Origin of the sequence: Halomonas sp. ML-15, assembly GCF_014779595.1 — a bacterium.
Lineage (GTDB): Bacteria > Pseudomonadota > Gammaproteobacteria > Pseudomonadales > Halomonadaceae > Franzmannia.
On sequence record NZ_JACXZT010000001.1, the window covers coordinates 110365 to 166745 of the forward strand.

The following is a 56381-nucleotide window of genomic DNA, read 5'->3' on the forward strand; positions in this document are numbered from 1 at the left end:
GCAGGAAGCCGAAGCGCAGCGCCAGCGCCAGGAAGAAGAGGCGCGCCGCCAGGCTGAACAGGAAGCCGAAGCGGAGCGCCAGCGCCAGGAGGCGGCTCGCGCTGCGGCCGAGGCGGCCAGCGATATCGACAGCCTGATCGCCGGCGAACAGGAGTCCATCGCTAACGCGCGGCAGGCCGAACAGGCGGCTAATAGCTTCCAGAATCTGGTGCGCAATGCGGTTGAGCAAGCCTGGATCATTCCGTCTGGCGCGGCGTCGGGCCTCGAGGCGACGCTACGGCTCGATCTGTTGCCCACCGGCGAACTGATTGGGGCTACCATTGTAAGTAGTAGTGGGGATGGGGCCTTCGATCGTTCGGTGATCCAGGCCGTCGAGCGCGCCGCTCCCTTCCGTGAAATGCGCCAGCTGCCACCGGCTGCGCAGAGTCAATTCCGGCAGTTCAATCTGAGATTTCGACCCGGGGATGTACGCTGATGAAACCCTTGCTGAACCTCTGGCTTATCGCCCTGTTGGCGCTGTTTGCCACCCAGGCCCACGCCAATCTGACTATCGAAATCACGCGCGGTAGCGACCGCGCCATTCCGATTGCCATCGTGCCGTTCGCCGTGGAGGGTGGCGGCTCGCTGCCCGACGACGTTGCACAGGTGATCAGCGATAATCTCGAGCGCAGTGGCCAGTTCGATCCGCTGTCGCGCAATTCGCTGATCGCACGGCCGAGTAGCAGCAGCGACGTCAACTATCGCGATTGGCGTGCCGTCGACGCCGACTACCTGGTGGTTGGGCAAGCCCAGGAAGAGGGCAGCCAGTATCGGATGCAGTTCGAGCTGATGGATATCTACGGTCAGCGGCGCATGATCGGCGAGGTGGTCACCAGTGATCGCAACGAACTGCGCAGCGCCGCCCACTACATGAGTGACCAGATCTTCGAGGCCATCACCGGTCTGCGCGGCGCCTTCTCGACGCGTATCGCCTACGTCACCTCGGAAGGCGCCGGTGATGATATGCGCTTTGCCCTGTATATCGCCGATGCCGACGGCCGTAACAGCCAGGAAATTCTCACCTCCAGTGAGCCGATCCTGTCGCCGGCCTGGTCACCGGATGGCACCAAGCTGGCCTATGTCTCTTTCGAGACCGAGCGCCCGGCCATCTATATCCAGGATCTCAACACCAGCCAGCGCGTCCGCGCCACCTCGTTCCCGGGGATCAATGGGGCGCCGGCCTGGTCACCCGACGGCCGCCGGCTGGCCATGTCGCTGTCCAAGGACGGTCAGCCGGAGATCTACATCATGGACATCGCCGGCCGCAGCTTCGAGCGCATGACCGACAGCAGTTCCATCGATACCGAGCCAAGCTGGTCGCCGGACGGTCGCAGTATCGTGTTCACCTCGGACCGCAGCGGTGGCCCGCAGCTCTATGAGATGGACGTCGCCAGCAAGCAGGTGGAACGCTTGACCTTTACCGGCAACTACAACGCCCGCGGTCGCTATTCACCCGACGGGGAGTCGCTATTTTTGATTCATCGTGGCAACGGCGGTTTTCAAGTGGCGCGCCAGGATCTCGGGTCCAATCGCCTCACTACGTTGACCGATAGCAGCGCGGATGAATCTCCTAGTGTTGCGCCGAATGGGAGCATGGTAATCTTCGCTACCCAACAGGGTAACAACGGTGTGCTGGGAGCAGTGTCGGCCGACGGACGAGCCGCGTTCCGCCTGCCCTCGGCACGAGGTGACGTTCGCGAACCCGCGTGGTCACCATTTCTGAACTGATCGACCATTAGTGTCATTCAATTCTTGCAAGGAGTTGAGCATGCAATTTTCATCTTACGCCAAAGGTCTGGCGTTGGCCGCTTCACTCGCTCTTGTGGCCGGCTGTTCCAGTAGCGGCGGCACCCAGGACGGGTCCATGGATGGCACCAGCGGCAGCGGTGCTGCCGGACAGGGCGCGGGTAGCGGCCAGGTTAGCGGTACCGGCATGAACGGTGGCAACGGCAGCCGCCAGGCCAGCGACGACCAGGGCATTCCCAGCGTTCGTACCATCTACTTCGACTTCGACCGCGATAGCATTCGCAGCGAGTTCGAATCGGTGCTCAACGCCCATGCCCAGTACCTGCGCTCCAATCCCAACGCCCGCGTGGTGCTCGAAGGCCACACCGACGAGCGCGGTACCCGCGAGTACAACATGGGCCTCGGCGAGCGGCGTGCCAACTCCGTTCAGCGCTTCATGAGCGTGCAGGGCGTCTCGCCGTCACAGCTCGAAGTGGTCAGCTACGGTGAAGAGCGCCCCGCGGTGCGCGGTAATAACGAAGACTCCTACGCCCAGAATCGTCGCGTGGTGTTCTCTTACTGAGCCACACCCGCCAGTGGAGTAAAGCATGAAACACAGCCTGAAAAGGCTGTGCGGCGCGGGAGCCCTGGTGCTCCCGCTGTCCGTTGGGGCCGCCCCGATCGTGGAGGACCTCTCGGCACAGCAGCAGCAGTCGCGCAGCTTTTATGAACAGACCGAAGTACGCGAGTCGGGGGGCGGCAGTCTGCTGCTGCTCAACCAGCTGGAAGAGAATCAGCGCCAGATACAGCAGCTGCGCGGCCAGATGGAGGAGTTGCGCCATCAGCTCGAGCAGATGCGCCAGCTGAACCAGGAGCGCTACATCGACCTCGAAGAGCGCTTGGCCGCGGTCGGCACCGTGGGGGGAAGCCCCAACGTCGACCCTGGCGCCGCGCAGGAGGTGGCTGCTGCCAGTGGTGATGGCAGTGGTGCTCAGGCGGCCTACCAGCAAGCCTTTCAGCAGGTGCAGGCACGGGATTTTCCGGCTGCGATTGCCGCCTTCGAAACCTTCGTCGGCGACTATCCTGATCACGATTTGACGGCCAATGGCTACTACTGGCTGGGTGAGCTGCACTCCGCCGAGTCGGATCTCGACCAGGCCGCCTCGGCATTCCAGACAGTGATCGACGACTATAGCGGCAGCAACAAGGTGCCGGATGCGCTGTACAAATTGGCCCTGCTGCACGCCCGCCAGGGCCAGCCAGACGCCAGTCGCGAGCTGCTCGATGAGCTGATGGAAAGCTACCCGGACAGCAATGCCGCGACCTTGGCCAGCGAGTTTCTCAATCAGTCCGGCCTTTGACAGCCGTTGCCAGAGGAGTCCAGATGTCCTGCATGATCGACTATCACGCGCGCCCCGACCTGCTTGCCGGGCGCGTCATTCTCGTGACCGGTGCCGGCGACGGCATTGGTCGCGAAGCGGCCAAGGCCTACGCTGCTCACGGCGCCACGGTGATTCTGCTGGGTCGCACCGTGCCTAAACTGGAAGCGGTATACGACGAGATCGAGGCGGCCGGTGGACCACAACCGGCGATCTTTCCGCTCAACTTCGAAGGCGCGACCCTCAAGGATTTCCACGACATGGCCGAAACGCTCGACAAGGAGTTCGGTCGGCTGGATGGCGTTCTGCATAACGCCGGATTGCTGGGTCGTTTGACACCCTTCGAGCAGTACAACCCGGCGCTGTGGGAGCAGGTAATGCAGGTCAATGCCAACGGCCCGATCTGGATGACTCAGGCATTGATGCCCTTATTGCTCAGCAGTGACGATGCGTCACTGGTGTTCACCTCGTCGAGCGTGGGGCGCAAAGGGCGTGCCTACTGGGGCGCTTATGCCGTCTCCAAGTTCGCTACCGAAGGGTTTATGCAGGTGTTGGCCGATGAGTTCGTCAATAATCCCGGCATTCGCATCAACAGCCTCAATCCTGGCGCGACCCGCACCCAGATGCGCAAGACCGCCTATCCCGGTGAAAACCCCGATAGTTTGCGTCGTGCCAGCGAGATCATGCCCACCTATCTATGGCTGATGGGGCCCGACAGCCGCGGTGTTACCGGCCAGCAGATCGACGCGCAGCCGCCGCGTAGCTGAGCGATCATTCGGCAGCCGGCCCCAGCGCCGGTTGCGCGGATTGGTTTCATGGCTCTCCCATGTTTCTCAACAGCGCGCCGACCAGATCGGCCGGCGTCTCGAACCACAGGTCCGCCGGCCAGCTGCCGATGTCGTCTTCCTCCGCTATATAGCCATAGCCCACCGCCACAGCGATCATGCCGGCGCTGCGAGCGGCCTGCATATCGCGCAGGTGATCACCGATATACCAGCACTCGTCGGGTGTCACCGAGAGGCGACGCGCAGCTTCCCAGAGTGGCTCCGGCGCTGGCTTCTTGAGCGGCAAGTCGTCGGCACATAGCAGGGCGCCTGGCATCAGTTGCAAGGCATCGATAAGCGGCGCGGCGTAGGCACGTGGCTTGTTGGTGACGATCCCCCACGCCCGCGGTTGCTGCGTCCAGTGCTCGATCAGCCGGTCAAGCCCCTCGAAGAGGCGACTCTGACTGGCGACATCGCGTCCGTAGGCGTCAAGAAGAAAGCTGCGTGCGGCGCCGTGATCGGCATGCTCTCTATCCAGCCCCAGTGCCAGATTGACCAGCGCACTTCCGCCGTTTGAGACCTGGCTGCGAATCAGTGGGTAGGGCAGCGGGGCGAGGCCATGGTGGGCACGCAGTTCGTTGGTGGCACGCGCCAGGTCGGGGGCGGTATCCACCAGGGTGCCGTCGAGGTCGAAGAGTAGACCGCGCGGTATGGCATCGAGGTTGGCTGTCTTCATGGCAGGTCGCGGCTGGCGTGCAAGAGGTAATTGACCGAGACATCCCGTGGCGCCAACCGGTAGTGGCGAGTCAGGGGGTTGTAGACCAGACCACTCTGCTCACGCACCTTGAGCCCGGTGGCGCGGCACCAGCTGGATAGCTCGGCGGGACGAATCAGCTTGCGATAGTCGTGGGTGCCACGGGGCAGCAACCTGAGCAGGTACTCGGCGCCGAGAATGGCGAAGGCATAGGCCTTGGGATTGCGATTGATGGTCGAGAAAAACACCTGGCCCCCGGGCTTGACCAGCGTCGCGCAGGCGCGCACCACCGAGGCCGGATCGGGCACGTGTTCGAGCATCTCGAGGCATGTCACCACGTCGAATTCGCCGGGGTGATTGGCCGCCATCTGTTCGGCACTGGCCTGTCGATAGTCCACCGTCACACCGGACTCCTGCTGATGCAGGCGCGCCACGGCGAGCGGCGCCTCACCCATATCGATGCCGGTGACCCGGGCGCCACGATGGGCCATGGCCTCGGCAAGAATGCCGCCACCACAGCCGACATCGATGACCGTCTTGCCGGCCAGCCCTGCGCGGGCATCGATGAAATCGAGGCGCAGGGGGTTGATATCGTGGAGCGGCTTGAACTCGCTGTCTCGGTCCCACCAGCGGCTAGCCAACGCCTCGAACTTGGCGACCTCGGCGTGATCGACGTTGCCTTGGTGTTGGCTGTCGTCATGGTGCTGCGCCGAATCCTGTGTGGCTGTCATCTCGTGCCTCTTGCTGTGCATCGGGGTCGCCACATTCTACTCTGTCAAAGGCCGGGTTGTCCGTCTAGGCCGCAACGAAAGGGACGACTGTCGCCGACCCGCGTCATCCGCTGCGCGGATGGCTATGGCATAATCGACTGGCATTCACGATCAGGAGGGATCCCGATGATCCGCAAGGCCGTACTTCCGGTGGCTGGCCTCGGCACACGCTGCCTACCCGCCTCGAAAGCCATTCCCAAGGAGATGATCACCATCGTCGACAAGCCGGTCATCCAGTACGTGGTGGAAGAGGCCGTAGCCGCTGGCATCAAGGAGATCGTGCTGGTCACCCACTCCAGCAAGGCGGCGATCGAGAACCACTTCGACAAGCATTTCGAGCTCGAAGCCAGCCTCGAGGCCAAGGGCAAGACCGAGCTCCTCGAGGAGCTGCGCAACATTATTCCCGACGACGTCAAGATCATCAGCGTCCGCCAGCCCGAGCCGCTGGGCCTTGGTCATGCCGTGCTCTGCGCGCGCCCGGTGATCGGCGACGACGAGCCTTTCGCGGTGCTGCTACCCGATGTGCTGGTCGACGATTACGGTCTCGACGGCAACGACCTGGCGGGGATGATCGACGCCTTCGCCGCCAGTGGTCAGTCTCAGATCATGGTCGAGAACGTGCCCAGAGAGATGGTCTACAAGTACGGCATCGTGGCCATCGACGGCGAGTCGCCAGCGGCTGGCGAGTCTGCGCCGATGGCGCAGGTGGTCGAAAAGCCCAAGGTCGAGGAGGCGCCCTCGACCCTGGCGGTGATCGGCCGCTATCTGCTGCCCGGTGCGATCTTCCCCCTGCTCGCCGAGACACCACCCGGCGCCGGCAACGAGATCCAGCTCACCGACGCCATCGATACCCTGCGCGGGCGTGAGGGGGTGGCAGCCTATCGCATGCGAGGTGCCACCTATGACTGCGGTCACCAACTCGGCTATCTCGAGGCGATCCTGGCCTTTGCCAAGCGCCATCCCAAGTATGCCGAGGGGTTTTCCGAGCTGCTCGACAAGTACGCTGCCAAGGAGTGACCTACGATGCGTGTCTTTGTACAGGGAAGTGAGCTGGCGGCGGCCACCGCCGCCGCGGCCCTCGCCAGCGTCGGCCATCGGGTGGTATGGCTGACCCTGCCCCAGAACCCGTGGCGAGAGCTCGAGCAGGCCGACTGGCTTACCCGCGAACCAGAGCTGCTGCACCAGCTCAAGGAAGCCGAACGCGGCGGTGCACTGCAGATTTGTCAGGACGATATTGGCCTGGCCATGCAGGCCGGTGCCGAACCCGTCGATGTGCTGTGGTTGGCGCTCGCCCCCGACCAGCGCGAGCTGGCCACGCGCAGCGTCGATCAACTGGCCGGGGCGCAAACCACGCCGTTGGTGCTGGTCAACAATTCGACCTTTCCGGTGGGGGATACCGAACAGCTCGAGGCACTGCTCGGTCATGCCGGCCAGGTCGCCGTGGCGCTGCCTGACATGCTCGAGGAGGGGCGCGCCTGGCAGTCCTTCACGCGGCCCAGCCGCTGGCTGCTGGGTTGCGAGGACGATCACGCCGCCGCCCAGGTGCGCGAATTGCTGCGCGCCTTCAATCGTCGCAGCGATAGTTTCCAGCGCATGCCGCGGCGCGCTGCCGAACTCACCAAGCTGTCCATCAACGGCATGCTGGCGACGCGCATCAGTTACATGAACGAGGTGGCTGGGCTGGCCGACTCGCTGGGGGTCGATGTGGAGCATGTGCGTCAAGGCATGGGCGCCGATCCGCGTATCGGCTACCAGTATCTCTACCCGGGCTGCGGCTTCGGCGGCCCCAACTTCTCCCGTGACTTGATGCGTCTGGCCGACGTGCAGTCGGCCAGCGGTCGTGAGTCTGCTCTGCTCGAACAGGTACTGGATATCAATGAGCACAAGAAGGAGACGCTGTTCCGCAAACTATGGGGACACTTCCACGGCCAGCTGGAGGGGCTGACGGTCGCGATATGGGGGGCCGCCTTCAAGCCGGGAACGGCGCGCATCGACCACGCCCCGGTGTTGACCCTGCTGCGAGCGCTATGGGCCCAGGGCGTCCACGTGCGCCTTCACGATCCGGCGGCACTACCCGCGCTGCGCAAGGAGATCGGCGAGCATCCGCTGCTGACGCTGTGCCCGGCAGATCCCTACGAGGCGTGTGAGGGTGCCGATGCGCTGATGCTGGTCACCGAGTGGAAGTGCTATTGGAACCCGGACTGGCGGCGTCTCGGTGAGGCGTTGGGTAAGCGTCTGGTGCTCGACGGGCGCAATATCTATGATCCCGCCTACGTGGCCGCCCGCGGGCTGGTGTATCGCGGTATCGGTAGACGCGCAGACCCCTGAGTCAGGCAGTGCCTGCAGACACAAGCCGCCTGCCATGCAGGACGGCTTGTGCTTGCCGTGGAGGAGGGCTCAGCTGGCATTCTGGTTGACGAATTCCCAGTTGATCAACTGCCAGATGCCTTCCAGATACTTGTGGCATGCGTTGCGATAATCGATGTAGTAGGCGTGTTCCCACACATCGACGGCAAGTAACGGCGTCTGCCCGTGGGCAATCGGGGTGTCGGCATTGTCGGTGTTGAGGATCTGGAGGCCGCCATCGGTAGCCTTTATCAGCCAGGTCCAGCCAGCGCCGACGTGGCCGAGGGCATGGGCGTTGAAGCGTTTCTTGAAGCCGTCGAAGGAGCCGAACTCGGCGACGATGGCCTCAGCCAGCGGACCTTGCGGCTCACCGCCGCCGTTGGGCGACAGGCAGTGCCAGTAGAAGGTGTGATTCCATGCCTGGGCGGCTTGGTTGAATAGCCTCCCGGAGGTGGACTGGATGATCTCTTCGAGCGACTTGTGGTCGTGCTCGGTGTCTGCCACCAGTGCGTTCAGCTCGGTCACATAGGCGTGGTGATGCTTGCCATAGTGGTAGTCGAGGGTTTCAGCGGAAAGATACGGCTCGAGGGCATTCTTGTCGTACGGGAGTGCCGGTAATTCGAATGCCATCGCCTGTTACTCCTGAAAAAAGCCCTTACGATGCAACCATATATGCGTAAGCGGTGTCGCCAGATCATAGCAGCCTAGGGTATGCTCGCCAATGACGAGGGTATCTTGCGATGGGCTACTGCCAGCCATGACTGCTCCTCGTCACCTGACGCTCTCACGGCAAGGAGTTACCCAATGGCCGAGCGCCCGGAGGATCAGCGCCTTTCGTCGCCGATAGTCCCCGATGTCAATGCCAGTCTGACCGCCAACCACCTGCGCCAGCCTCGTAGCGCGCGGCTGTGGCCGTTGTGGCTGTCGGTGCTGATGCTGATCGTCGCCCTTGGCGGATTGGGCTTTGCCGCCTGGCAGGAACGGCAGCTGATGCAGCGTGAGCTGGATCGACTCGAAGGGCAGCTGTCCAACGTGCATGCCCGCTTCGACGGCTTCGATGAAGAGCAGGACAGTGAGCTCGAGCCGATCACTGAGCGCCTGGGGTCGTTGGGTGATGGCCAGCAGGCGCTGCGTGATCGCCTCGAGGAGCAGGAGCAGCTGATCGAATCGATCCGCGTGGCCAGCGCGGAAGACGAAGCCGTCGATCGGCTCGCCACACGCCTGGAGGCTCTTGGCGAAGACGTGGAGGCCCTCGACGCCCTGGTGGGCGTGGTGCGCCAGTCGCTGGATGCGCTGGAGGAGGGCGGTGAGCAAGCCAGAGCCACCCTTGCAGCGCGCCTTGACCGGCTCGAGTCGCGCACCGAGGAGCAGGCCCCCATCCTCGATACGCTGCGTGATGAATGGCGCGATCTCGAACCCCGGCTGGCGAGTCTCGAAGATCGGCAGCAGCAACTTGCCACGCGTCTCGAGGAGGTCCCCGATGTCGATCCTCAGCGCCTCGACGCCTTGGCCGCAGATCTCGAGGCGCTCGACGTGGCCCTCGAGCAGTTCGACGAGGCACGCGAGGACGACCGGCAGGAAGTGGCAGAATTGCGTGAGCGCCTGAGCTCGACCCGGTCAGAGCTCACCGAGATCCGGCAGTCGCAGCTCGCCACCAGCGCACAACTGGAAGCCCTGCAAAGCCAGCTGGGAAACTGATATGGAATGTCGCGCCTTGATGCGCTTGGCGGCGCTAGCCGTCTGCCTGACAAGCCTTACGCCAGCCTGGGCGCTAGAGGCAGAAGTGGTGGGCATCGACGGGCGTCCTGCCGACAATATCGTGCTGTATCTCGAGGGCCTGGATGCTGCCGAGTACAGTCAGTCGCGTCTCGAATCGGTGGTGCGCCGGCGCAGCATGGAGGCGCTGCGGGTCTATGGCTACTATGAGCCCCAGCTGCAGCTGGGGTTTTCCGGTGATCCGGTCGAACGCGCCACGATCATGGTCGAGCCAGGTCCTCAGGTGCTGATCCAGACGCTGAATTTTGAGGTGCACGGTGAAGCGCGGCGCGACCAGCCGTTTATCGACGCCCTCGAGGCCTTCCCTCTCAGCGAGGGCGACCCCCTTGAGCACGCCCCCTATGACCGACTGCGCAACCGCCTTTCGGCACTGTCGCTGGAGCGCGGCTACTTCGATTCGCGTTTTATCGACCGACGCATGGAAGTGCGCCCCTGGGAGCAGAGCGCACGTCTCTACCTGAACATGGAGAGTGGCCCCCGCTACCGCTTTGGCGAGCCTCGCTTCCATGGCAGTCATATTGATGAGGATCGTCTGCGCCGCATGCTGCCATTCGAGCCTGGTGACCCCTATTTGGCCGGCGACATCGCCCGTTACAACCAGCGCCTGGGTCAGAGCAACTGGTTCAGTTCGATCAGCGTGCGTCCCCGAATCGGCGGCGATGCCAGCCTGGCGCTGGACGCACCTGCCGGGCCTGGCTGGTGGCGGCAGGCCGAGCTGCAGGGCGATGGAGCCCCCGCAGCGCCTCCTGCGGAGACGCCCGTCGAGGGGCCGATCATCAGCGCCCAGGCACTCGCCGGGGTGAGAAGTGTGACGCCGCAGCCGCTGGATGTGCCTATCGATGTCAATCTGGTGCCCGCGGATCGCCACCAGTTCGAGGTCGGCGTAGGCTATGCCACCGATGTCGGGCCGCGACTGCGGTTTGGCTGGAACCAACCCTGGATCAACAGCCTCGGCCACAGCCTCAATCACGATCTGTTCCTATCTGGTCCGGATCAGCGCTTCACCGGCGAGTATGCAATTCCACTGGAGGATCCGCTGCGCGACAGCTACCGCCTGCAGTATGGCTTCCGTCATCGCGACAGCGACGACACCCGCAGCCTCGAGGCCTCGATAGAGCTGGCCAGGCGCTGGGAGTTCGATAACGGCTGGGTGCAGAGTGCCTACCTGCGTAGCACCTTCGAAGACTTTACCCAGGGCGTCGACGATGATCAGACCTTCCTGCTCTATCCGGGGATCAGCTGGTCGCGCACCCGTACCCGCAATCCGCGCTTCCCGAGCTGGGGCGACCGTCAGCGCGTCGCCTTCGAATACTCCAACACCGCCTGGGGTTCGGATATCGAGTTCTTCCGCACTACGCTTGATTCGCAGTGGATACGCATGCTCGGGCGCGACAATCGCTTTATCGGCCGCCTTGGGCTGGGCAGCATCGAGACGTCGGAGTTCGAGCGCATGCCACCGTCGCTGCGTTTCTTCACCGGTGGCGATCGCTCGGTGCGCGGCTACGCCTACGAGACACTCGCGCCGCGTGACGAGGACGACGCCCTGCTGGGGGGGCAGCAGCTATTCACCGCCAGCCTCGAGTACCAGCGCCGGGTCACCGGTGACTGGTGGGCGGCCACCTTCGTCGATACCGGCGACGCCTTCGATAACTGGGGGCCGAGTCAGCTCAATACCGGGGCAGGGCTCGGGGTGCGCTGGATATCCCCGGTGGGGCCGATCCGCTTCGATGTGGCTCACCCCTTCGATGATGACGATAACGACTGGCGAATCCATTTCGCGATAGGACCGGAGTTCTGACCATTACTCGATTGATCTGGGCGCTGATACGCGCCGCGCTGTGGCTGCCACTATGGCTAATGGGCCTGGTCATTTTCGCGCTTGGGCTTGCGCTGTCGCCCTGGGGCACCGGCGTGCTGCTGGAGCAGGGCCAGCAGCGCGGCTGGTACACCTATGATGCCGTTGAGGGGGCGCCGCTCGACCGCCTGCAACTGGAGGGTCTGCGTCTGGAAGCGGGACCTGCCAGCGTCAGTCTGGCGCAGTTGGAACTGGCCTGGGCCGACGACTGCCTGCTCAGTGGACGCCTGTGTATCGATCGCCTGGCGGTCAGCGGGCTCAGCGTCCGCTTGGCGGCGGGTGAGGCCGAGCCTGAGGCGGACGAGCCGGCCGCGACCGACACGCCCCGCGATCCCGCGCCGATTTCGCTGCCGTTTCCGATCGAGCTGCGGGCCCTGTCCCTCGACGATGTCGATATTCAGCTGGGTGACGGTACCCGCCTGCACTGGGACAGTTTCAGCAGCGGGGCAGGCGCCGAAGGCAGCGAACTCGAACTCTACGCCACTCAACTGGTGGGTCTGCGCGTCATGCTGCCGCTGTCCGCAGGTGCCAGGCTGGCGTTGCCCGCCGACGGCGCTTCACCACGTCTCAAGGCCGACGCCATCAATGCCGCGATTGCCGTGCAGTCGCCGCTGCCCGCCGTGGCGGCCGCAGAATTGGAGGGCGTGGCGAGCGTGCCGCTGGAGGAGCGTGAGCGCCTGACGCTGCCCGAGATCCATCTGCCGCTCAACGTCAGCGTGCCATCACTGGAGATTCTCGACAGCGAGCTGCACGGCCCCATGGAGTATCGCGTCGAGCGCGTGGCACTGGCGGTCAGCGCGGCGGGGCAGCAGATCGATCTGACCAGTCTCGACGTGGCCACCGCCGACGCTGAGCTGTCGCTGGCGGCAAGCATCATGCTGCGCGACGACTATCCGCTCGAGGCTCGGCTCGACGCTGAGCTGAGCCTGCCGGAGCTCATGCCGGAGCTTGCCGGTGAGAGGCTCAGTCTCACGCTGGCTGGCAGCCTGGCGGCACTCGATGCACAGCTGAGCATCGCCGGTCAGGCCAACAGCACGATCACCGCCCGTCTCGATGTGCTCGATCCGACGCTGCCGATGCGCGTCACCGCCCGCGCCGAGCGGCTCGAATGGCCACTCCCCGCCATGCAGGAGCAGCGCGGCGACGAAGCTCCCCCCCCCTATGTGCTCAACGACCTGGTGCTGCGGTTTGAGGGCAGCTTGCTCGACTATCAGGCGGCGCTGTCGGTGAACGCCGAAGGTCCCGAACTGCCGGCTACGCGGCTGGCCCTGGCCGGCGCCGGGGATCTCGAGCACTTCGCCTGGACGCCGCTGTCGGTCACCGTGGATCAGGCCGGCTCACTGATCAGTCACGGCGAAGTGCGCTGGTCAGAGGGGCTGGATGTCAGCACCCGGCTGCAGCTCAACAACCTCGACCCCGGCGCCTTCACCGATGCAGTGCAGGGCCGACTCAGCGGCAACGCTGCGCTGAGCTTTGCCCAGTCTTCTGAGGGTTGGGCACTGGACGTACCCACTCTAAGCATTCGCGGTGAACTGCAGGACCTGCCGCTGGCGTTGGATGCCGAACTCAGCGGCAACAGCGAGATGCAGTGGGATATCGCCGCTCTGGACCTGCGTCAGGGCGACAATCGCCTCACCGCCCAAGGCCGAGTCGCCGAGCGGCTCGACCTGCGCGGGACTCTCCGCGCGCCCGAGCTTGCCACTCTGTCGCCGGAGCTCGGCGGCAGCCTGCAGGGCGACTTCGACGTGGCCGGCACGCTGGAGTCACCGCAGATTCGCCTGGACCTGGTCGGCGATTCACTCTCTGCTGCCGACAATCGCCTGGAGCAGCTATCGCTAAGCGCCCGGGTCAGCGGCCTTGACGATCCAAGCCTGGAAGCGGCCCTCCAAATCGATAGCTTGAACGCCGGGGGACAGCGTTTCTCGAGTGTCACCCTGGATCTGGATGGCCGCCTCTCGGCGCATCGCCTGGAACTCGAGGCCATTGCCGGACGCGGCATGCCGCTGTCGCGAGCCGCCCTGGCACTCGACGGCAGCATGAATCAAGCTCGCGACCGCTATCAGGCGAGTCTCTCGCCGCTTGAGATCGACAGCGAGCATGGCGATATTCGCCTCGACCAGCCGATCGAACTGGTCGCCAATCTCACGGCGGGCAGCGTACAGGTGCAACCCTTCTGCCTGGTCTACGAGCGTGGTGGGCGCCTGTGCGTCACCGACACACTGCGCGCCAGCGGCGAGCAGGGCAGTGCGGCCCTGGCGATTCGCGAGCTGCCGATGTCGCTGCTCGAGGAGTTCATGCCCGAGGGCTGGTCGGTGGAGGGCGAGACCCAGGCCGATCTGCTCGCCGAGTGGGCGGGTGGCGGCGCGCGCTGGTCGCTGGATCTCGGGCTGGGGAGCGACGTGGCGATAAGCGGTCTGGATGCCTATGGCCAACCCTGGGACCTACCGGTATCGCGGCTACGGCTCGATGTCGACGCTACCCAGGCCCGCGCCGAGGCCGAGCTCAGCCTGTCGCTGGCCGATGCCGGCGACCTGCGACTGATCGTCGATATCGACGACCCGGTCAATCAGGGGCCCATGAGTGGTCGCCTGGTGCTCGACAATATTCGCCTCTCCCCTTATCAAGCGCTGGTTGCCGATATGCAGACCCTCGAGGGGGCGGTAAGCGGCGACGTTGCCATTGCCGGTAGTCTGGCTTCGCCAAGCCTCGAGGGCGATATCCGTCTGAGCGGTCTGGAAGCGCGCGGTGGCGATGTGCCAGTGGAGGTGCGCGACGGCAACCTGGAGATTCTGTTGGCCGGCGATCGCGCCGATATCCGCGGTTTGATCGAGGCCGAGCAGGGCCAGCTGGCCATCGACGGCAATGCCCGTTGGCCGAGTGCCGACGCCTGGCAGGCCTCGATCAGCCTCGACGGGCGCAGCGACCCGCTACTCGCCGAGTTGCCCGATATCGGCCGTCTGCGCCTTGCCCCCCATTTGACCATCAACGTCGACCCTGAGCGTCTCGAGGTGCGTGGCCTGGTCGAAGTGCCCTGGGCGCGCCTGGAAATCGGCCAGATGCCCGCCTCGGCGGTTACCCCTAGCAGCGACGAGATCATTATCAGTGAGCGTGATGAGCGACGCGCGGAGCGTGAAGCGGCGCGTGCCGCAGAGCGCGCCGAGGAGGGGGCTGATGAGGCCACCTCACAGGCGTTGGCGGATGCCGGTATTCAGCTCGATGTGCAGGTTGATCTCTCTCTGGGACCCGACATGCTACTCGAGGCTTACGGGCTGGAGAGCGGACTGCGCGGCAATCTACAGGTGCGTCAGCAGACCGGACCGGTGCAGCTGTTCGGTGAGGTCAATCTGGTCGACGGTCGTTTCCGTGCCTTTGGTCAGGACCTGCTGATTCGACGCGGCCAGCTGCTGTTCAGCGGCCCCGCAGACCAGCCGCTGCTCGACTTCGAGGCGATCCGCAACCCCAATGTCACCGAAGATGATGTGATTGCCGGGTTGCGCGTGACCGGCGCCGCTGAGGCCCCCGATCTGCAGGTGTTCTCGGAGCCGTCGATGGACGAGGGGCGAGCCCTGTCCTATCTGTTACGCGGTCGCGCACCGGGTGATGGCGATGCCGATGGCGCGCTCGCCTCGGCGCTGATTGGCCTCTCGCTATCCCAGACCGGCGGTGCGGTGGGGCAGATCGGCCAGGCGTTCGGTGTCGACGATCTGGCCCTCGAGACCGCCGGCACCGGTGACGAGAGCCAGGTGCTGGTCAGCGGGCAACTGACCGATGATCTGCGGATCAGCTACGGCGTCGGCATATTCTCGCCGATCGCCGAACTGACGCTGCGCTATACGCTGTGGCGTAATCTCTACCTGCAGGCTGTCTCAGGTACAGCACAGGCCGTTGATCTGGTCTATAGCTTCAGCCTGGGGCGGGCCGAGGAGGCCCGTTAAGGGGCACATTGACGAGCGAGGAGAAGCACATGCCGATGGCTGACAAGACATCCCTGGTCGAGCCCGAGCGCGCGCTGCCGGGTCGCGATACACCGCTGCGTGTGAGTGGCCGGCATCTGGTCAATGGTGCCAATATGCTGCCACCGTTTCCGGCAGGCCTCGAGGAGGTGGTGCTGGGGCTTGGCTGTTTCTGGGGTGCCGAGCGGTTGTTCTGGGAACTGCCCGGCGTCTACGTTACCGCGGTGGGCTACGCTGGCGGCTATACGCCCAATCCCACCTATGAGGAGACCTGCACTGGCCTGACCGGCCACACCGAGGTGGTGCGGGTGGTCTTCGATCCTGCACAGCTGCCGTTTGCCGCCCTGCTGCAGGTGTTCTGGGAAGCCCATGATCCGACCCAGGGCATGCGCCAGGGCAACGACCGTGGCAGCCAGTACCGTTCGGCGATCTACACCACCAACGACCCTCAGCTGACCACAGCCACCCACAGCCGTGAGGATTACCAGCGTGCCCTCGAAGCCGCCGGCCGCGGTCCGATCACCACCGAGATCGCGCCACTCGAAGTTTTCTATCTGGCCGAGGAGTACCATCAGCAGTACCTGGCCAAGAATCCCAACGGCTACTGTGGACTGAAGGGGACCGGCGTCAGCTGTCCGATCGGCTAGCTGAAGGGATCGATTGTCCGCTGGCGGCGCTGCCAAGCGCCGCCCAGTCATTGAGCTGTTCTCCGACGCGTCGTGCCAGCCACGAGCGTAGGCCGCCGCGGCGGTACTCGAGAAATCCGACATGGCCGCCGTGGCGAGCGATCTCGACGCGCACGGAATCCGACGGCGTCGGCAGACGATCGAACAGGTCGCCAGGCATGAATGGATCATCGGCGGCATGCAGGATCAACGTTGGCAGCTCGATATCGCCGAGCAGCCGGCCCGCGCCAGCGCGGCGGTAATAGTCGCTGGCAGAACTGAAGCCGTGCAGCGGGGCGGTGACTTCATTGTCGTAGGCCCAGAAACTGTCGAGCTCCTTGAGCTGGTGCGGTGACAGGGCTATTGGCATCGGCCCCTGAGCCATCTTGGCCATCACCTTGCGTTTCAGCGAGCGCAGCAGATGACGCTGGTAAACGCGGGCGAACCCGGTATTGAGCGCATCGGCGCTGGCGGCCAGGTCGAGGGGGGCGCAGATGGCGATGGCGCCGGCCAGATCGAGTCCGTCGCCGCCCTGTTCAGCGACCAGCTTGACCAGCATGTTAGCCCCCAGCGACACTCCAGCGGCGACCTTGATGGCGTGGGGGTAGCGCTGGGCCAGCTGACCAATCACCCAGTAGGCATCGGCAGTATCACCGCTGTGATAGGCGCGTGGCAGACGATTGGGCGCCTGACCGCAGCCGCGAAAGTGCATCATTACCGTCCGCCAACCGGCCTGCTGCGCAGCCCACAGCAGTTCCCGCGCGTAGGGCGAGTCGAATGATCCCTCCAGGCCATGGAAGAGAATGAACAGCGGTGCATCGTCGCGACTCGGCGCCTGACGCAGCCAGGTCAGTTCGACGAAATCACCGTCCGGCAGATTCAGAATCTCGGTGTCGCGCGCCAGCCGCCGCTTCGGCAGCAGCCGCGGCAGCAGGGTCTGGGCGTGACGATTGGTCAAGCCTCGCGGGGGACGAAACGCGGCGGGAACGATGGTGCGTGACATGCCAGACTCATTGGATGGACGTACTTCAAGCTTATCGTGCCTGGCGTACCGCGCAACCTGTATTAGACCTCGTGCTGTGCGATAGCGGTGAGGTCGCGTTGGCCTTGCTGGGTGATGACAATGTTGTCTTCGATGCGAATACCACCGCAAGGCGTGAGTTCCTCCACCAGTCGCCAGTCGATCTGTGCTGCCAGTGGCCCGTGACGCATCGGCTCGAGCAGCATCGGGATCATATAGCAGCCGGGCTCGATGGTGATGACCATATTCGGCACCAGCTTGCGTGTCAGGCGCAGTGCAGTGTCGGCCGCGGGAGGCGGCAGTGCTTGGCCGTCATCATCGAGCCGGCCACCCACGTCGTGAACCTGGATGCCCAGCGAGTGGCCAAGTCCATGCGGACAGAAGGCACGCGTGATGCCCTGAGCCACTGCCGTCTCGGCGGAGCAGCGTACCACGCCGTGCTCGACGAGCACCTCGGCAAGCTCGTGGTGCATGCGCTGATGCAACGCGACAAACTCGACGCCGGGCGCACAGGCGGCGACAAGGCGGCGCTGCAGCGACTGCATGGACGCAAGCAGTGAAGGGAAGATATCCGGGGCGTCACGCCCCGCCCAGGTGCGGGAGATATCGGCACAGTAACCTCCCTTGCGATGACCGGCGTCGACCAGCAGGCTGTGACGCTCATGGGGGGTATGCACGTCATAGTGCTGGTAGTGCAGCACCCCGGCGTGGCGGTTGATACCGACGATGCTGTCATAGGGCAGCGCCGATTCACGTTGACGGCTGGCGGCCAGGTAGGCGAGGTGAATATCCAGCTCCCCGCCACCGGCCTCGAAGACCTGATGCGCAGCGGAATGGCCGGCCAGCGCCTGGCGGTTGGCGTCGGTCAGGCAGGTCAGCTCGTGGGCAGACTTGCGCAGGCGGCCGAGATCCAGCGCCGTCAAAAGGGCGGGGGGGTTGAGGACGGCGCTCATGTCAGCGGCCTGTGCGGCGTCGAGATCACCGATCACCGCCCGTCGCGTTGCCGAACAGGCGGGAGGTGTCTGCTCATTGCTCAGCCGGATATCGAAGGCGTCGCACCAGGCGGCGTCCGGGCGCTGCGTGGGCAGGTGCCAGAAATCATCGGGAGCGTGGATCTGCAGCAGCGGTGGCTGGCCGGGGCGAATCAGCAGCCAGCTATGGCTTAGGGCGGGCATCGGCACCCAGTGCACGAAGTGGCCATAGGCGCGAAAGGCACCCATCTGATCATCGCCGTAGTGAGGCCTGGGGCTGCCGCTGTAGATCCATAGCGCATCGATGCCGGCCGCCTCGAGATGCCAGGCATAGGCCTGCTGCAGCGCCGCCAGGTGCGCCTGGTGCTGGTTAAGAGCGGAACGATTCACGTCGCTGCTCACGGGTCGATGGGATCGAGGCGATCCACCCGATACAGCTGCGGGACCTGATCGAGCCCCTCGACGGTGCAGTCGAGATCATTGACCCGGCCGTCGCCCAAGCCATAGACCCAGCCATGCACGGCGAGGGGTTGGCCGCGCTGCCAGGCGCGCTGGATGATCTTGTTGCGCGCCAGATTGTCGACCTGGGCCTTGACGTTGAGCTCGCACATGCGATCGACCTGCTCATCGAGGCTGAGATCCTCGAGGCTCTGACGGTGGCGGCTGTAGAGGTCACGCACCGAGTGCAGCCAGAAGTCGACGATACCGTTATCGCCGCCCTGGACAGCCGCCCGCACCCCGCCACAGCCGTAGTGGCCAACCACCATGATGTGCTTGACCTTGAGCACGTCGACCGCGTACTGCACCACAGAGAGTGCATTCATGTCATTGTTGTGCAGCAGGTTGGCGATATTGCGGTGGACGAAGACTTCACCGGGAGGCAGAGCGATGATCTGGTTGGCCGGCACGCGGCTATCCGAACAGCCGATCCACAGATAGTCGGGGTTTTGCTGCTGGGAGAGACGCGCGAAGAAGTCGGGATCCTGCTCACGCATTCGCTCGGCCCACTCGCGATTGCGCTCGAGCAGCGCTTGCATGCGTTCTTTCATGGCGGCAATACCTGTTGCGGTGGCATGGATGGCGCTTCTTTTACCCTGTGTCTAGCAGTCGGTCAACGTCGTGGCCACTCCCGAGGCCGCCCGATGACTGGTATCATCCACGCATCGTATCAATGCTTTAGCGTCTTTCAGGAGATATCAGTGTCCCAGTACGACTACGATCTTTTCGTCATCGGTGCCGGCTCCGGTGGCGTACGTGCCGCACGTACCGCGGCGGCCACGGGCGCCCGGGTAGCGGTAGCCGAAGACCGCTATCTTGGCGGCACCTGCGTCAACGTCGGCTGTGTGCCCAAGAAACTCTACTCTTATGCCGCACATTTTCATGATGCCTTCGACGACAGTGCGGGTTTCGGCTGGACGCTGCCTGAGGCACCGCGCTTCGACTGGGCCACCTTGCGGGATAACAAGATTACTGAAATCAAGCGCCTCAATGGCATCTACGGGCGACTGCTTGAAGGGGCCGATGTGACCCTGATCAACGCTCGTGCCAAGGTGCTGGATGGCCACCACGTCGACGTCGACGGCAAGACCGTCAGCGCCGAGAAGATTCTGGTCGCTGTGGGTGGCTGGCCCTGGGTGCCTGACTTCCCGGGCAACGAGCATGTCCTCGACTCCAATCGCGTCTTCGATCTCGACACCTTCCCCGAGCGTTTTCTGGTCCTCGGTGGCGGCTATATTGCGGTGGAGTTCGCCAGCATCTTCAATGGCCTGGGCAGCGAGGCCCACCTTATTTACCGTGGCGACTTGTTCCTGCGCGGCTTCGACCGCGAAGTGCGCGAATTCACTCGCGACGAAATGGCCAAGAAGGGCGTCAAGCTGCATTTCGAGACCAATATCCAACGCATCGACCCGGCCGGCGACGCCTATCGCGTCACCTTGACCAACGGAGAGGTCCTCGAGGTCGATGCGATACTCGCCGCCACCGGGCGCAAGCCGCACCTGCAAGGCCTCGGCCTCGACCAGTTGGACATCGCGCTCAATGACGATGGGACGCTCAAGGTCAACGAGCGTTACGAGACCTCGGTACCGTCGATCCTGGCACTCGGCGACGTCACCGGCGGACCCGAACTGACGCCGGTGGCACTGGCCGAAGCCATGCATATGGTTCAGCACCACTTCAGCGATGCACCGCCACGTCCACTGAACTATCAGAATATCGCCACCGCCGTGTTTTGCCATCCCAATATCGGCACCGTTGGGCTGTCGGAGGAGGACGCCCGCGAGCAGTACGGTGCGGTACGCGTCTACTGCGCTGATTTTCGGCCCATGAAGCACACCCTGTCGGGCAGCGATGAGCGATGCCTGATGAAGCTGATCGTCGATGACGAAAGCGACAAGGTCGTCGGCGCCCACATGGTGGGCGAGGAGGCCGGCGAGGTCATCCAGGGCATCGCCATCGCCGTGCGAGCCGGCCTCAGCAAACAGGATTTCGATGCCACGGTGGGCATTCACCCCACCGGCGCCGAGGAGTTCGTCACCATGCGCAGCGTAACCCGCCGCTAGCCATCGACCTGCCATCAAGAGGCCGCCTGCGGGCGGCCTCTTGCATTGAGTCGTGGCCATCCACTTGCGCAGATTTGCGCTAGACTGGATACGCAGCATCGTTACGTGGTCTCGCACTGCAACCGTCAACGCGCAGGGCGCTTGTCAGTGTGAATATAATTCAGGGTTATGGATTCTGCGCTGCACGATAAAGGCCTTTTTGATTTATCCATAAGCGCTTGTTATCATGCGGGGCAAATTCGCCAATTGCGAAGTATAACGATGAACGTATCCGCACAGCCGTTTACGACTTCCGCCGATCTGGCCCGTCCCAGCGTCGCCGACGCCGTGGTCGGTAAATCGGCCCCGTTGTTTATCCGTAAGCCCAATCCAGATGATGGATGGGGCATCTATGAACTGGTCAAGGCCTGTCCTCCGCTGGATGTCAACTCTGCCTATGCCTATTTGCTGCTCGCGACCCAGTTTCGCGACAGCTGCGCCGTGGCAACCAACGAAGAGGGCGAAATCGTCGGATTCGTCTCCGGCTATGTAAAGAGCAATGCCCCGGACACCTATTTCCTGTGGCAGGTCGCGGTGGGTGAAAAGGCCCGTGGGACCGGCCTGGCACGGCGCCTGGTCGAGGCCGTGATGACGCGCCCCGAGCTTGCTGAGGTTCACCACCTCGAGACCACTATCACGCCGGACAATGACGCCTCATGGGGGCTTTTCAAACGCCTCGCCGATCGTTGGCAGGCGCCGCTCAACAGTCGCGAGTATTTCTCGACTGACCAGCTCGGCGGCGAGCACGATCCGGAGAATCTGGTGCGTATCGGACCTTTCCAGCACGACCGCATCTAATCCCCAATGTGACCCGAGCGGCTGCCTGCGCGGTGGCCGTACGGTTTCCCTTTGCCTGCGTGACAACCTCACGCACACCCAATTCCTATCAGGAGGTCAATAATGCAGACCCAGATTCTCGAACGCATGGAATCGGACGTCCGTACCTACTCACGCTCTTTCCCGGTGGTTTTCACCGAAGCCAAGGGCGCACGCCTGACCACTGAAGAGGGGCGCCAGTACATCGACTTCCTGGCCGGTGCCGGCACGCTCAATTACGGCCACAACCATCCCAAGCTCAAGCAGGCGCTGCTCGACTATATGGCCGGTGATGGCATCATCCACGGCCTCGACATGTGGACTCGTGCCAAGCGCGAGTATCTCGAAGCCCTGGAAGAGCTGATCCTCAAGCCGCGCGGCCTGGAGTACAAGGTGCACTTCCCGGGGCCAACCGGCACCAACGCTGTCGAAGCCGCGATTCGCCTAGCGCGGGTTGCCACCGGCCGGCACAACATCGTCACCTTCACCAACGGTTTCCATGGCGTGACCATGGGTGCGCTGGCCACCACCGGTAACCGCAAGTTCCGTGAAGCCACCGGGGGCATCCCCACTCAGGGGGCCTCGTTCCTGCCTTTCGACGGCTACCTGGGCGAGCACGCCAATACGCTCGACTATCTCGAGAAGCTGCTGGGTGACAACTCCAGCGGCCTGGATATTCCGGCCGCGGTCATCGTTGAAACCGTGCAGGGGGAGGGCGGCATCAATCCGGCCGGCATCGAATGGCTACAGCGTCTCGAGAAGATCTGCCATGCCCACCACATCCTGCTGATCGTCGACGACATCCAGGCAGGCTGCGGGCGCACCGGCAAGTTCTTCAGCTTCGAGCACGCCGGCATCAAGCCGGACATCGTGACCAACTCCAAGTCGCTGTCGGGCCTGGGGCTGCCGTTCGCCCATGTGCTGATGCGCCCGGAACTCGACAAGTGGAAGCCTGGCCAGTACAACGGTACCTTCCGCGGTTTCAATCTGGCATTCACCACCGCCACCGCAGCGATGCGTCACTTCTGGAGCGACGACACCTTCGAGCGCGATGTGCAGCGCAAGGGGCGTATCGTCGAAGAGCGTTTCCAGCAGTTGGCCGAATGGCTCACAGCCAAGGGGATTCCGGCGTCCGAGCGCGGTCGCGGGTTGATGCGTGGCCTCGATGTCGGCAGCGGCGAGCACGCTGACAAGATTACCGCGGAAGCCTTCGAGCAGGGGCTGATCATCGAGACCAGCGGTCATGAAGGGCAGGTGGTCAAGTGCCTCTGTCCGTTGACCATCAGCGATGAAGATCTGCTCGAAGGATTGGATATTCTCGATGCCAGCACCAAGAAAGTCTTCGGCTGATACGGCATACTGACAAGGTAGATTTGGCAGTTCGGCCCGCCTCAGCGGGCCGATGTCACGTTACGCGCCTGCTGTTACGGCACCCGCGATTTTACAGGATCCAGGAGAACACGCTCATGATCGTTCGCAATCTCGAGGAAGCTCGCCAATCGGACCGCCTGGTCAAGTCCGAGAACGGTAACTGGGACAGCACACGCCTGCTGCTGGCCAATGACAATGGGGGGTTCTCGTTCCATATCACTCGTATCTACGAAGGCACCGAGACCCACATTCATTACAAGCACCACTATGAAGCGGTCTTCTGCATGGAAGGCGAAGGCGAAGTGGAAACATTGGCCGACGGCAAGATCTGGCCGATCAAGCCGGGCGATATCTATATCCTCGATCAGCACGATGAGCATCTGCTGCGTGCCAGCAAGACCATGCACCTGGCCTGTGTGTTCACGCCGCCGATCACCGGCACCGAAGTGCATCGCGAGGATGGCTCCTACGCGCCAGCCGACGACTGAACAGGTCGCTTTGCATATATCGAACGCCCCGACTAGCAGTCGCTTATCGGGGCGTTGGTGTTTGGTGGGATAGCGTGGGCCGGTCAGTCAGCGACGCGCTCGAAAACGATGGTGATTTCACCAAGCGTCATGCCGAACTTGCGCATCGCCGTGCGGTTGATCAAGCGCTCGTCGGGCTGCAGATACATCCAATCGTCCATCTGGAAGGTGATCTCACGACCGCCGACCTCGATGTCCAGTGGGTAGCGCATGTTAAAGGCATGGCCGCGCTGCTCGGCATCCACCGAGCCCTCGACGTCGTTGGCGCTGCCGCGCCAGCGGTTGTCGTCGACTCGCTCGAAGGTCCAGATGCGCCGATCGGTTTCGCCGTCATCGAACACGAAGTGCTCGTCGAGCACCAGCGTCTGGCCATCGTAGCTGCCGTCGATATCCACCGTGAAGCGCCGCTGCACCTCGCCGCGGAAGTCCTGGACCATGCCCCAGGCGCGGGTTTCACCGGCAAAGTAGTCGGCGATATCGAGTCGCGGCTGGCTATCGGCATAGTCTTCGATGTCGACACCGGCACAACCGACGAGCAGCAGTGTCAGCCACAGCAGGTACCCAGGGCGTTGCCAGGCCGCTATTTTTTTATACATTTCCTTATCCCTTGTATTAGGCTTGTGGCGATATGACCGATTCCGGGTCGCGGGGTTCGCCACAAAGGTCACATTCAGGGCTTCGCATAATATATATTATGTTAAATTGCGTGTGGGCATGTGAGAGCTATGGGCAAACTCATTGGACAGGCCTCCGCCGCACTCCTTATCATCGTCCGACCAGTTACAAGGATTCTCTCTAACCCATGTCGATTGTGATGCGGACTCGACGCACTCTTTCAGTCACCGCGCTAGTCATCCCGGTACTACTTGGCGGTTGCGCCCTCCTGCAGGGAGAGCCCGAGCCGCCGCCAGAGCCACCGCTTACCCATGCCCAGTTCGAATCCCGGGTCTCGCAGCTGGAGCAGCAGCTCGGCGCACGCTGCGATATCCAGCAGCAGCTACTGACTCAGCACGGCGATGATACCCGCCGCTTGACTGCCGATGTTCGAGAAGTGGGCAGCCTGATTCGTCATCTGCAGGGCGAGATCGAACTCCTGTCCGATGACCCGGTGGTGATTCCGGCGCAGTGTGACGAGGATGCCGACAGTCCGCTGCAGAACAAGGAGGTGTTAGGCCGCAGCGAGTGGATCGGCTTGCCGGACGTGGGCACCTACCTCAAGGCGCGGGTCGATTCAGGCGCCAATACCTCATCACTGTCAGCCACCGACATTACCCGCTTCGAGCGTGATGGCGACACCTGGGTGCGTTTCCGGCTGGCACTCGACGATGATGCCGTGGTCGTCGACCAGGTTCGCGACGAGTGGATCGAGGCCCCGGTAGTAAGACGTGTGCGCATTCTACAAGCGGCTGGTGAGGAGTCGCGGCCGGTGGTGAGCTTGCTGATGACGCTGGGGCCGATTCGCGAACAGGTCGAGTTCACGCTTAACGACCGTAGCCATCTTAACTACCCTGTACTGTTGGGGCGGCGCTTCATGATGGATATCGCCATGATCGATGTCGCCGAAACCTACCTTCATCCGCGGCCCGAGTTCCCGGGCGGCCGGCCGTCAGACGAGGCCAGCGAAGATGAAGCCACGGACGATGATGAAAACGAAGCCAACGGCAGTGAGTCCTGATCCGCTGTCGTCGCTGATTGGGCCCTGAGCCTCTTCGTTTTACAAGGAATTACCATGTCACGCCTGCCCTTCTATCTCATTGTCGGCGCTTTGATGATTGCCGGTATTGCCCTTAGTGTGCATCGCCACGTGCAGTTCGAGGTGCCGTGGACACCCGGTGAGCAGCGTCAGGTCTGGGAAATCGAGACCCAGGTCAACTTCACCGCCGAGGGTGGACCGGCAATGGTCGACATGGCCCTGCCCTCGCATCAACAGGGCTACCGGGTGTTGACCGAGAACACGGCCTCCCCGGGGTATGGCCTGTCGTTCCTCGAGGATGAGCGCGGCCGACGCGCTCAGTGGTCGGTCCGCGAGGCTGCCGGCAGTCAGCTGCTCTACTACTCCGTTCAGCTGCTGGTGGCTCCGGATGCCCGCCCTCCTCAGTCACAGCGCCCCGAGCTTCAGGAGGTCGTCTGGGAGCGTCCCTATGACACCGCCGCCAGTCAGGTCATCGAACGCGCCTGGCAGCGCTCCGCGACCCCCTTTACTTTCGCTCGCGAGTTGATCCGCGACTTCAACGACGACCGTCAGGGTGAGAACGCCCGCTTGCTGCTTAATCAGTTCGATCGCGCGCCCCTGTTGGTACGGTTGTTGAACGAGGCAGGCGTTCACGCTCGCGTGGTCAGCGGACTGATGCTCGAGGATGGACGACGGCGGCAGAGTCTTTCCAGTTGGGTGCAGGTGTTCGATGAGGATCGCTGGTCGCTGTTCAACCCCATGACCGGTGAGCAGGGCCGCCCGGACAACTTGCTGCTGTGGGAAGACAGCGATCAGGCGGTGCTCGAAGTCCAGGGTGGCAGCAACTCGCGGATCAGCTTCTCGATGATTCAGCACAATCAGCCTGCCGCCGCCGCGGTGCGCAACCAGCTGGCCAACGACACCCTGATCAACTTCTCGATCCACAGCCTGCCGCTCGAAGAGCAAGCCCTGTTTCAGACCATCCTGCTGATCCCCATCGGCGCGCTGGTGGTGGTACTGTTGCGAGTATTCATTGGCATCAAGACCTCAGGTACCTTCATGCCGGTACTGATCGCCCTGGCGTTCATACAGACCACGCTGATGACCGGCCTGATCGGCTTTCTGCTGATTGTGGCGGTGGGGCTAGTGATCCGCAGCTATTTATCGTATCTCAATCTACTGCTGGTGGCGCGAGTGTCGGCGGTGATCATCACGGTCATCGCCATCATCTCGATCTTCTCGGTACTCTCTTATCGCTTCGGCCTCAACGCCGGGCTGACGATCACCTTCTTCCCGATGATCATCCTGTCATGGACCATCGAGCGGATGTCGATCCTGTGGGAGGAGGAAGGCCCCAAGGAGGTGCTGATTCAGGGCGGCGGTAGCCTGTTGACTGCGGTGCTGGCCTACTTGGCCATGAACAATCCCTGGGTGCGCCATATCACCTTCAACTTCCTGGGCGTGCAGATGATCCTGATGTCGCTGATCCTGCTGCTGGGCAACTATACCGGCTATCGACTGCTGGAATTGCGGCGTTTCAAGCCGGTCACGGAGGATTGAGCGAATGTGGACCACCCCGGGACGACTCAAGGCCAAGGGCATCGTCGGTATGAATCGGCGCAATATTCGCTATATCGGGCGCTATAACGATCGTCGCCTCTATCCGCTGGTGGATGACAAGCTCAAGACCAAGCTGCTGGCCACGGAGTACGGTATCACCACGCCGGCGCTTATCGGCACCATCAAGAGCCAATTCGAGGTCAAGGGGGTGGCGACCATGGTCGCCCCCTACCCTGGCTTCGTGATCAAGCCGGCCAAGGGCAGCGGCGGCAAGGGCATTCTGGTCATCGAGCATGTCGAGGGCGACAGCTATATCAAGCCCAGCGGCGTGCGTCTGGGGCGTGAAGATCTTGAGCGGCATGTCTCCAACATTCTTTCAGGGCTCTACTCGCTGGGCGGTTCACCGGATGTGGCCGTCGTCGAGGCGCTGATCAACTTCGATGAATCGCTGTCGGCATACACCTACGAGGGCGTGCCGGATATTCGCGTCATCATCTTCCAGGGCTACCCGGTGATGGCCATGATGCGACTGTCCACGGCCGCCTCCGACGGCAAGGCCAACCTCCACCAGGGGGCCGTTGGTGTGGGGATCGATATTGCCACCGGCGGTGCGGTGCGCGGCGTGCAGTTCGATCGCACCCGCGCCGATCATCCAGACACCGGGCATGAACTCGCTAGCCTGAAGATCCCTGATTGGCAGACCCTGCTCACCCTCGCCGCCGGGTGCTACGAGATGACCCGGCTCGGTTACCTTGGCACCGATATGGTGCTCGACCGTGACCATGGCCCCATGCTGCTGGAGCTCAATGCCCGCCCTGGGCTAGCCATTCAGATGGCCAACGGTGAAGGACTTCGTCCGCGACTCGATCTCATCGAGCGTCAGCCGCCGGATGTGGGCGTCGAGGAGCGAGTGCTGTTTGCCCAGCGGCATTTTGCGCGTCAAAGCGAGCTGCAGGTAGCCGAGCAAATCCCCTGCCCTGCCTGAGTGGCTGCCGGCGGCCTTGCCGCGTAGAATAAAGCGTTCATTGAATAATCAGGCCTATCATGTCCGACGCCAGTTCACTGATTCTCCAGGCGGAACAGCAGTGCCAGCACCGCGGCGTGCGTTTTACGCCGATTCGACGTCGCGTGCTCGAAATGATCGCCAGTGCCGATGGCGGTCTGAAAGCCTACGACCTGCTCGACGAGTTAGCCGTTGAGCACGCCTCGGCGCGCCCGCCGACCATCTATCGGGCGCTCGATTTTCTTATCGAGCAGGGGTTGGTCCATCGCATCGAGTCGCTCAACTCCTATGTCGCCTGTCCTTGTCCGGAACACGCCCACGGCTTTCAGCTACTGATCTGCCGTGTCTGCGGACGCGTCGAGGAGCTGCATCTCGACGACGTCAATGCGCAGCTGGCCAGTCGCGCCAGGAGTCTGGGCTTTCGCGTCGAACGTCAGACCATCGAGTTACTGGGTACCTGTGAGGGGTGTGCCACATGAGCGAGCTATTCAAGCAACTCGAGCGCGCCGAGGTTGGCGATGATATCAACCTCGAGATGCTGCTCGCTGCGATCAAGTGGAACCACGACGGTCTGATACCCGCCATCGCTCAGCAGCATGACAGCGGTGACGTGCTGATGATGGCCTGGATGAACGAAACGGCGCTGCGTGAGTCACTCGCCACGCATCGGGTCTGCTACTGGTCGCGCTCGCGTGGCAAGCTGTGGCGCAAGGGCGAATCGTCCGGCCAGCAGCAGCAGCTGGTGAGTGCGGCACTGGATTGCGACGGCGATACCCTGCTGCTGCAGGTGGATCAGACCGGCCCGGCCTGTCATACCGGTCGACGCGGCTGTTTCTACGTTGCCGTCGATGCCGAGCGTGCGCGGATCACCAGTGCGCCTCTGATCGAACCTGACAGCCTCTACGCCCAGCGTTGACCATGGGCGGTTTGAGCCTGCCAAGACGTCTCATCAAAAGCCTCATGGCGGCTCTTGGCTGGGTACTCGGGGGCGTGCTGCTGGTCTTGATCAAGCTCTACCAGTGGCTGATCAGCCCCCTCCTCGGCCAGCGCTGCCGCTTCTGGCCGAGCTGTTCGCACTACACCCACGAAGCGGTCAAGGTACACGGCCCGGCCAAGGGCGGTTGGCTGGGGCTCAAGCGTATCGTCAAATGCCATCCGGGCCACCCTGGAGGGATCGACCCGGTTCCTGGTGGGCCCAGCGAGAGGCTCTGCCAGGACGACCCCGAGTGCCCTGAATTCGTTGCTCCCGAGCGAGAGACGCCAAGGCAACCGTAGTAGCGGACTACCACCTGCCTCGCGGGTGGGCGTGCCAGACTGGTGCTGCATCCATCATGACGAGGATCACGCCATGTCTGCCAAGACGATACTGATGCTATGCGGCGATTTCGCCGAAGATTACGAAACCATGGTGCCCTTCCAGGCCCTCAAGGCCGTAGGTCATCGCGTCGATGCGGTATGCCCGGACAAACAGGCTGGCGACAGCATCGCCACCGCGATTCATGACTTCGAGGGCGACCAGACCTATACCGAGAAGCCTGGCCACCGATTCTCACTCAACGCCAGTTTCGCCGAGATCGATCCGGCGCACTACGATGCGCTGGTGATTCCCGGGGGGCGAGCGCCGGAGTATCTGCGGCTCGATGACCGGGTGCTCGAGATCGTTCGCCACTTCTTCGCTACCAACAAGCCGGTCGCCGCCGTCTGTCATGGCGCGCAGCTACTGGCCGCGGCAAGGGTGCTCGAGGGACGTCGCTGCTCGGCGTACCCTGCCTGCCGACCGGAGGTAGAGCTCGCCGGTGGTCGCTATGCCGATATTGCCGTGGATGACGCCATTACCGAGGGCAACCTGGTCAGCGCCCCGGCCTGGCCGGCACACCCGGCCTGGATCGGCCAGTTTCTGACCCTGCTTGGGACTCGCATCACTCACGAATGAGCGCCGTTCGGCGCCGTCGACTCGTCGAGGCGACGGCGCCAAGCTATGCTACGAAGATGGATAGCATTCGTTCACACTGAGTGGCGAGGAGAACAACGATGTGCAGGCTCTTCGTGGGCGCCGATCCCGGCCTGTGGGAAGCACAAACCCGCTCCATGCGTCTTGATGGCATGTGTACCAGCGTACGCCTTGAAAGCTTCTTCTGGGGCGTGCTGGAAGAGATCGGCAGGCGCGATGGACTGACGCTCGGTCAACTGCTGACGCGCCTGGCGAGAGAGTCCAGCGAAGCGGGCCACGACCTCGATAATTTCGCCTCTTTCCTGCGTGTCTGCTGCGCCCGCTATCAGGCACTGCAGCTCAGCGGAGAGATCCCGGCGGACGCGGCAACACCTATTGCCGCGCTGGATGCCGCGGCGATTCTGGCCCGGGAGGGGCGCCGTCACGCGCACCCGCTGACAGCCTAGCCACAGCGCTATAGGTGATATGCGGTTATGCCGCCTCGCGCCGGGCGACCTCGTAGATTCGCGTCAGCATGGCGTGCAGCCCGTTGCTGCGGGTTGGCGACAAGTGCTTGTCGAGTCCCAGTGCCTCGAAAAAACTCGGCTCGGTAGCGACGATCTCCTGGGGCGAGCGATCGTTGTAGATCCGCATCAGCACTGCGATGAGTCCTGAGACGATGGCAGCGTCAGAGGTGGCGTTGAAGTGCAGGCGTTCGCTGTCTCGGGTGTGATGCATCCAGACATTGGACTGGCAGCCCTCGATCTTGTTGTCGGGGGTCTTCAGCTCATCAGGGAAGTCCGGCAGCTGCTTGCCCATATCGATGATGTACTGGTAGCGATCCATCCAGTTGTCGAACATCGCGAACTCATCGACGAGTTCCTGTTGCGCGGCCTGGGGCGTCGGTTCCTGCGCGGGCATGGTATCTCCTCAATCTCGGTTGTCACCATTATACCGATCCTCGACCGCTGCTGTCCGCCCCTGCGGCAACGCGTGGCGCGCCGCCTGGCGATGCCACTCCTCGGCCTCGGCGTGCAGGTAGCGCGCCGTGGTGTCCAGTCGAGCATGACGGGCGGTGAGTGCCAGGTAGCGCAGCTCGACACCCTGCTGGGCCTGGTGCGTCAGTGCCGTATGGCGCAGCCAGTGCGGCGACGCCTTGCGCAGTCGCGGGGCCATGTCCCGCAGTCGTCGGGGCTGTCCGCCCTCCTCCTCCAGCGCGTCTGCGCCGGCAGCGAAGGCCTGCTTGATCAGCCGGTAGAGCTGATTGGCGCCCAGCGGTCGCTGCCCATCGAGCCCACGCAGCAGCGCACCCGGCTCTCCCGCCATGGGCATGGCCGCCAACCCGAGGGCCTGGCGCCACTCGGCGAGTAGTTCGCAAGCCGCCGGCGGCAAGGGAATCTCGGCCCGTTTGCCGCCCTTGCCGGTCACGCTCCACCACCAGCGATCCTCGAGGATCATGATGTCCGCCATCTTCGCATCGGCCAGTTCGCCGATACGGGCCGCGGTGAGATAGGCAAAGCCGAACAGCAGACGCCGACGCTGCCAGACGAAACGCTGTCGAGCAGATGCGCCCTCGTCCAGCGGTCGATTCAGCCAGCCCCACAGCCACTCCCATAGCGGCCGCTCCAGATAGCGCTCGATGCGCCCCTGGCGGTTGTCGAGTCGCCGGCGCTTGTCGCGCATCAGGCGAAACGGGTTGTGGTCCACCCAGCCGGCCTCGCGCAGCCAGGCGAACAGCCCCTGCAGGATGACCAGGCTCTGTCGGCGGCTGGCCGCCGACAGCGGCCCGCGAAACGGACGCCACTCCGGGCTGCTGCGCGGTCGTGGCGCCCCCAGCCAGTGCGATGCCGGTTGCGGGTCGGCGAGGAACGCATCGAACTCGGCGAGATGGTCGCGGCGCAACTGGTCAAGTCTGAGGTTGCGCTCGCCCAGCCACAGCAGCAGTCGCTCGGCCTCCTTGCGGTAAGCACGCCAGGTCGCCGGGCTGTGGCGATACTCCTGCAGCCACTCGGCCACTGCCTCGACATCGTTGCTCGCAGCGATGCGTGACGCCGTCGCGTGTAGCGGCTCGAGGCTGTCTCCGGTGGCTGCGGACCAGGTCATATCATGCATCTTGCCCTCTCCCGCCGCGGTGTCGTTGTAGCGAGTATCTTACCTGCTTTGAATATTCAAGATAAGCCGCGTAATCATGAATTAATATTCGATTCCGTAGTGTAATTTACGTTATACGTAATACATAAAACGCTTCCCTTTCACCTGCCATAGCGCTAGGCTGCGGCGTATCGACAGGCGGTTAGTGCGTGCAGGTGGACAGGAGAGCGGGATGGCGAGAAGCGGCATACAGTTCGAGGACGTCCAGCGGGCTGTGGACGCCCTGCTGCAGCGAGGCGAGACACCCAGCGTGCAAAAAGTGCGCGAGGTGCTCGGCACCGGTAGCTATACCACCATCAGCGATCACCTCCGCGAGTGGCGGCAGCAGCGCGAACAGAATCGCGCCACCCCTCACCCCCAGGCGATCCCCGAGGCGCTGCAGTCACTGATGGGAGAGCTATGGCACAAGGCAGAGGAAGCGGCGAGCGAGGGGCTCGCCCACTATCGCCAGGAAGCCGACCGCCAGGTTGAAGCGGCCCAGCAGGCCAGCGCCGAGAGTCAGCGGATGGCGGAGCATGCTGCCCAGCGTGAAGCGGCCCTCGCCGGCCATCTTCAGCAGATCCAGGCCAGCCTCGACGAGCGCAGCCAGAACCTGGCCAAGGCGGAGGCGGAACGCGACACCCTGCAGTCTCGCCTGAGCGGCGTAGAGCAACAGTGCGCACGGCTCGAGGCGCAGCTGCAGCAGCTGCAGAAACAGCGCGATCAGCAAGGTGAGGCGCAGCGCCAGGCCCTCGACGCCCAGGCCGAACGGCATCGCGAGACGTTACAGCAGGAGGAACAGCGTCACGAGACCGCTGAAGCAAGACTGATGAGCCTGCTTGACGCCTCGCGGCAGGAGCGCCAGAGCGCCGACAAGCAGCACGCCGAGCGCCTCGCCCAGCTAGAGGCACGCCTCGAAGCACGTGACCAGCAGCTGCAGGAGCAGCGCGCAGCGCTGGCCGAACAGGAGCGGCGTCTGCGCGAAGCCAGCTGGCAACGACAGCAGGCCGAAGACGGCTTGAACGATGAACGCCAGCGCGGCGATGAGCTGACCAGTCGGCTGGCCTCTCGCGAACAGGCACTGGATGAGTGCCGCCAGCGTCTGGTTGAGCTGGAGGCGCGACTGGCCCAGGCGAGCCTGCCGCCCTTCACGTACTAAGCTCCTCAACGCAACAGAGCCGCTCGATGAGCGGCTCTGTCATGACACCCTGGCACACGGGAAGGCTAGCGGTAGTAAGCCTGGCTGGTGTCGGTATGGTCGGTCACGTCGCGAATGCCGGAGAGCTCGGGAATACGCTCGATAAGGGTCTTTTCGACGCCATCCTTGAGGGTCAGGTCGACCGCGGCGCACCCCTGGCAGCCGCCACCGAACGCCAACACCGCCACGTTCTCTTCGGTCAGCTGGATCAGTTTGATCTCACCGCCATGAGCCGCCAGGCCAGGGTTGATCTCGCTGTAAAGCACGTAGTTGACGCGATCCTCCAGCGGGCTGTCGGCGTTGACCTTGGGCATCTTGGCATTGGGCGCCTTGATGGTCAGCTGGCCGCCCATGCGATCGGCGTTGAAATCTACCACTGCCTCATCGAGAAACGGCAGGCTGTGCTTGTCGAGGTAGACGCGGATCTTGTCGAGCTCGTGCAGCTCATCGCTGGGCTCCTCCTCCCCCGGGCGGCAGTAGGCCAGGCAGGTTTCGGCATAGGGCGTGCCGGGCTGGGTGATGAAGATACGCACCGCGATGCCCTCGACGTTCTGCTTCTCGAGCAGTTCGGCAAGGTACTCCTGGGCGCTATCGGTGATCTCGATGTTCTGGCTCATGATGTCGTCAGTCCTGAAACCGATGTGCAGATGAATACCCTTATGGTAGGGAAAAGTCGGCGGCGACACAATCCCGAGTGATTTACTCGGGATTTTCTCCCCCTGCCCCGGGCTAGACCCTTTCTGTTAACATATGCGCCGATATAACACTGCGTGGGCCGCGCCTCTTCGTGCCTGAACTCGCGCGCCGCAGACCCTGACGCTGGAGAATCATCCCCATCATGGCCGCCGCTTTCCCCCCTACCACCGCTTCGCTTCACGAGCAACTCGCCCGCCGCATCATGATCCTGGATGGCGGCATGGGCACCATGCTGCAGAACGCCGAGCTCAGCGAGGCCGAGTTCCGTGGCGAGCGCTTCAAGGACTGGCCCAGCGACCTCAAGGGCAACAACGATCTACTGGCGCTGACCTGTCCTCAGCTGGTTACCCGCATTCACCGCGACTACCTCGAGGCCGGCGCCGACATCATCGAGACCAACACCTTCAATAGTACCCAGCTCTCCCAGGCCGATTACGGTATGCAGTCGCTGGTGGTCGAACTCAATCGCGAGTCTGCCCGCCTGGCCCGCGAGGTGTGCGATGCGGTCGCCGAGGAGAGCGGCGTGCCGCGCTACGTGGCCGGGGTGCTGGGGCCGACCTCGCGTACCGCGTCGCTATCGCCGGACGTCAATGACCCGGCCAAGCGCAACGTCACCTTCGACGAGCTGCGTGACAACTACTACGAGGCCGCCGAAGCGCTGATCGAGGGCGGCGCCGACCTGATACTGATCGAAACGATCTTCGACACCCTCAACGCCAAGGCGGCGATCTTCGCCCTCGAGCAGCTGTTCGACGATCGCGGTGAGCGCCTGCCGGTGATGATCTCCGGGACCATAACCGACGCCTCGGGCCGCACCCTCTCGGGCCAGACCACCGAGGCATTCTGGAACTCGGTGCGTCACGCCCAGCCGTTCTCCATCGGCCTCAACTGTGCGCTGGGTGCAGAGGAGTTGCGCCCCTACCTCGAAGAGCTCTCGACCAAGGCCGACACCTTCGTCTCGGCACACCCCAACGCCGGCCTGCCCAACGAGTTTGGCGAGTACGACCAGACGCCGGAAGAGATGGCAACCATCGTTGCCGAGTTCGCCACCAGTGGACTGGTCAATATCATCGGTGGCTGCTGCGGATCGACGCCCGAGCATATCCAGGCCGTCGCCGAGGCGGTGCGCGACACCGCCCCACGACAGATCCCCGAGCGTCCTCGCGCCTGCCGACTGTCGGGGCTCGAACCGTTCAACATCGAGGCCGACTCACTGTTCGTCAACGTCGGCGAGCGCACCAACGTCACCGGCTCGGCGCGTTTCAAGCGATTGATCGTCGACGAGGACTACACCACCGCCCTCGAGGTGGCCCTGGAGCAGGTCGAGAACGGTGCCCAGGTGATCGACATCAATATGGACGAGGGCATGCTCGAGTCCCAGGAGGCGATGGTGCGCTTCCTCAACCTGATCGCCGGCGAACCGGACATCGCCCGGGTGCCGATCATGATCGACTCCTCCAAGTGGGAGATCATCGAGGCGGGCCTCAAGTGCGTACAGGGCAAGGCAGTCGTCAACTCGATCTCGATGAAGGAGGGCGAAGACGCCTTCCGCGAACAGGCCACCGCCTGCCGCCGCTACGGCGCCGCGATTGTGGTGATGGCCTTCGACGAAGCCGGTCAGGCCGACACCTTCGCGCGCAAGACCGAGATCTGCGAACGCGCCTACCGGCTGCTGGTCGACGAGATCGGCTTCCCTCCGGAAGACATCATCTTCGACCCCAATATCTTCGCCATCGCCACCGGCATCGAAGAGCATAACAACTATGCCGTGGATTTCATCGAAGCTAGCCAGTGGATTCGCGAGCATCTGCCCCACGCCCTGGTCTCCGGCGGCGTCTCCAACGTCTCCTTCTCGTTTCGGGGCAACAACCCGGTACGCGAGGCGATTCACTCGGTATTCCTCTACCATGCCATCCGTGCCGGCCTGACCATGGGCATCGTCAATGCCGGCCAACTGGCGGTCTATGACGATCTGCCCGCCGAGCTGCGCGAGGCGGTGGAAGATGTGGTGCTCAATCGCCGCAGCGACGGTACCGAGCGGCTTCTCGATATCGCCGACAAGTTCAAGGGTGACGGCTCCGGGGCGGTCAAGAAGGAGGATCTGGAGTGGCGTAGCTGGCCGGTCAACAAGCGCATCGAGCACGCCCTGATCAAGGGCATTACCGCCCATATCGAGGACGATACCGAACAGGCTCGCGCCCAGGCCGAGCGCCCCATCGAGGTCATCGAAGGGCCGCTGATGGACGGCATGAACGTGGTCGGCGACCTGTTCGGCGACGGCAAGATGTTTCTGCCTCAGGTGGTCAAGTCGGCGCGTGTCATGAAGCAGGCGGTTGCCTACCTGATTCCCTATATCGAAGCCGAGAAGAGTGAAGAGACCAAGGCCAAGGGCAAGATCGTCATGGCCACGGTCAAGGGCGATGTCCACGATATCGGCAAGAACATCGTCGGCGTGGTGCTCCAGTGCAACAACTATGAGGTCATCGACCTCGGTGTGATGGTGCCTGCCGAGAAGATCCTGCAAACCGCCCGGGAGCAGAATGCTGACATCATCGGCCTGTCCGGGTTGATCACGCCGTCGCTGGATGAAATGGTCCACGTCGCCAAGGAGATGCAGCGCCAGGGCTTCGAGCTGCCGCTGCTGATCGGCGGTGCCACGACCTCCAAGGCGCACACCGCGGTCAAGATTGAACCACAATACGAACACCCGGTGATCTATGTCACCGATGCCTCGCGCGCCGTTGGCGTGGCCAGCCGCTTGCTGACCCCGACCCTCAAGCCGACCTACACGGCAGAGATTCGCGAGGAGTACGAGAAAGTCCGTGAGCGCAACGCCAAGCGCCGCCCCAAGGCCGCCGACCTCTCCTATGCAGAGGCCCGCAAGCGGCGCTTTCGCACCGACTGGAAGAGCTTTACCCCGCCCGCCCCAAAGGTCACCGGGCTACAGGTCTTCGACGACTACGATCTCGAGGAGTTGGTCGAGCGCATCGACTGGACGCCGTTCTTCATGAGCTGGCAGCTGGCCGGCAAGTACCCCAAGATCCTCGACGACAAGGTCGTCGGCGAAGCCGCTCGAAACCTGTTCGCCGACGCTCAGAAGATGCTCGCCAAGCTGGTCGACGAGAAGCGGGTCCAGGCGCGCGGCGTCATCGGCTTGTGGCCGGCCAATAGCGTCGATGACGATGTCATCGAGGTCTACGCCGATGAGTCGCGCGACGTGGTGGTAGAGCGTCTACACCATATCCGTCAGCAGATGACCAAGAGTCGCGATGGCATATGCTACAGCCTGGCCGACTTCATCGCCCCCAAGGAGAGTGGCAAGCCGGACTGGATCGGCGGCTTTGCGGTCACCACCGGCCATGGCGTGGACGCGCTGAGCAAGGCATACGAAGCCGCCGGCGACGACTACAACGCGATCATGGTTCAGGCCCTTACCGACCGCCTGGCCGAGGCCTTCGCCGAGCGCATGCACGAGCGGGTACGCAAGGAGTTCTGGGGCTATGTCCCGCAAGAGCAGCTCGATAACGAGTCGCTGATCGCCGAAAAATACCAGGGCATCCGACCGGCGCCGGGCTACCCCGCCTGTCCCGACCACACCGAGAAAGCGACCCTGTTCCGGATGCTCGATGCCGAGCGCAATACCGGCCTGTCGCTGACCGAAAGCTTCGCCATGTGGCCTGCCGCGGCGGTATCCGGTTGGTATTTTGCCCACCCGCAGTCGAAGTACTTCTCTACGGGCAAGATCACCCGTGATCAGGTCGAGACGCTGGCCGAGCGCAAGGGCATGCCCCTCGTCGAGCTCGAGCGCTGGCTGTCACCGGTGCTCTCCTACGACGCCGACTGATCGTCAAGGCCCGCCACTGGCGGGCCTTGCCATTCACCCTCTGGAACCCGGCATGCTGCCCGATCCTAGCCGACGCCACACCATCCTCAAGCTGGCCCTGCCGATCATCGCCGGCATGCTCTCCCAGAGCCTGCTCAACCTGATCGATGCCGCCCTGGTCGGCCAGCTGGGTGAGGTGGCGTTGGCCGGCGTCGGCATCGGCGGCTATGCGATGTTCATGGTCACCGCCGTACTGTTCGGGCTGTCGTCCGGGGTGCAGGCCCAGACCGCACGGCGTCACGGCGAGCAGGCCTGGTCGCAGCGCGCCATCGCATTGAACGCCGGGCTAGTGGTAGCGCTGGCGGTGGCCGTCCCGCTGACGCTGCTGTGCCTGTGGCAAGCGCCGCGGCTGCTGGCGCTGATCAATCAAGCCCCCGACGTGCACGACGTGGCGGTGACCTACTTCCGCTGGCGAGTGATCTCGCTGGTGTCGGTGGCGATGATCTTCTGCTTTCGCGGCTACTGGAACGGCATTCAGCAGACCGGGATCTATCTGCGCATCATTCTGATCATGCATCTGGTCAATGTGGTGGCCAGTATCGGGCTGATCTTCGGCTACGCCGGTCTGCCGGCCATGGGACCGGCAGGCGCCGGTGCCGGCACGACCCTCTCACTGCTGATTGGCGTATTGATTTGGCTCGCTCTGAGTTGGCGTCACGCCAAGCCCAGTGGTTTTCTACTGCGCTGGCCGCAGCGCCTGACCTATACCACTACCCTGCGCCTGGCTATCCCCCACTCTTTTCAGCAGCTTTGGTTCGCAGCCGGCTATGCGGTACTGTTCTGGATCCTCGGCCAGTTGGACACCTCGAGTGTTGCCGTCGGCCATGTGTTGGTGAATCTCTCGCTGTTTCTGATCCTGCCTGGGGTGGGGCTCGGCATGGCGGCGATGAGCCTGGTCGGACAGGCCATGGGTCGTGACGCTCACCGCGATGCTCACCGCTGGGGCTGGGACGTGGTGAAGGTCGCCTGGGCCTGTCTGGCGCTGCTGGCCCTGCCCATGATATTGATGCCAGAACAGGTACTTGGCCTATTCCTGCACAGTGAGTCGCTGATCGGGATGGGGCGCCTGCCGCTTCAACTGACCGCGCTGATGATCGTGCTGGATGCCGCGGCACTCGTGCTTGGCCAGGCACTGCTGGGAGCCGGGGCCAATCGCACTGTCATGACGCTCACACTGTCGATGCAGTGGCTTCTTTTTTTGCCGCTGGCGTGGCTGGTTGGCGTGGTGTTCGATCACGGCTTGGTCGGTATCTGGTGGGTACAGTTGGGTTACCGGATGCTCAACTCGCTCTGTTTTGTCTTGCTCTGGCAGCGCCGCCACTGGCAACGGCTGGCGGTCTGATCGAGAGATTGATCATAAGGAGAACGATAGATGCGCATGCTGGCCACCTGCCTGCTGTGCCTGGTGTCCCCGGTGGCGTTTGCCACCTCATTGAGCGTCTCCTTCATCAATCCCGGCTATCAAGGGGAGCGCTTCTGGGACATGGTCAGCAGTACCATGCAGTCTGCTGCAGACGATCTCGACATTGCGCTTGACATCCGCTACGCACAGCGCGACAGGCATCGCATGCAAGCATTGACGAGGGAAGTGCTCAGCGGGACGTCGCTGCCCGACTATCTGGTGCTGGTCAACGAGGAGCAGGTGGCGGTCGAGATGCTCGAGCACGCCGAGGCACGCGGCGTCGATGTGCTGTTTCTTCTCAATGGTCCAAGCGCCGAGCAGCGTCTGCATACCGGTGCCCCCGGTGAGCGCTACCGTCACTGGGTCGGAGTCATCGAACCTGACAATTTCTCTGCTGGTGCCCGTATGGCGAGCGCCCTGCTTGCGTCAGCCCCTGCCGAGCCGCGCCCGCTGCCTACCATGGCACTGCTCGGCGACACCCTCACCCCGGCCTCGATCGGTCGCAATGGCGGCATGCTGGACGTGCTGCTGGATGACCCTCGAGTGCGGCTCGACCGACTGCTCACCGCCCACTGGAACAGCGAAGAGGCCTACTCGTTAACGGCTGGGTATCTGGACTGGCTGGCACGCCGAAACGAGCGACCGGCACTGATCTGGGCAGCCAACGATCCGATCGCCATCGGCGCCATCGAGGCCTTGCAGGACGCTGGCTTCACCCCCGGTGATGACGTACTGCTGGTAGGACTCAACTGGTCACCGGAAGGCATCCAGCGTGTGGCGCGCGGTGAGATGCTGCTCACCGACGGAGGCCACTTCCTGGCCGGCGCCTGGGCCATGGTCATGCTACGTGACCTGGCCGACGGCGCCAGCGACGTGGCAGATGCCAGTGTGCGCTTCCCGATGGAGGCCCTCGACGCTACCGATGTGGCGGCCTATGGTGATCACCTCGCTTCGCCGGACTGGTCGCTTATCGATTTCAACCGCTTCCGGCATAGCGAAACCGGCTATGATTTCTCGCCCCGCCGAGCATTAGAGATGCTGGTGGAGACACAGCCATGAGCCGCCGCCTGAGCCTGAACCAGCTATTCATGCTACGCCTGGTACCTCTGGCACTATTGGTGGCACTGGCCGTCAGCCTGGTCAGTGCCTGGCACCTGCAGAAACGCTTCGAAGTCGAGCTCGAACGCAAGGAGACCGAGCTGCTGCGCATTGGTGCCAGCCTGCTGGCCGCCCCGCTGTGGAACTTCGACAATCAGGCGGTCAGCGAATTGGTCGACACACTATTGGCAGACGCCGATGTTGCCAGCGTCAGCGTCTATGACGATAGCGGCACACTGCTGCTCGCGCGCGACGCCGGCAATGAGCTCAACGGACTGCAGGAGCGCCGCGAAGCGATCATCTTCGAGAACGCGCTGCTACGTCGCCAGTTGGGGTATCTCGAGCTGACGTTCACACGCCAGCGGCTGAGTGAGCAGATTGGCTGGTCGGTATTCTTTACCCTGCTCGCCGTGACCCTCGTCGTGGTGGCGGTATTTGGCTGGACCATGCGTTTCAATCGGCTGCACGTCATCGCTCCGCTCAATGCCATCCTCGATACGCTGCGTGCGATGCGCGGAGGCCAAGCCTTCGTACCGGTAGTGAGCCAAGCGCCGGGGGAAGTCGGTGATGCGCTACGCGCCTACAACAGCCTGGCAGTGCAGCTCGATCACGCCCATCAGGAGATTGCCGCCCAGTCCCGGCGAGATGCCCTCACCGGCTTGCTCAATCGGCACGGCTTCTATTCCCAGCTGGCCGACTGGCTGGAAACCTATCCGCAGCGGCCACTGGGCATTCTGCTCATCGACATCAATCACTTCCGCTGGATCAATGAAAGCTTTGGACAGGATGCCGGCAGTCAGCTGCTGTGCGATATCGCTGCGCGTCTGGAGCAACAGCTTGCCGCTCGACTCTGTCTGCCGCTGGCGCGGCTGGGCAGTGACGAATTCGTTGCGGCCTTTGCCGACACGGATACCCACGCGCTGGCCCGCCAGGCTCAGGCGCTGCAGCGTGCCATGCTGGAACCTTTCAGTATCTTTGATCAGCAGGTCTTCGTGTCCATGAATCTGGGGGGCGCGATGTTCCCTCAGCATGCCGCCACCGCCGAAGGGTTGCTCAAGGTGGTCGAGCTTGCCCTGCATCGCGGCAAGTCGAGTCCGGGAGAGTATCGGCTCTACCAACCCTCCACGACCCACTTGCCGGCTCACGAGATGATCGCCCTGGAGCGAGACCTGCACCGTGCGCTCAATGAAGATGGCCTGCGACTGATGCTGCAGCCCATCGTGACGGCCAATTCACAGCCAGGTGGCCGGGTAACGCTGGCCGGTGTAGAAGCGCTGGTGCGCATCGAGCATCCCGAGAACGACGTGCTTCCCCCGGACAGTTTTATCCCGGTGGCGGAAGCCTCAGGGCTGATCCTGCCGCTCGGTGCCTGGGTCATGGAGCAGGGGTTGGCGTGGCTAGCCGAGGCGACCCGCCAAGGCCTCGACAGTCAGACCCTGTCATTCAACGTCTCGGCACGCGAAGTCCATGCTGGCGGCCTGGTCGAGCGCCTTGCCGATGGCCTCGAACGGCACGGCTTGGCACCGCATCGTATCATTCTCGAAGTCACCGAGAATTTGATGCTGGAGCGCGACGAGCTCGTGCTCGAAACTTTCTCTGCCCTGCGCGCCCTGGGCTGCCGGCTGGCCATCGACGACTTCGGTACCGGTTTTTCATCGCTGAACTACCTCCAGCACCTGCCATTCGATATCGTCAAGATCGATCGCTGCTTTGTCAGCGAGATCCACACTGATGCACGGCAGGCGGCGCTGGTAGCGGCGATGATCGAAATGGGCCATGCACTGGGCCTGAGTGTTACAGTAGAAGGTATCGAGTTGCGTGAGCATGCGCAGCGCTGCTTGGCCAGCGGCGCTGATCATCTGCAGGGGTACTACTTCTGCCGTCCGCTGCCAGCGGCGGAGGCACTGCGACGCCTTATGACTCTTTAATTAAAATCTATGATCATTTATTCTTTCAAAGAATAACGCAGGGGGAGTATCGTCCCCCACAGCGGTCACTACCATTCGCCCCGACTAGCAGGACAGCCCTGAATGTATCGGTACGACACTTACGACCAGACGCTCGTCGACGAGCGCGTTGCCCAATTCCGTGACCAGATGGCTCGCCACCTGGCCGGGCGCCTGCCGGAAGAAGAGTTCCGCCCCCTGCGCTTGCAGAACGGTCTCTATATCCAGAAGCACGCGCCAATGCTGCGTATCGCCATCCCCTACGGCATGCTGTCGAGCACCCAGCTACGTGCATTGGGTGATATCACGCGGCGCTACGATCGCGGCTATGGCCACTTCACTACACGCCAGAATCTTCAGCTCAACTGGCCGGCGCTGGAAGACGTGCCCGAGATTCTCGCCGACCTGGCCAAGGTGCAGATGCATGCCATCCAGACCAGCGGCAATTGCATTCGCAACACCACCAGCGATCAGTTTGCCGGCATTGCGGCGGACGAAGTCGAGGATCCGCGGCCCTGGTGTGAGCTGATCCGTCAGTGGTCGACACTGCATCCCGAGTTCGCCTTCCTGCCCCGCAAGTTCAAGATCGCTGTCAGCGGTGCGTCGGAAGATCGCGCGGCCATTCAGGTCCACGACATCGGCCTGCGCCTGTGGCACGACAGTGACGGCAGCTTGAAGGTCAAGGTACTCGCCGGAGGTGGCCTGGGCCGCACCCCGATGATCGGCGATGTGGTGCGTGAGGACCTCCCCTGGCAGCACCTGCTGACCTACCTGGAAGCCTGCGTGCGGGTTTACAACCAGTTCGGGCGTCGTGACAACAAGTTCAAGGCGCGCATCAAGATTCTGGTCAAGGCGCTGGGTATCGAAGAGTTCCGACGCCGCGTCGACGCCGAGTGGGCGCATCTCAAGGATGGCCCGCAGACCCTCAACCAGGACGCGGTGGACGCTGCTAGCGCCCACTTTGTCGAGCCCGAGCGGCGGCCGGTGAGCGAGCAAGCGATTGCCGCCTTCGAGGCGCTGCGCGCCGAGAACCGCGCCTTTGCACGCTTCGTCACCAACAACGTCACGTCCCACAAGGTGGCGGGCTACAAGGCCGTCACGCTGTCCCTGAAGCGTCGCGAGCACGCCCCCGGTGACGTTACCGCCGACCAGATGGATGCGGTGGCCGACCTGGCCGAGCGTTACAGCTTCGGTGAGCTGCGGGTCACCCATGAGCAGAACCTGGTGCTCTCGGACGTACCGGTCGACGAGCTTGAAGCCCTGTGGCGTGAGCTCGATGCGCTGGGCATGGCCAACCCCACCGTGGGGACGCTCAACGATATCATCTGCTGCCCCGGCGGCGACTACTGCGGGCTCGCCAACGCCGTCTCTATCCCCATCGCCCAGGCGCTCCAGGAGCGTTTCGAGGATCTCGATTTCCTCTACGACCTGGGACCCATCGATCTCAATATCTCCGGCTGCATGAACGCTTGCGGACATCACCACGTCGGACATATCGGGATTCTCGGGGTCGACAAGAAAGGCGAGGAGTATTACCAGATCTCGGTCGGCGGCAATGCCACCGACGATGCCTCACTGGGTAAGATCCTCGGCCCCTCCTTCTACCGAGAAGATGTGCCCGAGGTCATCGACAAGGTGCTCAAGGTCTACGTTGAACAGCGTCACGATGACGAACGCTTCCTCGACACCTATCGACGCATCGGTCTCAAGCCGTTCAAGGAGCGCGTTTATGCCTGATACGCAACTCGAGCATGCCCAGACGCTGATCAAGCTGGGCCAGCCGGAACAGGATGAGTGGGCGCTTTCGCGTATCGAGGATGCGCTTCCCACCCGTCGCCCAGTGATCGTGCCGCTGAGCCTGTGGCAGGCCAATGCCGGCGATTCGCAGCTGGCGCCGTGGCTCGCCAGCGATACCCTTCTGGATGACGAACTGGCCGCGTTACTGGTCAAGGCGCCGCTTGTGGCGATCGACTTTCCCGCCTTTACCGATGGCCGCGGCTATTCGCTGGCGAGACTGCTGCGGGAGCGCTACGGTTATCAGGGCGAAGTGCGGGCCATCGGCGATGTGCTGGTCGATCAACTCTATTACATGAGTCGCTGCGGCTTCGATGCGCTGGCACTGCGTGACGATCAACACCTCGATGACGCCCTGCGCGCGCTCGGCGCCTTCAGCGTCAGCTATCAGCCAGGTGTCGACGTTCAGGAGGCGCTATTCGAGCGCCGCTTGCGTGAGGCCAACGGCGCCTGAGCAGCGGCTACCCTGGGTCGCTATCGCACGATGCCTGGCATAACGCCAGGCATCCTTCGTTTCAGCCGCGGCGCTTCTGCTGACGCTCCCGATTATTGGCGCGCGCTCGCTCCGACTTGCGCAGCATCACGTAGGTGGCGCCCAGCCCTCCCTGGGAGGATGGCGCCGAGGCAAACGCCTGCACTTCGTCGAACTGCTGCAGCCACTTGACGACATAGGAGCGCAGCACGTTCGGCGGACTATCGATCTCACGCCCGCGACCGTGAATGACCATCAGACTCCGCAGCTCAGCGTGATGGGCATCACGAATGAACTGAAACAGTTCGCGACGACACTCCTCCAGGGGGCGCTTGAGAAGATACAGTCGCGCTTCAGCGGCATAACCGCCCTGTCTAAGGCGATCGAGAACCCCCATCTGGATGCCGTCATGGCGATACTCGACGGGATCGTGAGCGCCGATGAGCTCAACGAAGTCATCAGACAGATAGTTGCCATCCGAGGTGGCGCTGGCCGCACTGGCGCGGCGGGCCAGCTGGGCGTCACTGGGGCCGCGGCGTGGTGATGCCACATCGGCTCTGTCACGGCCTCTGGCGAGAGGCCTGACATCACCCATGAGCTGCCTGAAACTGACGTCATCCTGTTGCATGGGCTCTCTCCTCTCGTCACTCTCGGATCGATAATAGCAAACTGCACTGGACGCTGACGTCACCCAGGTATTATCTCTATGCCACGCACATCCCGAAAGCCCTGGAGTCGCATGCACAAACGCTATCCGATAATGGCTGCTCTGGCGCTGAGTCCGCTACTGCTTGTCGGCTACCTGTGGCTGACCATGCTAAGCCCCCTCACCTACGACAGGCCGGATCACTTGCCACCGGTGGCAGAGGGTGAGCACCGGGTTTTCGTCTATGGCACCTTGCGCTATCCACTTGTGCGCTGGTGGGTATATGGCCGCAGCGGCTCTCCGGAGCCGGCCCAGCTGGAAGGTTTCCAACGCGATGGACTGGATCTCGAGCCCTCTCGAGATGGTGTGGTAGAGGGTTTGCTACTGCGTGTCGACCACCATGAATTGACGCGACTAGATCGCTACGAGCGCTTGGGAGTGCGCTACGAACGAGTCGCAAAGCGGCTTGCTGATGGACAGACTGCCTGGGTGTATCTGCGTTTATAAGAGTGGTTGGATGGTTTTGGTGAGGAATACAAAGATAACGGTATAAGCCTGGATTGAAGCATTACATGGTCGGTTGTGGGTACCTCAGCGGACGCTCTACAATGGCTTCCATACTGCTTAGCCAAGGAGACGTGATGGCCCCCATCACCTACTACCACAACCCTCGCTGCTCCAAATCCCGTGAGGGGCTTGCGCTGCTCGAGGCGCAGGGTGCTGAACTCAGTGTCCGTCGCTATCTCGACACCCCTCTCAGTCTCGCCGAACTGCAGGCGTTGGCCTCTCGTCTATCCACCCCCTTTGCCAGCCTGGTGCGTACCAATGAGGCCGCCTGGAAATCCCTCGGACTCGACATCAATGATCGTCACAACGTGCTGGAGGCCATTGCCGCCGAGCCTCGCCTGCTGCAGCGTCCGATCGCCGATGATGGTCATCGCGCACTGATCGGGCGTCCTCCCGAGGCGATGCTGCCCCTGCTCGACAACGCCTAACCTTCATACTTGACCGGAGCCAGGATGTCCTCCTCCCTGCCCTACGTACTGATCCTCTACTATTCGCGGCATGGTGCCACCCGCCAGATGGCCGAACAAATCGCGGCCGGCGTGGAGCGCGTACCCGGCATCGACGCCCGGCTACGCTGCGTGCCAGCGGTCTCGGCCACCTGCGAAGCGGTCGCTCCCGACATCCCTGCCGAAGGCGCCATATACGCCACTGCCGATGACCTGCGCGGCTGCCACGGACTTGCCCTGGGTAGCCCTACGCGCTTCGGCAACATGGCGGCACCGCTCAAATATTTCCTGGATGGCACCAGCGAGCTATGGATGAACGGCGCCTTGATCGACAAGCCGGCCACAGCCTTCACCTCGACCTCGAGTCTGCACGGTGGTCAGGAAACCACGCTGGTGACCATGCTGATGCCGCTACTACACCATGGCATGGTCTATGCCGGCCTGCCCTACAGCGAGACGGCGCTGTTTACCACCCGCAGCGGTGGGACGCCCTACGGCGCAAGCCATGTTGCCGGTAGCCGCAGTGATCGCCCCCTCGATGACGACGAACGCACCCTGTGCCAGGCTCAAGGACAACGCCTGGCGCGCTTGGCACTGGCGCTCTCCGCCGTCCACGGAGGTGACTGATGAGACAAATGCTGGAGCGCTGGGAAGCACAGCACGGCCTCGATGCCCTCACTGCACGGGCGCGTCGCGCCGTACTCACCAGCTACGTGGTGTTACTCCTGCTGCTGGTGTATAGCGGTATCGCGATTCATAGCATCGAGGAAGGCGGCTGGATACCGATTCTCGTCCGCGGCCTGCCGCTGGTGCTGTTCCTGCCGTCAATCATAGGGCAACGCCCTCGTGGACACGCCTGGCTGGCCTTCGTCAGCCTGCTCTACTTCATGCAAGGGGTGATGGTTGCCACGCTCCCCGGCCAGGGGCTGTTCGGCATGCTCGAAGCGCTTACGGCCATGGCGCTGTTCGCTGCCAGCACTTGCTATGCACGCTTCCGCAGTCGCCAGATGCGACAGCAAGGCTGAAACATCGCACCATTTGCCCCATTCTACGGTCAATATTCTCGGTTGAGCCCAGCGCCGAGAGCGGCGAAGATGGTCATACGCTTTCAGGAGATCGACATGACACGAGACATCGCCGACATCAGGCGTGACTACGAGGGTGGCCGCCTGGACGAGGCAAGCACCCCGGAGACGCCTTCCGCGCTGTTCGACGAATGGTTCCAGCTCGCGCTCGAATCCGAAGGAGACGATGGCAATGCCATGACCCTGGCCACCGCCGATACTCAGGGCCTGCCCCATGCGCGTATCGTGCTGCTCAAGGGGGTCGATGAGCGAGGCATGGTGTTCTACACCAACTATCACAGCCACAAGGGTAGCGAGCTGGCCAATGTGCCCCACGCCGCGCTGGTGTTCTGGTGGCCATCGCTATCGAGACAGGTACGTGTCGAAGGTCGAGTCGAGCAGGTCAGCGCCGAAGAGTCAGACAGCTACTTCGCCAGCCGTCCCCGAGGCAGTCAACTGGGCGCCTGGATCGCTACCCAGAGCGTGGAGATCCCCGATCGCCACTGGCTCGAGGAGCGGCAGGCGCGCTACGAACAGCTGTACGCCGAGCAGGAGATTGCCCGCCCTGCCCACTGGGGCGGTTATCGACTGGTTCCCGAAATGCTCGAGTTCTGGCAGGGGCAGCCGAGTCGCCTCCACGACCGGATTCGCTATGAGCAGCGTGATGGCAGCTGGCACAAGTATCGACTCGCCCCCTGAGCCCGCGACGCCCCACTGACTGGGGCGTCGTTCACTCCATGGCACTATCGAGGCGCAGCTTCTGCCAGTCACTTTCGGGTTCGTTGAGCCTCAGAGTGGCGTGCATGACCTGCTCTTCCATGTCATAGCGCAGGCGAAAGCCAAGGTGCTTCATCAGCGCCCGCATGGGGTGGTTGTCGACCATCACCGTGCCGACCATCTCAAGCGTCCCCACCCCGCGACAATAGCGGATCATCTTGTTCATCAGCAGGCTGCCGAGGCCGTGGCCATGCATGTCGTCGCGGATGATCACCGAGAACTCGGTACGGATATTGTCCGGGTCGTTCCATACCCTCACCACACCGAGCATCTCCTTGCTGCCATCATCGCAGTGGTGCTCGGCGATAAAGGCCATCTGACGGTCGTAGTTGATATGCGCCAGCATCGACAGGTCGCGCTTGGTGAGATCGGCCTTGTGATGGAAATAACGGAAGCGGATGCTCTCCTCGGAGAGCTGGGTGTGGAACGCGGTGATCAGCGGAGCATCCTCTGCACGGATCGGGCGCACCTCCACCGCCATGGAATCGTCCAGCGTCACCCATTCGCGGAGCTCCTCGGGGTACGGCATGATCGCGTGGCGCGCCGGGGCGCCCAGGTCCATGGCGAAATCCACGGCCACCACACCGTCGCGGTTAAGCAGTACCGGGTTGAGCTCCAGCCCCTTGAGCGCCGGCAGGTCGGAGGCCATCTGCGAGAGCTTGACCAGCAGCTGGCAGAGCCGCTCGATATCGCGCTGCGGGTCGCGCGAATGCTCGCGAATCAGCTTGCTGGCATGGGTACGTGCGATCAGGTCATCGGCCAGCGTCATATTGATCGGCGGCAGCGCCACATGACGGTCAGCGAGCACGTTGACCTTGTAGCCACCGATACCGAACACGATCACCGGACCGAAGATCGGGTCTCGAGTGATGCCGGCACACAGCTGCATCGAGTGCTTGCCACGCTGCATCGGCTGCAGGCAGAACTCTCTGATGGTGGTGCCGGGAAACTTCTCGGCCACCTTATCGGTGAGCCGTGTCACGCCCTCGGCGACTTGCTCCGGCGTCACCAGATCCTGCAGCATGCCGGCGGAGAGTTTATGAGGGTGCCGACGATAGCGATACGGCACCAGGTTGTGGTCGTGAACCACCTTGAGCGCCATCGGCTCATCGAAGCTCGCCGCTGCCGCGCCCTCTGCATCATGCACGTAACGGCTCGGCGCAGAAGGAATCCCGTAGGCGGCCAGTACCTGGGCCGTTTCAGAGTGCGTCAGGGTCTCACGCCCATCGTCTCTTGCTTGCTCGATCAGGGCGTGGCAACGCTGACGAATCTCCGCGGTAGTGGCAAACGGCAAACTCGGCGGCGTCTGCTGAAGCAGTGCTTGAACGCGCTGGTAGTCGACCATGTGCATGAAGGCCTTGACCGCCTTCTCCGGGGAAATATAAGTGGGAATGCCCGCCAGGTTGCTCTCATGGCGCGCCGACAGCGCCTCCTCCAGCCCCATCCAACTGGTCAGCAGATTGCGCTTGAAGCGCTTGCGGTTGGCGACGATCGCCTCGGCGGTAACCCTCGAAGGGGCAAAGCGGGTGGGGGCATGAACGACCAGCACCGCATCCACATCAGGGTCCGCCGCGACCACCTCCAGCGCATCGACCATCCGCTCCGGTGTGGCGTTACCGCCCAGGTCTACCGGATTGTGTCCCGGCAGGCTCATGTCGAAGGCGCCGTGGGTCAGGGCCCGGCGCGTTTCATCGCTGAAGCTGGCCAGGCGTCCGCCGGCACTGATCAGCTTGTCGATGGCCAGCATCGCCGGCCCCAGGCCGTTGGAGACAATCGCCAGGCGATCGCCGCGCAGCGGCTTCATGCGCGACAGTGTCTCCAGTGCGTCAAACAGTTCATCGGAGTCGTCGACGCGCACCACCCCTGCTCTCGCCAGCGCGGCGTCGAAGATCACATCACGATTGGCGATGCCCGGCGTCGGCGCCAGGCCCGAGATGTCCGACTCCGGCGTGCGCCCGCTCTTGATCGCCAGCACCAGACGGTTACGCGACGCCTCGCGAAGGGCGGTCATGAAGTGCTGGGCGTCGTGAATGCGCTCTAGATGCAGCAGGATCGCCTGGGTCGGCGCGTGCTGATTGATGTAGTCGATCATGTCGGGCAGCATCACATCGACGCTGTCGCCCAGGGTCACCAGGTGCGAGAAGCCAATGCCGCGCCCCGCCGCCCAGTCGATCATGGCGTTGCCCAGCATGCCGGACTGCCCAAGATAGGCGACTCGCCCCGGCTTGACCGGCTGACTGGCGTAGGTGGCATTGAGCTTGCGACCGGGCACGATCAGCCCCAGGCACTCGGGACCCAGCACGCGAATCCCGCTGATCCTGGCGGCCTTGATCATGCGCTCGCGAATCGAGCCGCCGTCGCCGCCACGATCATCGAGATAGGCGCCGCCAGATAGCACCATCACCGCCTTGACACCGATCTCACCGAGTCGCTCGATCAGCTTGGGCACGCTCTCCACCGGCGAACAGATCACCGCCAGGTCGGGAGATGCCGGCAGATCGCCGACCCGTTTGACACAGGGCACGCCGTATACGCTGGCATAGCCCTTGGGATTGACCACCGACAGTTCACCGGGAAATCCCGCATCGAGCAGGTTGCGCACCACCAGCCCCCCCATCGAATGGGGCTTTTCCGATGCACCGATGATTGCCAGGCTGCGCGGTTCGAAGAAGTGGCGCAGAAATCGTGTACCCAAAATTCTCTCTCCTATGAGGGACGCAGCCCCCCTTCCCCCCCTGTGTACGACTTATTGACACTGTCCTGCAAGGCCTCAAGCCGATTATGGTCGCAGCATCCCCTGCGGAGCCTGCAATGATCACCGCCTATATCACTCACCCTCGCTGCATGGATCACCATATGGGACCGCAGCATCCCGAAAGCCCGCTGCGCCTGGAAGCCATCCGCGCGCGCCTGGCGCTGGCTGGCGTGCTTCAGCAGACCATGCAGTCGGAAGCCAAACCGGCCACCGACGAGCAGCTGCTGCGGGTGCATCCGGCGCGCCATCTGCATGCCCTCGACAAATGCGTGCCGAATGAGGGCATGGTGACCATCGATGACGGTGACACCCTGATGAACCGCTATAGCCTCGATGCGGCGCGGGTGGCCGCCGGCGCCGTGGTGCGCGGCGTCGACCAGGTGTATCGCCAGCAGGCCGACAACGTGTTCTGCGCGGTGCGTCCACCGGGGCATCACGCCGAAGCCTGTGATGCCATGGGCTTCTGTTTTTATAACAATATTGCGGTGGGAGCCGCGCATGCCCGGGAAACATACGGCGCCCGACGTATCGCCATACTCGACTTTGATGTACACCAGTGCAACGGCACCATCGATATCTTCAAGGATGACCCGGAGGTGCTGATCTGTACCAGCTTTCAGTACCCCTTCTATCCCTGGCGCTATCTGCGCAGTGACAGCCACAACGTCATCAATACCCCCCTCGAGGCGGGCTGCGACAGTGCCGCCTTCCGTAAGGCCATCGAGGATGACTGGTTGCCTGCCTTGCACCGCTTCAAACCTGACCTGGTGCTGCTCTCGTCGGGCTTCGACGCTCATCGAGACGACCCCATGGCCGAACTCAACCTGGAAGATGCGGACTACCACTGGGTCACCCGGCTGGCCATGGAGATCGCCGCCCTCTACGCCGACAATCGCCTGGTATCGGTGCTCGAGGGGGGCTATGACCCCGACACCCTGGGGCGCTGCGCCGAGGCTCACGTCAAGGCTCTGCTCGGCCAACCCTGGACGCTGTGAGCGGCGCTGCGGGGCAGGCCAGCGACGCCCCTGGCCAAACGGTCAAGACACGCCTGTGGTATGCTTCGGGAAATTAATTTTCCAATAGTGAACACCCCCATGAGCGCCACCACCGATCAAGACGCCGCCCTGCGCATCGCCTCCGGTCGTAAACCGTTCGTTGAGCCGCTGCGCCTTGGCGAGCGGCTCAAGGAGATACGCCTTGCCAACCACTGGACGCTCGAGGACGTCAGTCAACGCACTGGGCTGGCCCGTTCGACGCTGTCGAAGATCGAGAACGACCAGATCTCACCGACCTTCACCGCGGTGCAGAAGCTGATCGGCGGTCTCGGCATCGATCTGCCACAGCTGCTCAGCCCCCCCAAGCCCCAGAGCCGCACGCTGGGGCGTCGCGACTTGACCCGGGTCGGCGAAGGCCAGCGACACCCCACCCCCACCTATGAGCATGAGTTGCTGTCGTGGCAGTTGGCGCAGAAGCGCATGATCCCCTTCAAGACCATTGTGCGTGCGCGTGGCTTCGATGAGTTCAGCGAGTGGGTGCGGCATGATGGCGAAGAGTTTCTGATCGTGCTCGACGGCGATATTCATCTCTTTACCGAGTTCTACGAGCCGCTGCACCTGACCCGCGGCGATAGCATCTACTTCGATAGCGACATGGGCCATGCGCTGGTCTCGGTCAGCGACGAGGATGCGGTGGTGCTGTCGGTATGCACCCGCGCCGAGAGCAGCTGAACCGCGTCACGACGAGCGGCGCTGATCACCGGGACGACGCGGCGGGATGTCGTCGAGCACCAGCCGCCCCGCCGCATTGATCGCCTGAAAGTGCCGCCCCTTGGCCCGCGCGATCAGCAATACGCCAAAGCGTTGCGCCAGTTCGACGCCCTTCTGGGTCACCCCCGAACGCGACACCAGCACGCTGATGCCCATCTGCGCGACCTTGAGCACCATCTCCGAGGTGAGTCGGCCGGTGGTATAGAAGATGTCGGCATCCGCGGCCTCTGTCTCCTCCAACCACTGTCGTCCGGCGAGCGTATCGACCGCATTGTGGCGCCCTACGTCCTCGACGAAATCCACGACCCGATCCTGATGACAGAGCGCGCAGCCATGCACCGCTCCAGCGCTGCGGTAGGTCTCGTTGTAGGCACCAAGGTGGTGCAGCATGCGGCCCAGCGTCGACTGGGCCAGCGACGTCTCGGGCAGCGGCGCCAGGGCCGTGGCATCCAGCAAACGCCCGAATACCGTGCCCTGCCCGCAGCCGGTGGTGACCGTGCGCTGGCCCAGCCGCTCCTCGAGATCCTCCGGCAGCCGTCGGGTGACCACTGCTGCCGATTCGACCTCCCAGTCGACGTGTACGGCAATCAGGTCCTCCCGCGACCCCAGCAGCCCCTGATTGCGCAGATAGCCCACCACCAGCGCCTCCGGCTCGGCCCCCAGCGTCATCAGCGTGACGATCTCGCGTTTGTTGAGATAGACCGTCAGCGCCCGCTCGGCGGCGATCGCCTGACGGCGCGAATCGCCGAACTCGTCGACGACGTCGATCTCGAGAGTGGTGGGTAGCCGTGCCCGGCTCAGGCTGATGGCGGTCATGTCGTGGGCTTCTCCAAGCGGGTCAATAGCTTGACCATGATGGCACTGCTGTCGCTTACTGTCTTCAGTCATCCGACCGACAGCGTTAAGCGGAGCCATCATGTCGACTTCCAGTCTACGCCAGCTGAGCCTGGCACTTGCCGGCGAGAACAAGACCGTCAAGGGATTCACCCGCATGCAGTGGCGCATCGCCGCCCTGTCGCCGGGTAATCTAGGGCCCCATGTGCTCGACCTGCAGCTCTACATGACCGAACGTGCCGCGTACCGCTTCAACCTCGGTTCCAGCGAACCGAGACTTTTCGTGCGCTGCGGATTTTCCGGAGAACATCCGCAACCCACCGCGATAACTGCCAGTCAGGACGTTGCGGCGGGCTGGATGGACGGTGAGCAGCAAGTGCTGGAAGCCGCCATGCCGATGGCCATTCAGGTATGGCTTGAAGCCTACCTGGCACGCCACGGTGAAGCACCGGCCGAGGGGCGCAAGAAGAAGCGCAAGGGTGCGGGCCGCGCCCGGGAGGATCAGACATGAACCGTTTCGAGCTCTGGTCGCGTCGCAAACGTGGACTGCCTGTCGAGCAACCGGAGAGCGAAGATGCCCCCCTGTCCGAGTCCCCGCGGCAGGCCGTTGAGACAAGCGAAGCCGCGGCGCACAGCGCACCCACCGCACACAGCAGTGCCCAGGACGCTCCCGATGAAGCCACGGCAAGCCCCGTGGCCCCCCCTGCCGAAGGCAGCCTCGACGACAGCCTGCCCGACCCCGACACTCTGGGGCCCGGCAGTGACTTCAAGGCCTACCTGGTGCCCGGCGTGAGTAGCGCACTCAAGAACCGGGCCCTGCGCCGCCTGTGGGCCACCGGAAACTACAATGTGCGCGATGGGCTGGATGACTATGATCTGGACTACTCCCAGATGCGCAAGATGACCACCGAGACCAGTGAAACCGTGCGTCAATGGGGCAAGAAACTGCTCGACAAACTGGAGGAGCCCGATGAAGCGTCTGCGGACTCTCCCATCAGCAGCGCATCGGCGCACTCCGAGGAGGATACCCAAGGCGACGATGCAGCAGCGAATCCTGCCCCTTCTCGGCAACAAGACAGCAGCGTTGAACCGCCCCCCGAGGGGGAGCGTTGAAAGTGCTGCTGCTGAGTCAACTACGCATAGACTAATGAGGCATTGGCGACGCTGTACACAGGCGTCGACACTAGCGGTAATGCATTCATCTACTATTATAATGAGTGCGCTAATAAAAAAGGCGTAGCTTAATCAGCAATACCACGAAAGCGGTGCCATGACGCCGCTTCATGACCGACCTGACGATGAGAGACCATGACACAACGCATCGCGCTGACTCAGCTCGACGCGCAGCACAATCGGCAGGCTCAGTCCGCCGCATTGGCTCGCGTCTCCTGGCCGACCAACCTGACACCGGCCAACGTCAGCTATCAGAGCCAAGGGCATCTGCTAGTCATTGGCCAGGCTGACGCCTGCCGCCATGCCTGTGATGCCCTGACGCCGCATCTCCATGATGACGGTTTGCGCAGCATTACCCTGATGGTCGATGCCGCCGGCAAATCGTCGACTTCCCTCACTGAACTGCCTGACGGCGTGATCTGCCAGCGGGCCGACCTCACCAAGCAGTCCCTCACTATCAGCGGTTACCTTGGGCGCTTCAGCGTAGTGCTGGAAAGCGCCGATGACTCGATCGATCTCGCCAAGGCGAGCCTGACGCGCCCCCACTTCGACCTGGTGCTCGACCTCGGCGACGCGCCTTGCTTGACGCTGGAGCTTCCGCCGCCAGGCTATCTGGCCGCGCGACCCGACACCCCCGCCTTTGCAGAGGCGCTGGCCGCCCTGCCCGAGATGGTCGGCGAGTTCGACAAACCCAAGTACTTCCATATCGATCACGACCTCTGTGCCCACGCCGGCCGCGGTCAACCGGGCTGCACTCGTTGCCTGGAGGCATGCCCCGCCGACGCCATCGTCAGCCAGCAGAAGCGCATCGAGGCGTGGATCGAGATTGACCCCTTCCGCTGTCACGGTGCCGGAAGCTGCACGGCCGCCTGCCCTACCGGCGCTATCCAGTACCGGCTGCCGCAGCCTCAGGCGCAGCAGGATTACGTCGCTCGCCTGCTGGCGGCCTATCGAGAAGCCGACGGCCAGCTGCCGGTCGTTCGTTTCGCTGACCGCGCGACGCTGGACGAGCAAGCAGCTCCTGCCGGGAACCTGCTAGACGTACCTCTCGAGGAAGTCGGCGCGGCGGGGCTCGACGACTGGCTGGCAGCACTGGCCCAGGGCGCCTGCGAAGTACGCGTATTGCGTCCCGCCGTGCTGCCAGCCCGCATGGCCGCACAGATCGACGACCAGCTGCATCAGGCCCAGGCTATCCTCGAGGCCCTGGGGCATGACCCACAGCGCATCCTGCTGCACGACGCCAGCGCCGAGCTGGCAAGCGAGCCGCTGCCCCATCTGCCCGCGCTGGCCGTCGCTCCATCGCCTACGGGGGGCAAGCGTGAGCGTCTTAACGCCACTCTCGACTGGCTGGCGCAACATGGCGAGCCAACAGGCGAACGCCATGCTCTGCCGGCCAATGCGCCCTTTGGCGGTCTGGTGGTAGACACTGCCGCTTGTACGCTGTGCATGAGCTGTGTCGCAGTCTGCCCCACTACGGCGCTGGCCGGAGGCGAGAGCCAGCCACAGCTCAGCTTTCGCGAAGCCGACTGCGTGCAGTGTGGCCTCTGCGACAGCGCCTGCCCGGAGAACGCTATCGCCCTGGCGCCGGGCTTCATGGCCAGTGAACAGCGCAGTGAGCGCGTGATCTGCAAGCAGGAGGCGCCATTCGAGTGCATCAGCTGCGGCAAGCCTTTCGCTACCGCCAGCACCATCGCCAGCATCAAGGCCAAGCTGGCGGACCACCCCTACTTTGCCGGCGATGCCATGGCGCGCCTCGAGATGTGCGAGGACTGCCGGGTCAAGGACGTATGGCACGAACTGGCTCGCAACCCCAACGCTCAGCTGAAGGTGTGACGCCATGACCCAGGCCATTGATACCCCCATCGCCCTGGACGACAGCGATGCCCTGCGTGCCGATATCTACCGCCTGTTGGGGCGCCTGCTGACCTCGCCGCCAGACCATGAGCTGCTGACGTTTCTCGCCGAACTCGAGGCAGATCCGGATGACAGCCCATTGAGTCACGCCTGGCAGACGCTATCCCGCTGCGCCAGCGAAGCCGATGTCGAGACACTTAAGCGCGCCCACTTCCGTCATCTGATCGGTGTGATCCAGGGCGAGATCGTGCCCTACGCTTCCTGGTATCTGCACGGCCACCTGATGGATGAGCCGGTGGTCGCGGTGCGCCGCGACCTGCGCCAACTGGGACTGGAGCGCGACCCGGCGGTCAAGGAGCCCGAAGATCACCTGGCCGCGCTAT

General features: G+C 63.3%; 54 protein-coding genes (2 of these 54 only partly in view). 41 read left to right on the top strand and 13 right to left on the bottom strand.

Annotated elements, in window-relative coordinates:
* The 5 genes in view from tolA to IEI94_RS00570 are tightly spaced (at most 40 nt apart) and all read left to right on the top strand, a layout consistent with a single transcriptional unit that may run on beyond the window.
* Nucleotides 1–475 carry the 3' end of a cell envelope integrity protein TolA gene (gene tolA / locus IEI94_RS00550; RefSeq protein ID WP_191164538.1) on the top strand. Its footprint begins 698 nt before the window's first position, so the window shows 475 of its 1173 coding nt (coding positions 699–1173); its start codon lies beyond the left edge, outside the window; it ends in the stop codon at nt 473–475.
* Nucleotides 475–1767, top strand: coding sequence for a Tol-Pal system beta propeller repeat protein TolB (gene tolB, locus IEI94_RS00555; protein WP_191164540.1), 1293 nt, complete (start codon nt 475–477; stop codon nt 1765–1767). Before tolA ends, tolB begins: the two co-directional genes overlap by 1 nt.
* Before the next feature lie 40 nt (nt 1768–1807).
* Complete coding sequence (pal, locus tag IEI94_RS00560) at nt 1808–2347, top strand: peptidoglycan-associated lipoprotein Pal (protein WP_191164542.1); 540 nt, start codon at nt 1808–1810, stop codon at nt 2345–2347.
* Between the two features lie 25 nt (nt 2348–2372).
* Nucleotides 2373–3125, top strand: coding sequence for a tol-pal system protein YbgF (gene ybgF, locus IEI94_RS00565; protein ID WP_191164544.1), 753 nt, complete (start codon nt 2373–2375; stop codon nt 3123–3125).
* 23 nt (nt 3126–3148) lie between these two features.
* A complete protein-coding gene (locus IEI94_RS00570; RefSeq protein ID WP_191164546.1) occupies nt 3149–3910 on the top strand; it encodes a YciK family oxidoreductase in 762 nt (253 codons plus the stop codon).
* 46 nt (nt 3911–3956) lie between these two features.
* Here IEI94_RS00570 and IEI94_RS00575 read toward each other — a convergent pair whose 3' ends face one another.
* Entirely contained in the window at nt 3957–4643 is a 687-nt protein-coding gene (locus IEI94_RS00575; RefSeq protein WP_191164548.1) for an HAD family hydrolase, read from the bottom strand.
* Nucleotides 4640–5392 (bottom strand): bifunctional 2-polyprenyl-6-hydroxyphenol methylase/3-demethylubiquinol 3-O-methyltransferase UbiG, encoded by a 753-nt coding sequence (gene ubiG, locus IEI94_RS00580; protein WP_191164550.1) that lies wholly within the window; start codon nt 5390–5392, stop codon nt 4640–4642. The genes IEI94_RS00575 and ubiG overlap by 4 nt, the downstream gene beginning before the upstream one ends.
* 165 nt (nt 5393–5557) lie before the next feature.
* Between ubiG and galU the strand changes: the two genes are divergently transcribed.
* On the top strand, nt 5558–6448 hold the full coding sequence (galU, locus tag IEI94_RS00585; protein ID WP_191164552.1) for a UTP--glucose-1-phosphate uridylyltransferase GalU: 891 nt from the start codon (nt 5558–5560) through the stop codon (nt 6446–6448).
* Between the two features lie 6 nt (nt 6449–6454).
* Complete coding sequence (locus IEI94_RS00590) at nt 6455–7759, top strand: nucleotide sugar dehydrogenase (protein ID WP_191164554.1); 1305 nt, start codon at nt 6455–6457, stop codon at nt 7757–7759.
* A 69-nt stretch (nt 7760–7828) separates the two neighbouring features.
* On the opposite strand, the gene IEI94_RS00595 is transcribed toward IEI94_RS00590, so the two are convergent.
* Nucleotides 7829–8407: a superoxide dismutase gene (locus tag IEI94_RS00595; protein WP_191164556.1), complete on the bottom strand. Its 579-nt coding sequence runs from the start codon at nt 8405–8407 to the stop codon at nt 7829–7831.
* A 174-nt stretch (nt 8408–8581) separates the two neighbouring features.
* On the opposite strand from IEI94_RS00595, the gene IEI94_RS00600 reads away from it, so the two are divergent.
* Genes IEI94_RS00600 through msrA form a run of 4 tightly spaced genes read left to right on the top strand, consistent with a single transcriptional unit; the run spans nt 8582 to nt 16008 of the window.
* A complete protein-coding gene (locus tag IEI94_RS00600) occupies nt 8582–9475 on the top strand; it encodes a hypothetical protein (protein WP_191164558.1) in 894 nt (297 codons plus the stop codon).
* A 1-nt stretch (nt 9476) separates the two neighbouring features.
* Entirely contained in the window at nt 9477–11351 is a 1875-nt protein-coding gene (locus IEI94_RS00605; protein WP_191164560.1) for an autotransporter assembly complex protein TamA, read from the top strand.
* An 11-nt stretch (nt 11352–11362) separates the two neighbouring features.
* Complete coding sequence (locus IEI94_RS00610) at nt 11363–15343, top strand: translocation/assembly module TamB domain-containing protein (RefSeq protein WP_224749845.1); 3981 nt, start codon at nt 11363–11365, stop codon at nt 15341–15343.
* A gap of 29 nt (nt 15344–15372) precedes the next feature.
* On the top strand, nt 15373–16008 hold the full coding sequence (gene msrA, locus IEI94_RS00615) for a peptide-methionine (S)-S-oxide reductase MsrA (RefSeq protein WP_224749846.1): 636 nt from the start codon (nt 15373–15375) through the stop codon (nt 16006–16008).
* Here msrA and IEI94_RS00620 read toward each other — a convergent pair.
* The 3 genes from IEI94_RS00620 to can form a co-directional block, all read right to left on the bottom strand.
* The gene (locus IEI94_RS00620) at nt 15989–17029 is read right to left on the bottom strand and encodes a hydrolase (protein WP_191164562.1); all 1041 of its coding nucleotides are present in this window, start codon (nt 17027–17029) and stop codon (nt 15989–15991) included. The two genes, msrA and IEI94_RS00620, sit on opposite strands and share 20 nt — an antisense overlap.
* Before the next feature lie 62 nt (nt 17030–17091).
* The gene (gene pepQ, locus IEI94_RS00625) at nt 17092–18408 is read right to left on the bottom strand and encodes a Xaa-Pro dipeptidase (RefSeq protein WP_191164564.1); all 1317 of its coding nucleotides are present in this window, start codon (nt 18406–18408) and stop codon (nt 17092–17094) included.
* Between the two features lie 8 nt (nt 18409–18416).
* On the bottom strand, nt 18417–19067 hold the full coding sequence (gene can, locus IEI94_RS00630; protein ID WP_191164566.1) for a carbonate dehydratase: 651 nt from the start codon (nt 19065–19067) through the stop codon (nt 18417–18419).
* A gap of 150 nt (nt 19068–19217) precedes the next feature.
* Between can and gorA the strand changes: the two genes are divergently transcribed.
* The 4 genes from gorA (at nt 19218) to IEI94_RS00650 (ending at nt 23293) form a co-directional block, all read left to right on the top strand.
* Nucleotides 19218–20579: a glutathione-disulfide reductase gene (gene gorA / locus IEI94_RS00635; protein WP_318153331.1), complete on the top strand. Its 1362-nt coding sequence runs from the start codon at nt 19218–19220 to the stop codon at nt 20577–20579.
* Nucleotides 20580–20840: 261 nt separating this feature from the next.
* Entirely contained in the window at nt 20841–21416 is a 576-nt protein-coding gene (ectA, locus tag IEI94_RS00640; RefSeq protein ID WP_191164570.1) for a diaminobutyrate acetyltransferase, read from the top strand.
* A 102-nt stretch (nt 21417–21518) separates the two neighbouring features.
* Nucleotides 21519–22784 carry a diaminobutyrate--2-oxoglutarate transaminase gene (gene ectB / locus IEI94_RS00645; RefSeq protein ID WP_191164572.1) on the top strand — a complete coding sequence of 422 codons (1266 nt, stop codon included), beginning with the start codon at nt 21519–21521 and terminating at the stop codon, nt 22782–22784.
* A 116-nt stretch (nt 22785–22900) separates the two neighbouring features.
* Complete coding sequence (locus tag IEI94_RS00650; RefSeq protein ID WP_191164574.1) at nt 22901–23293, top strand: ectoine synthase; 393 nt, start codon at nt 22901–22903, stop codon at nt 23291–23293.
* 83 nt (nt 23294–23376) lie between these two features.
* Here IEI94_RS00650 and IEI94_RS00655 read toward each other — a convergent pair whose 3' ends face one another.
* The gene (locus IEI94_RS00655) at nt 23377–23928 is read right to left on the bottom strand and encodes a DUF3833 domain-containing protein (protein WP_191164576.1); all 552 of its coding nucleotides are present in this window, start codon (nt 23926–23928) and stop codon (nt 23377–23379) included.
* Between the two features lie 206 nt (nt 23929–24134).
* On the opposite strand from IEI94_RS00655, the gene IEI94_RS00660 reads away from it, so the two are divergent.
* The 8 genes from IEI94_RS00660 to IEI94_RS00695 all read left to right on the top strand — a co-directional run bounded on the left by IEI94_RS00660 (nt 24135) and on the right by IEI94_RS00695 (nt 29964).
* Nucleotides 24135–25007: an ATP-dependent zinc protease gene (locus tag IEI94_RS00660; protein WP_224749847.1), complete on the top strand. Its 873-nt coding sequence runs from the start codon at nt 24135–24137 to the stop codon at nt 25005–25007.
* Between the two features lie 54 nt (nt 25008–25061).
* Entirely contained in the window at nt 25062–26564 is a 1503-nt protein-coding gene (locus tag IEI94_RS00665) for a UUP1 family membrane protein (protein ID WP_191164577.1), read from the top strand.
* Nucleotides 26565–26568: 4 nt separating this feature from the next.
* Nucleotides 26569–27549 carry an alpha-L-glutamate ligase-like protein gene (locus tag IEI94_RS00670; RefSeq protein WP_191164579.1) on the top strand — a complete coding sequence of 327 codons (981 nt, stop codon included), beginning with the start codon at nt 26569–26571 and terminating at the stop codon, nt 27547–27549.
* 59 nt (nt 27550–27608) lie between these two features.
* On the top strand, nt 27609–28046 hold the full coding sequence (locus IEI94_RS00675; protein WP_191164581.1) for a transcriptional repressor: 438 nt from the start codon (nt 27609–27611) through the stop codon (nt 28044–28046).
* Nucleotides 28043–28483 (top strand): phosphoribosyl-AMP cyclohydrolase, encoded by a 441-nt coding sequence (gene hisI / locus IEI94_RS00680; RefSeq protein WP_191164583.1) that lies wholly within the window; start codon nt 28043–28045, stop codon nt 28481–28483. Before IEI94_RS00675 ends, hisI begins: the two co-directional genes overlap by 4 nt.
* Before the next feature lie 44 nt (nt 28484–28527).
* Nucleotides 28528–28842 (top strand): membrane protein insertion efficiency factor YidD, encoded by a 315-nt coding sequence (gene yidD, locus IEI94_RS00685; protein ID WP_191164585.1) that lies wholly within the window; start codon nt 28528–28530, stop codon nt 28840–28842.
* A gap of 73 nt (nt 28843–28915) precedes the next feature.
* Entirely contained in the window at nt 28916–29500 is a 585-nt protein-coding gene (locus tag IEI94_RS00690; RefSeq protein ID WP_191164587.1) for a DJ-1/PfpI family protein, read from the top strand.
* Between the two features lie 98 nt (nt 29501–29598).
* Nucleotides 29599–29964: a ribbon-helix-helix domain-containing protein gene (locus IEI94_RS00695; RefSeq protein WP_191164589.1), complete on the top strand. Its 366-nt coding sequence runs from the start codon at nt 29599–29601 to the stop codon at nt 29962–29964.
* A gap of 25 nt (nt 29965–29989) precedes the next feature.
* Here the strand turns inward: IEI94_RS00695 and IEI94_RS00700 are convergent, their stop codons facing one another.
* A complete protein-coding gene (locus IEI94_RS00700; RefSeq protein ID WP_191164591.1) occupies nt 29990–30418 on the bottom strand; it encodes a SufE family protein in 429 nt (142 codons plus the stop codon).
* Nucleotides 30419–30427: 9 nt separating this feature from the next.
* Entirely contained in the window at nt 30428–31609 is a 1182-nt protein-coding gene (locus IEI94_RS00705; RefSeq protein WP_191164593.1) for a tyrosine-type recombinase/integrase, read from the bottom strand.
* 211 nt (nt 31610–31820) lie between these two features.
* On the opposite strand from IEI94_RS00705, the gene IEI94_RS00710 reads away from it, so the two are divergent.
* Nucleotides 31821–32786 carry a DNA-binding protein gene (locus IEI94_RS00710; RefSeq protein ID WP_191164595.1) on the top strand — a complete coding sequence of 322 codons (966 nt, stop codon included), beginning with the start codon at nt 31821–31823 and terminating at the stop codon, nt 32784–32786.
* A gap of 65 nt (nt 32787–32851) precedes the next feature.
* Here IEI94_RS00710 and nfuA read toward each other — a convergent pair whose 3' ends face one another.
* Complete coding sequence (gene nfuA, locus IEI94_RS00715; RefSeq protein ID WP_191164597.1) at nt 32852–33442, bottom strand: Fe-S biogenesis protein NfuA; 591 nt, start codon at nt 33440–33442, stop codon at nt 32852–32854.
* Between the two features lie 221 nt (nt 33443–33663).
* Between nfuA and metH the strand changes: the two genes are divergently transcribed.
* From metH to IEI94_RS00745, 6 genes are all read left to right on the top strand, one after another.
* Nucleotides 33664–37365: a methionine synthase gene (metH, locus tag IEI94_RS00720; RefSeq protein WP_191164599.1), complete on the top strand. Its 3702-nt coding sequence runs from the start codon at nt 33664–33666 to the stop codon at nt 37363–37365.
* A gap of 52 nt (nt 37366–37417) precedes the next feature.
* Nucleotides 37418–38746, top strand: a complete 1329-nt coding sequence (locus IEI94_RS00725; protein WP_191164601.1) for an MATE family efflux transporter — start codon at nt 37418–37420, stop codon at nt 38744–38746.
* Nucleotides 38747–38776: 30 nt separating this feature from the next.
* Nucleotides 38777–39865 carry an ABC transporter substrate-binding protein gene (locus tag IEI94_RS00730; protein ID WP_191164603.1) on the top strand — a complete coding sequence of 363 codons (1089 nt, stop codon included), beginning with the start codon at nt 38777–38779 and terminating at the stop codon, nt 39863–39865.
* A complete protein-coding gene (locus IEI94_RS00735) occupies nt 39862–41832 on the top strand; it encodes a putative bifunctional diguanylate cyclase/phosphodiesterase (RefSeq protein WP_191164605.1) in 1971 nt (656 codons plus the stop codon). Before IEI94_RS00730 ends, IEI94_RS00735 begins: the two co-directional genes overlap by 4 nt.
* A 102-nt stretch (nt 41833–41934) precedes the next feature.
* Nucleotides 41935–43587: a nitrite/sulfite reductase gene (locus IEI94_RS00740; RefSeq protein ID WP_191164607.1), complete on the top strand. Its 1653-nt coding sequence runs from the start codon at nt 41935–41937 to the stop codon at nt 43585–43587.
* On the top strand, nt 43580–44098 hold the full coding sequence (locus tag IEI94_RS00745; RefSeq protein WP_191164609.1) for a DUF934 domain-containing protein: 519 nt from the start codon (nt 43580–43582) through the stop codon (nt 44096–44098). The genes IEI94_RS00740 and IEI94_RS00745 overlap by 8 nt, the downstream gene beginning before the upstream one ends.
* A 61-nt stretch (nt 44099–44159) precedes the next feature.
* On the opposite strand, the gene smrA is transcribed toward IEI94_RS00745, so the two are convergent.
* Entirely contained in the window at nt 44160–44744 is a 585-nt protein-coding gene (gene smrA, locus IEI94_RS00750) for a DNA endonuclease SmrA (RefSeq protein ID WP_191164610.1), read from the bottom strand.
* A gap of 111 nt (nt 44745–44855) precedes the next feature.
* Here smrA and IEI94_RS00755 point away from each other — a divergent pair, with 111 nt between their 5' ends.
* The 5 genes from IEI94_RS00755 (at nt 44856) to pdxH (ending at nt 47538) form a co-directional block, all read left to right on the top strand.
* Nucleotides 44856–45269: a gamma-glutamylcyclotransferase family protein gene (locus tag IEI94_RS00755; protein WP_191164612.1), complete on the top strand. Its 414-nt coding sequence runs from the start codon at nt 44856–44858 to the stop codon at nt 45267–45269.
* A gap of 134 nt (nt 45270–45403) precedes the next feature.
* The gene (locus IEI94_RS00760) at nt 45404–45757 is read left to right on the top strand and encodes an arsenate reductase family protein (RefSeq protein ID WP_191164614.1); all 354 of its coding nucleotides are present in this window, start codon (nt 45404–45406) and stop codon (nt 45755–45757) included.
* Between the two features lie 24 nt (nt 45758–45781).
* The gene (gene wrbA / locus IEI94_RS00765; RefSeq protein WP_191164616.1) at nt 45782–46402 is read left to right on the top strand and encodes an NAD(P)H:quinone oxidoreductase; all 621 of its coding nucleotides are present in this window, start codon (nt 45782–45784) and stop codon (nt 46400–46402) included.
* Complete coding sequence (locus IEI94_RS00770) at nt 46402–46800, top strand: DUF2069 domain-containing protein (protein ID WP_191164618.1); 399 nt, start codon at nt 46402–46404, stop codon at nt 46798–46800. Before wrbA ends, IEI94_RS00770 begins: the two co-directional genes overlap by 1 nt.
* A 96-nt stretch (nt 46801–46896) precedes the next feature.
* Nucleotides 46897–47538, top strand: a complete 642-nt coding sequence (gene pdxH, locus IEI94_RS00775) for a pyridoxamine 5'-phosphate oxidase (protein ID WP_191164620.1) — start codon at nt 46897–46899, stop codon at nt 47536–47538.
* Nucleotides 47539–47569: 31 nt separating this feature from the next.
* On the opposite strand, the gene IEI94_RS00780 is transcribed toward pdxH, so the two are convergent.
* Entirely contained in the window at nt 47570–50311 is a 2742-nt protein-coding gene (locus IEI94_RS00780; protein WP_191164622.1) for a bifunctional acetate--CoA ligase family protein/GNAT family N-acetyltransferase, read from the bottom strand.
* A 116-nt stretch (nt 50312–50427) separates the two neighbouring features.
* On the opposite strand from IEI94_RS00780, the gene IEI94_RS00785 reads away from it, so the two are divergent.
* The gene (locus IEI94_RS00785) at nt 50428–51366 is read left to right on the top strand and encodes a histone deacetylase family protein (RefSeq protein ID WP_191164624.1); all 939 of its coding nucleotides are present in this window, start codon (nt 50428–50430) and stop codon (nt 51364–51366) included.
* 99 nt (nt 51367–51465) lie between these two features.
* Complete coding sequence (locus IEI94_RS00790; protein ID WP_191164626.1) at nt 51466–52098, top strand: helix-turn-helix domain-containing protein; 633 nt, start codon at nt 51466–51468, stop codon at nt 52096–52098.
* A 6-nt stretch (nt 52099–52104) separates the two neighbouring features.
* Here IEI94_RS00790 and IEI94_RS00795 read toward each other — a convergent pair whose 3' ends face one another.
* On the bottom strand, nt 52105–52953 hold the full coding sequence (locus IEI94_RS00795) for a formate dehydrogenase accessory sulfurtransferase FdhD (RefSeq protein WP_191164628.1): 849 nt from the start codon (nt 52951–52953) through the stop codon (nt 52105–52107).
* A gap of 100 nt (nt 52954–53053) precedes the next feature.
* Between IEI94_RS00795 and IEI94_RS00800 the strand changes: the two genes are divergently transcribed.
* The 4 genes from IEI94_RS00800 to IEI94_RS00815 form a co-directional block, all read left to right on the top strand.
* Nucleotides 53054–53482: a DUF3305 domain-containing protein gene (locus tag IEI94_RS00800; RefSeq protein WP_191164630.1), complete on the top strand. Its 429-nt coding sequence runs from the start codon at nt 53054–53056 to the stop codon at nt 53480–53482.
* On the top strand, nt 53479–54084 hold the full coding sequence (locus tag IEI94_RS00805; RefSeq protein WP_191164632.1) for a DUF3306 domain-containing protein: 606 nt from the start codon (nt 53479–53481) through the stop codon (nt 54082–54084). The genes IEI94_RS00800 and IEI94_RS00805 overlap by 4 nt, the downstream gene beginning before the upstream one ends.
* A 195-nt stretch (nt 54085–54279) precedes the next feature.
* Entirely contained in the window at nt 54280–55977 is a 1698-nt protein-coding gene (locus tag IEI94_RS00810; RefSeq protein WP_191164634.1) for a 4Fe-4S dicluster domain-containing protein, read from the top strand.
* A 4-nt stretch (nt 55978–55981) separates the two neighbouring features.
* Nucleotides 55982–56381: the 5' portion of a molecular chaperone gene (locus IEI94_RS00815; RefSeq protein WP_191164636.1), read on the top strand. Its footprint extends 227 nt past the window's final position; 400 of the gene's 627 nt are visible here — the first part of the coding sequence; its start codon is at nt 55982–55984; the stop codon falls past the right edge of the window.

Excerpts from the sequence above, each read along its gene's own strand:
- IEI94_RS00795 (WP_191164628.1), bottom strand. The coding sequence starts at position 52,953 with ATGACCGCCATCAGCCTGAGCCGGGCACGGCTACCCACCACTCTCGAG.
- IEI94_RS00595 (WP_191164556.1), bottom strand. The coding sequence starts at position 8,407 with ATGGCATTCGAATTACCGGCACTCCCGTACGACAAGAATGCCCTCGAG.
- nfuA (WP_191164597.1), bottom strand. The coding sequence starts at position 33,442 with ATGAGCCAGAACATCGAGATCACCGATAGCGCCCAGGAGTACCTTGCC.
- hisI (WP_191164583.1), top strand. The coding sequence starts at position 28,043 with ATGAGCGAGCTATTCAAGCAACTCGAGCGCGCCGAGGTTGGCGATGAT.
- IEI94_RS00660 (WP_224749847.1), top strand. The coding sequence starts at position 24,135 with ATGTCGATTGTGATGCGGACTCGACGCACTCTTTCAGTCACCGCGCTA.
- wrbA (WP_191164616.1), top strand. The coding sequence starts at position 45,782 with ATGTCCTCCTCCCTGCCCTACGTACTGATCCTCTACTATTCGCGGCAT.
- IEI94_RS00600 (WP_191164558.1), top strand. The coding sequence starts at position 8,582 with ATGGCCGAGCGCCCGGAGGATCAGCGCCTTTCGTCGCCGATAGTCCCC.
- IEI94_RS00655 (WP_191164576.1), bottom strand. The coding sequence starts at position 23,928 with ATGTATAAAAAAATAGCGGCCTGGCAACGCCCTGGGTACCTGCTGTGG.
- pdxH (WP_191164620.1), top strand. The coding sequence starts at position 46,897 with ATGACACGAGACATCGCCGACATCAGGCGTGACTACGAGGGTGGCCGC.
- IEI94_RS00760 (WP_191164614.1), top strand. The coding sequence starts at position 45,404 with ATGGCCCCCATCACCTACTACCACAACCCTCGCTGCTCCAAATCCCGT.
- galU (WP_191164552.1), top strand. The coding sequence starts at position 5,558 with ATGATCCGCAAGGCCGTACTTCCGGTGGCTGGCCTCGGCACACGCTGC.
- IEI94_RS00700 (WP_191164591.1), bottom strand. The coding sequence starts at position 30,418 with ATGCCCGCGCAGGAACCGACGCCCCAGGCCGCGCAACAGGAACTCGTC.
- IEI94_RS00590 (WP_191164554.1), top strand. The coding sequence starts at position 6,455 with ATGCGTGTCTTTGTACAGGGAAGTGAGCTGGCGGCGGCCACCGCCGCC.
- IEI94_RS00705 (WP_191164593.1), bottom strand. The coding sequence starts at position 31,609 with ATGCATGATATGACCTGGTCCGCAGCCACCGGAGACAGCCTCGAGCCG.
- IEI94_RS00785 (WP_191164624.1), top strand. The coding sequence starts at position 50,428 with ATGATCACCGCCTATATCACTCACCCTCGCTGCATGGATCACCATATG.
- IEI94_RS00805 (WP_191164632.1), top strand. The coding sequence starts at position 53,479 with ATGAACCGTTTCGAGCTCTGGTCGCGTCGCAAACGTGGACTGCCTGTC.
- IEI94_RS00710 (WP_191164595.1), top strand. The coding sequence starts at position 31,821 with ATGGCGAGAAGCGGCATACAGTTCGAGGACGTCCAGCGGGCTGTGGAC.
- IEI94_RS00620 (WP_191164562.1), bottom strand. The coding sequence starts at position 17,029 with ATGTCACGCACCATCGTTCCCGCCGCGTTTCGTCCCCCGCGAGGCTTG.
- can (WP_191164566.1), bottom strand. The coding sequence starts at position 19,067 with ATGAAAGAACGCATGCAAGCGCTGCTCGAGCGCAATCGCGAGTGGGCC.
- IEI94_RS00740 (WP_191164607.1), top strand. The coding sequence starts at position 41,935 with ATGTATCGGTACGACACTTACGACCAGACGCTCGTCGACGAGCGCGTT.
- smrA (WP_191164610.1), bottom strand. The coding sequence starts at position 44,744 with ATGCAACAGGATGACGTCAGTTTCAGGCAGCTCATGGGTGATGTCAGG.
- IEI94_RS00605 (WP_191164560.1), top strand. The coding sequence starts at position 9,477 with ATGGAATGTCGCGCCTTGATGCGCTTGGCGGCGCTAGCCGTCTGCCTG.
- ybgF (WP_191164544.1), top strand. The coding sequence starts at position 2,373 with ATGAAACACAGCCTGAAAAGGCTGTGCGGCGCGGGAGCCCTGGTGCTC.
- ubiG (WP_191164550.1), bottom strand. The coding sequence starts at position 5,392 with ATGACAGCCACACAGGATTCGGCGCAGCACCATGACGACAGCCAACAC.
- IEI94_RS00670 (WP_191164579.1), top strand. The coding sequence starts at position 26,569 with ATGTGGACCACCCCGGGACGACTCAAGGCCAAGGGCATCGTCGGTATG.
- IEI94_RS00665 (WP_191164577.1), top strand. The coding sequence starts at position 25,062 with ATGTCACGCCTGCCCTTCTATCTCATTGTCGGCGCTTTGATGATTGCC.
- IEI94_RS00755 (WP_191164612.1), top strand. The coding sequence starts at position 44,856 with ATGCACAAACGCTATCCGATAATGGCTGCTCTGGCGCTGAGTCCGCTA.
- IEI94_RS00800 (WP_191164630.1), top strand. The coding sequence starts at position 53,054 with ATGTCGACTTCCAGTCTACGCCAGCTGAGCCTGGCACTTGCCGGCGAG.
- IEI94_RS00745 (WP_191164609.1), top strand. The coding sequence starts at position 43,580 with ATGCCTGATACGCAACTCGAGCATGCCCAGACGCTGATCAAGCTGGGC.
- IEI94_RS00695 (WP_191164589.1), top strand. The coding sequence starts at position 29,599 with ATGTGCAGGCTCTTCGTGGGCGCCGATCCCGGCCTGTGGGAAGCACAA.
- ectA (WP_191164570.1), top strand. The coding sequence starts at position 20,841 with ATGAACGTATCCGCACAGCCGTTTACGACTTCCGCCGATCTGGCCCGT.
- IEI94_RS00810 (WP_191164634.1), top strand. The coding sequence starts at position 54,280 with ATGACACAACGCATCGCGCTGACTCAGCTCGACGCGCAGCACAATCGG.
- IEI94_RS00725 (WP_191164601.1), top strand. The coding sequence starts at position 37,418 with ATGCTGCCCGATCCTAGCCGACGCCACACCATCCTCAAGCTGGCCCTG.
- IEI94_RS00790 (WP_191164626.1), top strand. The coding sequence starts at position 51,466 with ATGAGCGCCACCACCGATCAAGACGCCGCCCTGCGCATCGCCTCCGGT.
- IEI94_RS00675 (WP_191164581.1), top strand. The coding sequence starts at position 27,609 with ATGTCCGACGCCAGTTCACTGATTCTCCAGGCGGAACAGCAGTGCCAG.
- msrA (WP_224749846.1), top strand. The coding sequence starts at position 15,373 with ATGCCGATGGCTGACAAGACATCCCTGGTCGAGCCCGAGCGCGCGCTG.
- IEI94_RS00770 (WP_191164618.1), top strand. The coding sequence starts at position 46,402 with ATGAGACAAATGCTGGAGCGCTGGGAAGCACAGCACGGCCTCGATGCC.
- IEI94_RS00650 (WP_191164574.1), top strand. The coding sequence starts at position 22,901 with ATGATCGTTCGCAATCTCGAGGAAGCTCGCCAATCGGACCGCCTGGTC.
- IEI94_RS00730 (WP_191164603.1), top strand. The coding sequence starts at position 38,777 with ATGCGCATGCTGGCCACCTGCCTGCTGTGCCTGGTGTCCCCGGTGGCG.
- pal (WP_191164542.1), top strand. The coding sequence starts at position 1,808 with ATGCAATTTTCATCTTACGCCAAAGGTCTGGCGTTGGCCGCTTCACTC.
- IEI94_RS00575 (WP_191164548.1), bottom strand. The coding sequence starts at position 4,643 with ATGAAGACAGCCAACCTCGATGCCATACCGCGCGGTCTACTCTTCGAC.
- IEI94_RS00570 (WP_191164546.1), top strand. The coding sequence starts at position 3,149 with ATGTCCTGCATGATCGACTATCACGCGCGCCCCGACCTGCTTGCCGGG.
- metH (WP_191164599.1), top strand. The coding sequence starts at position 33,664 with ATGGCCGCCGCTTTCCCCCCTACCACCGCTTCGCTTCACGAGCAACTC.
- tolB (WP_191164540.1), top strand. The coding sequence starts at position 475 with ATGAAACCCTTGCTGAACCTCTGGCTTATCGCCCTGTTGGCGCTGTTT.
- IEI94_RS00690 (WP_191164587.1), top strand. The coding sequence starts at position 28,916 with ATGTCTGCCAAGACGATACTGATGCTATGCGGCGATTTCGCCGAAGAT.
- yidD (WP_191164585.1), top strand. The coding sequence starts at position 28,528 with ATGGCGGCTCTTGGCTGGGTACTCGGGGGCGTGCTGCTGGTCTTGATC.
- IEI94_RS00735 (WP_191164605.1), top strand. The coding sequence starts at position 39,862 with ATGAGCCGCCGCCTGAGCCTGAACCAGCTATTCATGCTACGCCTGGTA.
- ectB (WP_191164572.1), top strand. The coding sequence starts at position 21,519 with ATGCAGACCCAGATTCTCGAACGCATGGAATCGGACGTCCGTACCTAC.